Below are 56,069 nucleotides of genomic sequence, written 5' to 3'. Positions count from 1 at the left end.
GATCGGCGAAGACGGCCCCACCGAGGAGCCCGATTCCCGTCGAGTAGACCGCCCACGCCAGCGCCCCGAGGAAGTCCACGGCGAGGAACCGGGGCAGGGAATAGCGGAGCATCCCCGAGGCGATCGTCGTCGCTGTCCGCCCGCCGGGGATGAACCGCCCTGCCACGAGCATCGCACCGCCCCGGACGGCGAACATCTCCGCCGTCGAGGCGAGCAGCCGGCGCAGCCGGGCCGACCGGACCCACCGGTCGGTGGCGCGACTGCCGCCGCGGCCGACGAGGTGGGCGGCGAGATCGCCGAGGAGCGCACCGACGGCCGCCGCCGCGATGATGCCCACCGCCGCCGGACTGCCGGTCACGGCGTACGCGGCGGCGGTGATGACGACGGTCTCCGAGGGCACGATCGGGACGAGGGAGTCGAGGGCGGCGACGACGGCGATGAGGAGGTAGAGCCACGGGGAGGTCAGCGTCTGCTGGATGAGGTCGAGAGCGAAGTCCATGGTCATCGACCCTAGTGACGCGGCCGTGCTCGCCGGTACGAGGCGGAGCGCATTCCCGGGACGGGATCGCCCGCCGACGCGCTGCGGAAAACCGGAACGAGATGTGAGGTCTGACCCCTCCAGACGCCCTGACCTGCGTTGCTACGATCGAGCCATGCCGTGGCCCGCGACGATCCCGCGCGAACCCCGCATGTTCCTCCGGCGGTGGTCGCTCTCCGTGCTCGGGGTGCTGTGGGGCGGCGTCCTCTGCCTGCCGCTGCTGCTCGCCGCGTGCCTCCCGCCCGCCTCGGCGTTCTCCCGTCGCGTCCTGACCTGGGAGCGGACCCGGCAGGAGCGGACCCTGGGCATCGTGCTCGCAGACGCCCGGCCGGGGCGCGGCTTCTTCGCCCTGACCGGCCTCGTCGCCCTCCTCATCGTAGTGCCCGTGGTCAACCTCCTCACCGGCTTCGTCTTCGTCACCCTCGGCGCGCTCATCCAGGGGCTGTTCGCCGGCGGCGGGGTGACGATCAGCTTCTCGCTGTGGACGATGAGCCAGCCGCTGCTCCTCGTCGGCGTCCTCTACGGGGCGGCGAACCTCATCGGCGCGGTCCTCCTCGCCGAACTCGGCAACTGGCTGCACGGGCGCATCGACGCCTCCGCCGGTCAGGTGAGCCGACCGACCGCGGTCCACAGCCGCATCACGGAGCTCATCACCACCCGCCGCGGGGTCGTCGTCGCCATCGACGACGAACGCCGCCGCATCGAACGCGACCTCCACGACGGGGTGCAGCAGAACGTCGTGTCCCTGTCCGTCCTCATCGCCCGGGCCCGCCGGGCCCACGACCCGGAGAAGGCGGCGGCTCTCCTCGACAGTGCGCTCGTCCAGTCCCAGGACCTCATCGACGAGATGCGGGAGGTGGCGTGGCGGGTCTATCCGACCGCCCTCGACGAGCACGGGCTGGCGTCGGTGCTCACGCGCATCGCCGACCACTGCCCGGTGCCGGTGACGATCCTCGAGCAGCCGGCCAGGCGCATCCCGCAGGCCGTCGAATCGGCCGCGTACTTCGTCGTCCGCGAAGCCGTGACGAACGTCGTCAAGCACGCCGCCGCCTCGGCGATCACCATCCGCGTCCACGACGGTGGGACCGCACTGGTCGCCGAGGTGGTCGACGACGGCCGGGGAGGCGCTGACCTGCGTGGGGGCGGGCTCCAGGGCCTCTCCCGGCGGGTCAGTGCGCTCGACGGTCGACTCGAGATCATCAGCCCGGTGAGTGAGGGCACCACAGTGAGAGCGGAGATCCCCTATGACTGAGCCCACCCGCACGAATGCGCCGACGCCGGCGAGCCGTGACGCGCTGCGCGTCGTCCTCGCCGACGACGCCGTCCTCCTGCGGGAGGGCGTGCGCAGTCTCCTCGAGGACGAGGGGATCTCCGTCGTCGCCTCCGTCGATGACGGAACCCAGCTGCTCGCGGCCGTCGACGCCCTGGCCCCGCAGCTGGCGATCGTCGACGTGCGGATGCCGCCGACGCACACGACGGAGGGCCTCGAGGCGGCGCTGACGATCAAGCGCACCCACCCGGACATCGGAGTGCTCGTGCTCAGCCAGTACGTCCTCCACGAGTACGCGACCGAGCTGCTCAGCTCCGAATCGGTCGGTGTCGGCTACCTGCTGAAGAACCGGGTCACCGACATCGACCGGTTCCTCGACTCGGTCATGCGCATCGCCGCCGGCGGCACCGTCATCGACCCCGAGGTCGTCCGGCAGCTCCTGCGCACCTCGGAGCGGCAGTCGACGCTCGAGGCGCTCAGCCCCCGGGAGCACGATGTCCTCGCGGCGATGGCCGAGGGACTGTCGAACCGCGGCATCGCCGAGCGCCTCTACGTCTCGATCAGCTCGGTGGAGAAGGCGATCAGCGCGATCTTCGACAAACTCGACCTCCAGGCAGGGGAGACGACGAGCCGTCGGGTCGCGGCGGTCCTGCGCTTCCTCGACCGGACGTGAAGGCTCGCTGATCTCTGCCGGTGCTCGGGTCTCCGCCCGGGCTGGTGTCGAGATGCCCAGACCATCCTGCATGCCCCGCTCCCGTCGCCTTCATGTGATAAGAATGGCCGGGGCCCGCAACCGGGACCCGACCGAATGCGAGCAGGGGACACAATGCAACAGCCGACCACCTCGGCGACGACCACCCGGAACGAGAACTCCCGGGAACTCAAGCGGGGACTGCGGTCGCGTCACCTGCAGATGATCGCGATCGGCGGCGCCATCGGCACCGGCCTCTTCCTCGGATCGGGCGGCACGATCTCCCAAGCCGGCCCCGGCGGGGCGCTGCTCGCGTACGCCGTCATCGGGATCATGGTCCTCTTCGTCATGCAGTCCCTCGGCGAGATGTCGACCCATCTGCCCGTCGCCGGGTCCTTCCACACGTACGGCTCGAAGTACGTCAGCCCCTCCTTCGGCTTCGCGATGGGCTGGAACTACTGGTTCAACTGGGCGATCACCCTGGCTGCCGAACTCGTCGCCGCCGGCGTCATCATGTCCTTCTGGGTGCCCGACGTGCCCGCATGGATCTGGGCGGCCGTCTTCCTCGCCCTCCTCACCGGCCTCAACTTCCTCTCCGCCCGCGCCTTCGGCGAAGGCGAGTTCTGGTTCGCCGCGATCAAGGTCACGGCCGTGCTCGCATTCCTCGTCCTCGGCGTCCTCATGATCGCCGGCATCATCGGCGGCAGCTCACCGGGACTGAGCAACTGGACGACCGGGGAGGCGCCGTTCGTCGGCGGGTGGGTCTCGATCATCTCCGTGTTCATGATCGCCGGCTTCTCCTTCCAGGGCACCGAGCTCGTCGGCGTCACCGCGGGCGAATCCCGGGACCCCCGCCGCGACATGCCGCGGGCCATCCGGACCGTGTTCTGGCGGATCATGCTCTTCTACATCGGAGCGATCGTCGTCATCGGATTCCTCCTGCCCTACACGGATCCGTCCCTGCTGGCCGCGGCGGACAACGACGACATCACCGCCTCCCCGTTCACCCTCGTCTTCGAACGCGCGGGCATCGCCGTGGCCGCGAGCGTGATGAACGCCGTCATCCTCACCGCGATCCTCTCCGCCGGCAACTCCGGACTCTACGCCTCGACCCGGATGCTCTACGCGATGGCGAAGGACGGCACCGCCCCACGACTGTTCGCCCGTCTCAACGCCCGCGGCGTGCCCGTCATGGCCCTCTTCGCGACCGCCTTCATCGGGCTCTTCGGATTCCTCACCGAGGTGATGGGCGACGGGGCGGCCTACACCTGGCTCATCAACGTCTCCGGTCTCTCCGGGTTCATCGTGTGGATCGGCATCGCCTGGTGTCACTTCCGGTTCCGTCGCGCCTACGTCCGCCAGGGTCACAGCGTCGCCGACCTGCCCTACCGGGCACCGCTCTTCCCCATCGGGCCGATCATCGCGCTCATCATGCTTATCGTCGTCGTCGCCGGACAGAACATCGAGGCCGTCGTCGACGGCCGCGTCCTCGAGGTCGCCTCCGCCTACATCGGCCTGCCCGCCTTCCTCCTCGTGTGGGGCATCTACCGGCTCGTCAAGGGCCGCCCTGCCGGACTCGTGCCGCTCGAGAAGGTCGACGTCGACGGGCTCGAGATCAAACCCGAGCGCTGAGCGACCCGATCGTCGGCGGCTGGTGGCGTTCACCCCACACCTCGCTATGGATTAAGCTAGGCTTGCCTAAACTCCGACGAAAGAGATCCATGCGCAGAATCCTCGCCCCCATCCTCGCCTCTGTCCTCCTGCTCACCGCGTGCTCGGGCGGCGGCGCCGGCGATGCGGAGACGACCGCGACGGGGGCCAGCGTCGACACGAAGTTCGGCGCCGTCGAGGTTCCCGCCGACCCGCAGCGCGTCGTGGCTCTGGGCTGGGGCGATGCGGAGACGGCACTCGCGCTCGGCGTCCAGCCCGTCGGCGCCTCCGACTGGGTCGAGTTCGGCGGTTCCGGCGTCGGGCCGTGGGCGGCGGACCTCTACGACACGCCTCCGGAGATCATCGCCACCCTCGAACCCGACTACGAGGCGATCGCCGCACTCGAGCCCGACCTCATCCTCGACACGAAGAGCTCGGGCGAGCAGGAGCGCTACGACCGCCTCAGCGAGATCGCCCCGACGGTGGGCCCGCCCGAAGGCGGCGACAACTACCTGACGTCGATGGATCAGCAGGTGACGATGGTCGCCGAAGCACTCGGCGAGGAGGAGAAGGGCAAGAAGCAGCTCGAGGACCTCGACGCCGAATTCGCAGTCGCCCGCGACGCCAACCCCGAGTTCGACGGCAAGACCGTGACCGTGGCGGCGAAGACCTCCGAGGGCTGGGGCGCCTACATCAAGGGCACCGAGCGCGTGCAGTTCATGGAGAACCTCGGATTCACCCAGTCTCCGACGATCGACGCACTCCAGCCCGAGGGCTTCACGGTGCCGGTGTCGGAGGAGAAGCTCGACGACCTCGACGCGGATCTCCTCCTCGTCTTCCCGATCTACATCCCCGACACCGAGGTGACCGAGGATTCCGCATTCCAGCGGATTCCCGCGGTCGCCGACGGCCGCTCGGTCGTGCTCACTCAGGACAACGACGAAGTGCGCAAGGCGTTCTCGCTCAACTCGGTGCTCTCGGCGCGCTATGCCGCCCAGACGATGCCGGAGCTCCTCAAGCCCGCCGTCAAGTAGCGGCGCGCGGCAGGCGGCGGGAGACCCTCACCGGCTGTTCTGCCCCTTCGCCGCATCGGTCCGCCACGCCTCGAGGCCAACGTCGATGATGCGGGCGTGGCGGATGCGCGCGAGCGCGGGAATCGAGATCCACTCGGCCCTGTCGGTCGTGCCGTCGACCTCGAGGGTGCCGAGGCTGCCGCCGACGATCCGCGCGAGATAGACGACTCGCACACCCTTGAAGGGGCGCCCGCTGCGGCGGTGCTTCTCCGTGAAGCTGTGCGTCGTCAGCGGGCGGACGAGCTCGGCGTCGAACCCGGTCTCCTCCCGGATCTCCCGCACGGTGCCGTCCTCGATGCTCTCCTCGTAGTCGATGCCTCCGCCCGGCAGCGTCCACAGGGCACGGTTGGGCTCGCCACCGCCGTTGAACCAGCTGAGCAGGATCTCATCGCTGTCGTTGACGATCACGGCGTAGCCGGCGACGCGCGTGTCGTATTCGGAGAAGTGCAAGTCCATGTCCACACCCTACCCATGAGTTCACGGCGCCCTCGGCGCGGACTTCCCAATTCCCCTCCCCGTGCCTAGGCTGAGGCCATGGCCGACACGCGCGCAGCCCGCTCCCAGACGACTTATCCCGGCGACAAGATGTCGAGCACCCGCGTCATCGCAGCATCACCGGCGGAGATCTTCGCGGTGCTCGCCGATCCCGGGCGCCACCAGGACACCGAACCCGGCGACTGGGTGCGCTCGGCGATCTCGGCCGAACCGATCACCCGCGTCGGGCAGGTCTTCTCGATGAACATGTTCCTCGAACAGGCCGGTGGGGCCTACCGGATGGACAATGTCGTCACCGCCTTCGAACCCGACACGGCGATCAGCTGGGATCCCGGCCAGGACGACGGCACGGGCGACGTCGCCGTCGGCGGCTGGCGCTGGCGCTACGACCTCGCGCCCGTCGACGGAGGCACCGAGGTGACCCTGACTTACGACTGGTCGGGGACGACGCAGGCGGTGCGCGACGATTTCGGCGGCTTCCCTGTCTTCCCGCCGGCCTTCCTCGACGCCTCCCTGGCCGCGCTGGCGAAGACGGTGACAGGGCGCCGCTGACGGGTAGGCTGGTGGCGTGAGTGAGATCGCCAGCAGACGCATCGGAGACACGGGGAAGCTCATCGTCTTCCTCCACGGACTGTTCGGGCGCGGCAAGAACTTCGCGTCGATCGCGAAGGCCCTGAGCCCGGAGTTCTCGAGCCTCCTCGTCGACCTCCCCGATCACGGGGAATCGGCGTGGACGGACGCCTTCAGCTACGTCGCGACCGCGGATGCCGTGGCCGCCGCCATCACCGAGGCGACCGATCCTGAGGATCGCCCCGTCCACCTCGTCGGCCATTCCCTCGGGGGCAAGGTGGCGATGGTGCTCGCGCTCCGCCATCCCGACCTCGTCGACCGCCTCGTCGTCGTCGACATCGCTCCGAGCGGCGGGGGAGACGTCGGCACGTTCGACCACCTGCTCACGAGCCTCGCCGAACTCGACCTCGACACCGTGTCCTCGCGCACCGAGGCGGATGCGGCCCTGCAGGAGACGATCCCCGACCCCACGGTGCGCGGCTTCCTCCTGCAGAACCTCAGACCGGATTCGGGCGGCTATGCGTGGCAGCCGAACCTCACGATGCTGCGGGCGAACCTCCCGGTCATCGGCGGCTTTCCGGAGGCGTCCGACCTCGTCGCTGCGGACACGGGTGCGAGGCAGTTCCCCCGCCCCGTGCTCTGGGTCGCCGGCGCGGAATCGGACTACATCGACCGCACACAGCTGCCGCTCATGCGCTCCCTCTTCCCCCGAACCACACTCGTCACCGTCAAGGGATCGGGGCACTGGGTCCATTCGGAGAAGCCGGAGGCGTTCGTGACGGCCCTGCGGACGTTCCTCAACCGACCGGAATATGCTGGCTGAACACGGCGTTGTCGCCACAGAGGACGCTGCACCGGCCGCCGAGGCGGCCGCAGCGACCTCGGACACGCTGAACTGACATCGATCCCACAGGAGGAACGCGTGAGCGCACCCATCGACCAGACTCCCAAGTTCGCCGACTACGCCGACGGATCCCGACTGGTGAGCACCGACTGGGTGGCCGAGCATGCGAGCGATCCCGGCGTCGTCATCGTCGAAAGCGACGAAGACGTCCTCCTCTACGAGACCGGCCACATCCCCGGTGCCGTCAAGGTCGATTGGCACACCGAACTCAATGACCCCGTCTCTCGCGACTACGTCGACGGTGCGGGATTCGCAGCGCTCATGGCCGCCAAGGGGATCTCCCGGGACGACACGATCGTCTTCTACGGCGACAAGTCCAACTGGTGGGCCGCCTACGCGCTGTGGGTGTTCTCGCTCTTCGGCCACGCCGACGTCCGGCTGATGGACGGCGGCCGGGCGAAGTGGGAGGCCGAGGGTCGGGAGATGACGACCGAGAAGCCGCAGCGGGAGACCACCGACTACCCGGTCGTCGAGCGTGACGACCAGACGCTGCGGGCCTTCCTGCCCGAGGTCAGGGACGGACTCGGCACACGCCCGCTCATCGACGTCCGCAGCCCCGAGGAGTACAGCGGCGAACGCACGCACATGCCCGCGTACCCCGAGGAGGGCGCCCTGCGCGGCGGTCACATCCCCGGGGCGCAGTCGGTGCCGTGGGCGAAGGCCGCGAACGAGGACGGCACGTTCCGCACCGCGGATGAGCTGCGCGCCATCTACACCGACGGGGCGGGTCTCGGCACCTCCGACGATGTCATCGCCTACTGCCGGATCGGAGAGCGCTCGAGCCACACGTGGTTCGTCCTCCAGCACCTGCTCGGCTACGACCACGTCCGCAACTACGACGGGTCGTGGACGGAGTGGGGCAACGCAGTGCGCGTGCCGATCGCCACGGGCACCGAACCGGGCGAGGTGCCGGCACGCTGATGGCCGCGGACATCACCACCTCCGACCTGCCGGACTCGCTGGCCGAGATCGTCACCGACTTCGCCGAGACCGAGCCGGCCGAGCGGCTCCAGCTGCTCCTCGAGTTCTCGAATGAGCTGCCCGAGCTGCCGGCGAAGTACGCCGATCATCCCGAGCTCCTCGAACCGGTGCCCGAATGCCAGTCGCCGATCTTCCTCGTCACCGAGGTCGACGACCCCGACAGCGGTGAGCAGGCGACCGTGCGCCTCCACTTCTCCGCCCCACCGGAGGCGCCGACGACCCGCGGGTTCGCCGGTATCCTCTCCGAGGGCCTCGACGGGCAGACCGCTGAGACGGTGCTCTCCGTCCCCGCGGACCTGCCTCTGCGGCTGTCGCTGACCGACGCGGTGAGCCCGCTGCGACTGCGGGGCATGAGCGGAATGCTCTCGCGCATCCAGCGTCAGGTTTCTGAGAGGATCGGCAAGATCACATCCGCATGAGCGCGGAGGCGGTTGGCTGAGGGGCGCAGTTGGGCTAGATTGTGGTTAGCCTGTCCTTAATCAATCGACCTCCGAGGATCTTCCGATGACTGCTCTCGCCACCCCCGCCTCGGCGACAGCAGACTCCACTTCGAAGCCCTCGACCTCGGCCGCACTCAAGGCGCGACGGGCCATCGGCCTCGTCATCGCGCTCATCGCCCTCGTCGTCGTCATCCTCGCATCCCTGGCGATCGGCACGCGGGACATGCCGGTCTCGGAGGTCATCGGCGCTTTCGTCGCCCCCTCCGGCAGCGACGATCAGCTCGTCGTCCTCGAGCTGCGGTTCCCGCGGACCGTGCTCGGCATCATCGTCGGCATGGGACTCGGGCTGTCCGGGGCGCTCATCCAGGCGCTCACCCGCAACCCGCTCGCCGATCCCGGCATCCTCGGCGTCAATGCCGGAGCGTCGTTCGCCGTCACCGTCGGCATCGGATTCTTCGGCATCACCTCGATCAGCGGCTACGTCTGGTTCGCCTTCCTCGGCGCCCTGCTCGCAACGACCGGCGTCTACGTCATCGGCTCCGCCGGGCGCACCCGCACGGTCGATCCCATCCGTCTCACCCTCGCCGGGGTCGCCGTGGCCGCCGTGCTCACGGGACTGACGAAGGGCATCCTGCTCACCAACGAACGTGCGTTCGACGCGTTCCGCTCGTGGGACGTCGGTGCGATCGCCGGCCGCGACTTCGACACGGTCTCCGCGGTCGTCCCGTTCATCGCGATCGGCATCGTCCTGGCCTTGGCGCTCTCGCACTCGCTCAACGCCGTCGCCCTCGGTGACGATCTCGCCGCGAGCCTCGGCACCTCGGTCAATCGCACGCGGATCCTCTCGATCATCGCCGTCACCCTCCTCGCCGGAGCCGCCACCGCAGCGGCCGGTCCGATCGGCTTCATCGGGCTGATGATCCCGCACATCGCGCGGTGGATCGTCGGTCCCGACCAGCGGTGGATCCTCAGCTATTCGCTCATCCTGTCCCCGATCCTCCTGCTCGCCTCCGACATCATCGGCCGTGTCGTCATGAAGCCCGGTGAGCTGCAGGTCGGCGTCGTCACCGCCTTCGTCGGCGCCCCCGTCCTCATCGCGCTCGTGCGCCGGAAGAAAGCGAGCGGCCTGTGAGCCCGACATCGGCAGCCGCAGACACCAGCCCGGTCCGCGAACTCGTCCCCGGCAAGGGCGTGGCCGCGGGGGAGCGGATCGACTTCGGTCGGCCCATGGCCCGGGTGCTCGGCCACCGCATCGACGTCCGCGTCGTCGTGGCCGCCGGCATCGTCGCGTTCCTCGCCCTCGTCTGCGGCTTCTTCGGCCTTCTTCTCGGGGAGTTCTCCCTCACCCCCGCCGAGGTGTTCGAAGGCCTCTTCGGGGTCGCCGACCAGCGCATCGTCAACACCGTCGTCGGCGAATGGCGGGCCCCGCGGATCGTCGCCGGCATCGTCCTCGGCGCCGGCCTCGGCGTCTCCGGAGCCGTCTTCCAGTCGCTGACGCGCAATCCGCTCGGCAGCCCGGACATCATCGGCTTCTCCACCGGCGCCTACACCGGCGGCATCGTGACGATCATCTTCTTCGGGACGAGCTTCGTCTCCACCGCCTTCGGCGCGATCCTCGGCGGCATCCTCACCGCCGTCCTCGTCTACGTCCTCACGTGGAAGGGCGGCGTCCAGGGCTTCCGGCTCATCATCGTCGGCATCGCGCTCACCGCGATGCTCAGCGCCTTCAACACGTGGCTGATCATGCGCGCCGACCTCGATCTCGCGATGGCCGCCGCCACGTGGGGCGCGGGCACCCTCAACGGCATGGGCTGGTCGACGATCCTGCCGGCGACGATCGCCACGATCGTCCTCGGCATCGCCTGCGGACTCTTCTCCCGCGACCTCGGCACGCTTGAGCTCGGCGACGACACCGCGAAGGCCCTCGGGGTGCGCAACGAACCCGTGCGGGCGGCGCTCATCCTCGTCGCCGTCGCGCTCGTCGCCGTGGTCACCGCCGCTGCCGGTCCGATCGCCTTCGTCGCCCTCGCCGCTCCGCAGATCGGGCGGCGCATCGCGAGGTCGCAGGGCACGAGCCTGCTCATGGCCGCCGCCGTGGGTGCGCTCCTCCTCGTCGGGGCCGACCTCATCGCCCAGCACGCCCTGGGCGAGATCCAACTTCCCGTCGGAGTCGTCACCGTGTGCATCGGCGGCGTCTACCTCATCTGGCTACTCGTCCAAGAAGCTCGGAGGGCACAATGAGCGCTCACACCATGGCCGCAGACCGCGCATCCGCAGGGGTCGACGCCCCGGCGCCGCTGATGGCGGAGAACCTCGACCTCGCCTATGACCAGCGCCAGATCGTCACCGACCTCGATGTGCGGATCCCGGAGGGGAAGTTCACCGTCATCGTCGGACCGAATGCGTGCGGCAAGTCGACGCTGCTGCGTGCCCTCGCGCGTCTCCTGCCGCCGGCGAAGGGCACCGTCCTCCTCGACGGCACGGACATCACGAAGCTGAAGACGAAGCAGATCGCCAAGCGCCTCGGCCTGCTGCCGCAGAGCTCGATCGCCCCGGAGGGCATCACGGTCGGCGAACTCGTCGCGCGCGGCCGCCACCCGCACCAGTCGTTCCTCAAGCAGTGGACGGATGCCGACGAGATCGCCGTGCTCTCCGCGCTGCGAGCGACGAACACCGAGGAGCTCTCGGCCCGTCAGGTCGATGAGCTCTCCGGCGGTCAGCGGCAGCGGGTGTGGGTCGCGATGGTGCTCGCCCAGGAGACGCCGCTGCTCCTCCTCGACGAGCCGACGACGTTCCTCGACGTCGCCTTCCAGATCGAACTGCTCGACCTCTTCGCCCAGCTCAACCACGAGCACGGGCACACGCTCGTCGCCGTGCTCCACGACCTCAACCAGGCGTGCCGCTACGCCGACGAGATCATCGCGATGAAGGACGGCGCGATCGTCGCCCAGGGTGCCCCCTCGCAGATCGTCACCGCCGAGCTCGTCCACGACGTGTTCGGCATCGACTGCAGCGTCATCGACGACCCGGTCACCGGAGCGCCGATGATCGTGCCCGGCCCGCCGAAGAAGACCTTCGCCGACCGTGCGGAGAAGGCCAGCGCCTGACGTTCGCGCGGCTCCTCAGCTGAAGCCGGGGGTGCGGCCTACCGCTTGTCGGTCACGTCGCCGTCGGGCCCGTCGGTGTCGGGCCGGGCGGCGTTGGTCCCGGCGGTGCCGGGCCGAGCGGTGTTGGTCCCGTCGGTGTCGGTCCGGCTGCCGTCCTGTGTGCCGGTGTTCGACGTGTCCGGTGCAGTGCCCTGCGCGCTCCGCGCCTCGGCAGTCCGGGCGCCGGTCGCGGCCGTGTGATCGGCACTGTCGTGGTTCGGCTTCTTCACGAGCTTCTGGATGCCGATCGCGATCGCCGCGACGATGGCGCCCCAGATCGCACCGAGGATGAGCGAGAAGAACGTGTTGACGAGCCAGCCGAGGATGCCGGCCACCTCGGCGGCAGGAGCCTCGAGGCTGTGGACTAAGTCGTAGATGGCGGTGAAGCCGAGTTCGTCGGTGCCGACGAGGATGATGTGGCCGCCGACCCAGAGCATCGCCAGGGTGCCGATGACGGAGAGCCCGCCGAGGAGCTTCGGCATCGACTGGACGAGGAAGCGACCGAACTTCTGCGTGCCCGGATTCTCGCGACCGGCGAGGTTGAGGCCGATGTCGTCCATCTTGACGATGAGGGCGACGACGCCGTAGACGCCGACGGTGATCGCGAGCGCGACGACGACGAGGATGATCGCCCGCGACAGCAGCGGCTCTTGGGCCACCTCGTTGAGGGCGATGACCATGATCTCGCAACTGAGCACGAAGTCCGTGGTGATCGCCGAGCGCACGATCTTCTTCTCACGACCGGCCTCATCCTCCGGAGCCTGCCCGGCGGCCTCGTCCTTGTCGTCGTGCGCCTCGACCCAGCCGAGCTTCTCGAAGATCTTCTCGGCCCCTTCGAAGCACAGGTACGTGCCGCCGACCATGAGGAGGGGAGTGAGAAGCCACGGCAGGAACTGACTGAGCAGGAGGATGATCGGCAGGATGATGACGATCTTGTTGAACAGCGAGCCGATCGCGATGCGCTTGATGATCGGCAGTTCGCGCTTGGGATCGACGCCCTCGACGAACTTCGGGGTGACAGCGGCATCGTCGACGACGACGCCGACGGTCTTGGCGCCGGCGCGCGAAGCACCGGCGGCCACGTCGTCGAGGCTGGCAGCCGAGAGCTTGACGAGTGCTGCCACATCGTCGAGGAGGGCGAAGAGGCCGCCGGCCATCTACTTCTCCCCGCCGTTGTCGTGGATCAGCTCGCCGAGGCGGTTCCCGCTCTGGTCGAAGACCGCGAGGACATTACCGTCGACCTCGACCCGGCGCACTCCACCCACCCATGTCTGCATTCCTTTGGCGGCCATCTGCGTGGTGAGGAACGGGGCGACGACTGCGCTGCCGTCACCGTCAGGCTGCCAGGTCGTCACTATGCGGTTGGCGCCGTCGCTGCCCGTGACAGATCCGTCCAAAGCGAATTCGAGGAAGGCGTGGGGATTGCTCTCAGCAGCCCACCTCCCACTGGCGCTGTGTGTCATTTCTCCTTCTCCAATCCGCCGATGACTGATCCCTGATCGTCTTTGAACGTCATGACTTCGCCGTCGATCGTCGCCGTCGAGGCCTTCGACAGCCATTGGTCCCCGGGGCAGGCTTTCTGCGTCGTTGCGAACGGCTCGATCGTGATCTCGTCTCCCTCGACAGTCCAGGTCGTATCAATGGCGTTGCATCCGTCCGAACCCGAGACTGCACCGTCGTCACTGAAATCGAGGAAGGGGTTTCCTGCCTCAGGGGACGTCCATTTCCCGACAGGATCGAGCTCGGCCGCGGCGGTCTCGGTCGGTGAGCTTGTTTCGCTGGCAGCCGAACTCGTGGGCGACTCGGCAGGAGAGCCTGTGCTGCACGCGGCAAGGGGCAACGTCGCCGCAAGGGCGATCGCGCCGAGGACACGCCTGAGGCCGGGGGACAGTCGGTGCACGCTGAGGGTCGTCATGCACCGATCATAACGGGGAGGCCCGAGAGGTCGATCCTCGTCGCCGACGAAGCGCGCGATTCCACGTTTTGTTCGTTTTGTTCACCGGCAACACGCAACCTTGTTGCTTCGCACCGTTGCCGATCCGTAACCTGGCACACGGTTGAGAGACGTATTCGTGATCTGTTCGTGACAGCACATATGACTGCTGAGCGAGCGAGGCCGCGAGTACGGCCGACAATCACACCAGACAATCCGACCAAGGGAATCCAAGAGTATGCAGAAGAAACTCGTGCAGAGTTCGCTCGCCCTGTCCGCTGTCGCAGCGCTCAGCCTCGGCAGCGCCTTCTTCGCGTCGCCTGCGATGGCCACCGCCGCCCCGCAGAAGCTCGACGTGCAGAGCGACACCCAGATCCAGAAGGCGCTGTCCGACATCGAAGGCGTCAACGCCTACGGTGAGCGGGGCGGCAAGCTCAGCCTCGGCGTCGAGAAGAAGACGCCGGAGATCGAGGATCTCGAGAAGAAGTACTCGAACATCACGATCACCGAAGGCATCAAGGAGCTCGAGCCGTACGCGAAGAACGACCTCGTCGGCGGCGCCGGGTACCTCGTGCAGACCCCGGCCGGCGGCGGAGTCTGCTCGACCGGATTCTCCGGCTGGGACGATGCGGGCAAGCCCGTCGTCCTCACGGCCGGTCACTGCGCGAAGAACTACAACGCCGACACCGGTGAGATCAACGGCGACTCGACCGTCGACCAGACCGAGCGTCCGAGCACCGCGCAGGCCAACGGCGGCGAGGGCTTCGATCCGTCGGGCCTCGGCATCGCCGGCGAGTGGGGCTACTCCAGCTACGGCAGCGGTGACCTCCTCGACCCGACGGACCCGAATCCGCCGCTCCCGAAGGACAGCGACATCGACTTCGCCGTCATCAACGTCGACGAGTCGAAGTACAACGTCAAGAACGGTGTGACCGACTGGACCTCCGCGGACACCGAGGACCTGTCCTCGAGCCTCGCCACCGACATCGCGAAGGTCGGCGCCCACACCGAAGGCAAGATCCAGAAGTCCGGACGCACCACCGGTCTGACCGAGGGCGAGGTCATCCCGCGCGAGGATTACAACTTCGACTTCACGAACGTCGGCGGATACTGGGTGCACGGCTTCGGCGTGACCTCGCCGGCCGACAAGCCGTTCTCGCAGCCGGGCGACTCCGGCGGAGCCGTCTTCCAGGGCGACACCGCTGTCGGCGTCATCTCCGGCGGCGGACCTGCCGGCGACGGCACGCAGTTCGGCTGGGTCGCTGACCTCGACTACTCGCTCGAGCAGTCCGGCCAGTCGTTCAACATCGAGAAGCCGGGCACGGAGACCCCCGAAGCCCCGGCCGCCCCCGTTGTCGAGGATCAGACCATCAAGCCCAACGGCGACGTCAAGGGCAAGGCTGCGGCGAATGCCGAGGTCAAGGTCGACTGGAAGCCGGCCGCCGATGCCGGCACGAACAGTGCACAGGCCGCGACGGAGGGCTCGGAGACGGTCAAGGCAGACGCCGATGGCAACTTCGTCCTCGAAGGCCCCGAGGCCGCCGGCAAATACGACTACACCGCGACGGCTGTCGTCGACGGTCAGGAGTCGGAAGCCGCGACCTTCACGGTGACCGTCGAGGAGGAGAAGACCGAGACCCCGGCTCCGGTGGAGCGTGGAATCACGGTCGACCCGAAGGAGATCGCCGCCTCGGACTTCGTTCAGCAGGACAAGGCCGTGCAGATCACCGTCAAGGGGTTCGACGAGGGCGAGACCGTCACGCTCAAGGTCGTCGCCGGTCCCGACAACGTCGAGGGCATCGAGCTGACCGAGACTGCCAACGCCGACGGCGTCGCCGGATTCTCGATCTACGGCACGAGTGCCTCCGACCCCTCGGTCTACCGCGGCAAGTACGACGTGTCCGTCACCGGTGCCAATGACACCGAGGACGAGTCGGCTCTGACCGGGTCGTTCAAGGTCGTTGCCGATGAGAAGGGCAACGGCGGCGGAAGCGACGACGGCAAGGACGGCGGTGACGGCGGCGGCGACCTGCCCCGCACCGGTGCCGAACTCACCGGTCTCGCTGCCGGTGCAGGTCTGCTCCTCGTCGGCGGTGCCGCGGTGGTGCTGACGATGCGTCGGGTCAAGAAGAACTGAGACTCTGCGATCACTGAGTGATCGCGTGAGTACAGCAGAAGCGCCCCTGGTGGACATCACCAGGGGCGCTTCGCCGTCCCTGAACTCTGCGCGCTGTCCGAATCTGTGCACGCAGTCCCGAACACTGCGCTCGGTCCCGAACTCTGCGCTCAGTCCGGTTGGTCGTCCCAGGCGACGGGGATCCTCTCGCCGGTCTCCCATTCCTCGCGCAGAATCGCATACGCGACGGCATCGAGCCGGTCGCCTCCCTCGACGGTCCAGGCCCGCCGGTGGTGAGCCTCCTTCGTCCACCCCGCTCGGACGAACACCTTCCGCATCGCGACGTTGTCCGCCCTCGTCATCCCTTCGAAGCGTTGCGCCGAGGTGGTCGTGAACAGATGGTCCGTCACCGCCCGGAGGATCGCCTCGCCCAGGCCCCTGCCGCGGTGATCCGCCGCCAAGCGCAGGTCGAACTCCGGTGTGTCAGCGCCGAGGTCGTCGATGCGCACGAGGCCGATCCGACCCAGCTCGGCGTCGACGACCCACAGTGCGACGCCGTCATCGCCGAGGAAGCCACCGGAGTCGACGAACTCGGCGGCCTCACCGACCGACCGCACTCCCGCCCGCGCATGGTAGGGAAAGGCGTTCGTCGAGAAGAACTCGATGAGTGCGGCGCGATCGCGGCCTGCGGGAACGATCGGCTCGAGGGATATGCTCATGGCGACAACGGTAGTCCGTTACGGCAGGAAGGGGAGTGGGAGTGAGCATCGACGACGATCCCTTCGACTACCGGATCACGAAGTCCGGAGTCGTCGTCATCGGGCGCGGCGGTCGCACCGTCATGGAGCTCGGCGGTCGGCAGGCCGCCGCACTCATTCCCAAGCTCGGTCGCAGCGATGCCGTCGACCAGCAGCTGCTCGCGCGAGCGACAGGGAACTATCGCCGCGGCAACGAACGCCGAAGTCGTCGCTCACGATGACTTGTCTACCGATCAGTAATTGGTAACGTGGGTCACATGACCGATGAGACCCAGAGCGAGTTCGCCCGTGCGACCGCAGTGACTCCGCGCGGCGACGCCCGCTTCTCCGCCGACCTCGACGGCAGCTGGAAGGTCGGCGGCGCCGTCAACGGGGGCTACCTCCTCGGCGTCATCGGTCGAGCGATGGCGCAGACCGTTCCCGCCACGCCGGATCCGCTCGTCATCTCCGCGTACTACCTCGGTCCCAGTGATTCCGGGCCCGCCGAGGTGGCGGTGCGGACCATCCGCACCGGGCGCTCGAGTGCGACGCTGGGCGCCGATCTCAGTCAGGAGGGGCAGCCGAGGATCACGGCGCTCGCGACGTTCGGCAGCCTCGGCGCGCTTCCCGACGACGTCGGCACCTCAGCGCAGCCACCGGAGCTTCCCGACCCGGACAACTGCATTCCGATGGCCGAGGGACCGCAGGAGTTCCTCGACTCCGCACCCGTCGTCTTCCGCTACGACATGCGTCTCGACCCCGCCACCGCAGGATTCGCCGCCGGCCGCCCGAGCGGGCGCGGACTCCTCCAAGGGTGGATCAGGCTCGCCGACGGCGCCGATCCTGACCCGCTGGCGCTGCTCGCCTTCCTCGACGCCTTCCCGCCGGTGATGTTCGACCTCGGACGCTTCAACTGGGCGCCGACGATGGAGCTCACCGCCCACGTGCGGGCGAACCCGGCACCGGGCTGGATCGGCGTGAAGGTGCAGACCCGCAACATCGCCGGCGGCATGTTCGAAGAGGACTGCGAGCTGTGGGACTCCGCCGGTCGCCTCGTCGCCCAGTCCCGTCAGCTCGCACGGCAGCCGCGCGCCTGAGCCCGCACCTCGCGGCCGGGTGAGACGGAACATGACAGCGCATCTCGGTCAGCGGCGGCCGCGTCAGTGCCGCGGCCTAGTGTGGAACCCGTCATCGACTGCTCGACCATATAAGGAAGGACCACGTGTCATGGCCTCGCTGAACTCCCTGAGCATCACTTTCGACTGCACCGACGTCGAAACCCAGTCGCTGTTCTGGGCGGAGCTGCTCCACGCCGAGATCGATGAGGGCGCCAACGAGTTCGTCGCGAGCATCGGCGGAATCCATGACGGGGTATCGCCGACCCCGGGCATGCTCTTCCTCAAGGTCGATGACAGGGCCGATGCTCCGGGTGCCGGCGCGGAGAGCGCAGGTCGCGTCGTGGCGAAGAATCCGCTCCACATCGACCTCGACGACCCCGACTATCCTGCCGACGTCGATCGCGCCGTGGCGCTGGGAGCGACGAAGGTCGCCTCGTTCGACGAATACGGCATCGAATGGACGACGCTGACCGACCCTGAGGGATACGTCTTCGACATCGGTCGCCGCAAGGCAGAGAGTCGCAAGGCAGAGAGTGAGGAGCTCCGATGAACCTGCCGCTGGACGAACCCCGTGACCAGCCTGACGAGCGTGAGGGACTCGTCGAATTCCTCGACTACCAACGGCAGGTGCTGCGCCGGAAGGTCGCCGGGCTGAGCGCATACGACCTGCGGCGCACCGTCGGCGCCTCGAGTCTCACGCTCGGCGGCATCCTCAAGCATCTCAGCCTCGTCGAGTACACGTGGTTCCTCGAGCGCACGGCGGGGGAGGCGCTGCCCGAACCGTTCGCGGCGATCGATTGGCGGAGCGACCGCGACTGGGATTTCGAGAGCGCCGTCGACGATTCGCCTGAGGAGCTGCTCGACCTCCACGAACGCGCGGTCGAGAGCTCACGGGAGGTGCTCGCCGGCATCGCCGATCTCGGCACACCGCTGCGCCGGCGCTCCCACGGCAGCGTGCAGAACGTGCGGTGGGTGCTCATCCACATGATCGAGGAGTACGCCCGGCATCTCGGCCACGCCGATCTCCTTCGAGAGAGCATCGACGGGGCCGTCGGCGACTGATCGGGTCGGGGCGCTCACCTGCGCGATCAGGGAGGGCGCAGACCGCTGTGAGACGATAGAGGCGAATCCCATGCCCTGTCGTCGGACGAAAGCGACCCTTGACTTCTCCTGCCCCCAATCACACCAGCACGCCCACTGACGCACCGCGCCGCTCGAAGGCGTGGATTCCCCTCGACCTCGTGCGCGGTTTCCTCATCGGCTCCGCCGAGCTCGTCCCCGGCGTCTCCGGCGGCACGGTGGCCCTCGTCACCGGTGTCTACGACCAGCTCATCGACTCCGCCGCACACGTCGTCAAGGCCGCGAAGACGCTCGTCACCGGCCCTGATCGACTCTCCGGGGCTCTCGCGGAGCTCAAGCGCACCGACTGGTTCCTCATCATCCCCGTCCTCCTCGGCATGGCCACCGCTGTCTTCAGCATCGCCGGACTCATGGCCGGATTCGTCACCGACAATCCCGAACTCGCCCGCGGACTGTTCTTCGGACTCGTCGCCGCGAGCATCCTCGTGCCCCTGCTCATGCTGCCGCCCCGGACCCGGCGCGAACCCATCGCGCTCGGCATCCTCGCGTTCATCGCCGCGGCCGCGCTGGCGTTCTGGATGACGGGGCTGGCCGGCGGCGCCGAGGTGGAGAACCCGCCGCTCATCGCCGTCTTCCTCGTCGCCTCGGTCGCGATCTGCGCGCTCGTCGTGCCCGGTGTCTCCGGCTCGTTCTTCCTTCTCGCCGTCGGCATGTACACGACGACTCTGCGGGCCGTCGACGAACGCGACCTCGTCTACATCGCCGTCTTCGGCCTCGGCGCCGTCGTCGGCCTCGCCGTCTTCGTCAACATCCTCCGCTACTTCCTCCACAATCACCGCTGGTGGACGCTGCTCATCATGGCCGGACTCATGCTCGGTTCCCTCCGCGCGCTGTGGCCGTGGCAGTCCGCCGCCGAGGTGGGCTCCGACGGCGAACCGCACGGTGCCGGCGGCCTGCTCGCCCCCTACGACCCCGTGCTCGGCCCGGTGCTCCTCGCGGTCGCCGGGGCGATCGTCGTCATCATCCTCATCATCGTCGAGAAGCGGTTCGCCGCGAAGCCGTCCGCCCACTGAGGCGGCCCGCCGAGGTGGTGGTTCGCCTCGGCGGTGGACCGTCGGTTGAGGCCGACGACGATTGCCGTAGAGTGAGGAACGACCCATTCACCTTCCGTCAAGGAGCGATCGAAGCATGGCGACCACAGCACTCGAAGGCAACCCCGTCCACACCTCCGGAGACCTCCCGGCCATCGGCACGCAGGCCCCGGCCTACACGCTCGTCGGCAACGACCTCGGCGAGGTCAACTCCTCGGAGTTCGCCGACTCCCGGGTCGTGCTCAACATCTTCCCGAGCGTCGACACCGGAGTGTGCGCCGCCTCGGTGCGCCGGTTCAACGAACTCGCCGCGAGCCTCGAGAACACGACCGTCGTGTGCGTGTCGAACGACCTGCCGTTCGCGCAGGCCCGCTTCTGCGGCGCGGAGAGCATCGACGATGTCGTCACCGCCTCGGCGTTCCGCAGCGCCTTCGGCAAGGAGTACGGCGTGACGATGGTCGACGGCCCGCTGGCCGGACTGCTCGCCCGCGCCGTCGTCGTCCTCGATGACACGGGAACGGTGATCTACACGCAGCTCGTCGACGAGATCACCACCGAACCCGACTACGATGCGGCGATGGCGTCCCTCGGCGCCTGACCCTCACATCTCGTACACGCGCACAGGCAGGGCGTATTCGACGCCCGCCTGTGCGCCGGTGTTCGCGCAGATGTCGGTGATCATGTCCTTCGGCTCGGGGTGATCCCCGAGCGCTTCGAGGTAGACCGTGTGCGCTTCGAGCGATTCCACGCCCTTGGCGACATCCTCGGCGCTCAGTTCGATCGCATCCGTCGGTGAGTCGGGGCCGGTGACGAGCAGTTGACTCGCCTTCCACGCCTCCAGTCCGGAATCGGCGAGGTCGGTGAACAGCCACGGGTTGTCCGCGTCCCGGATCGCGTCGACCGTCGCGATGCCGGCCGCCCGATGGTCGACGTGGTTGAGGCCCCACGCCGTCTCGAGATTCCAGTTCGTCACCATGACGGCGTCCGGCCTGAACTCGCGCAGCTTCTTCGCGATCGCGCGCCGCAGCTCCTGGCTGACTTCGAGCATGCCGTCGGGGAATTCGAGGATCTCGAGGTCGTCGACGCCGACGATGCTGCACGCCCGCGCCTGCTCCTCCGCGCGGAGCGGAGCCACCTGGTCCGGCGGCATCGAGCGGATGCCTGCCTCACCGCGGGTGAGCAGGAGGTAGGCGACGGTCTTCCCCTGGCCGGTCCACTTCGCCACCGCCGCTGAGGCGCCGTACTCCATGTCATCGGGGTGGGCGACGATGCAGAGGACGCGGTCGATGTGGGAATCGTCGAGGAGGGGGAGATCAGCCATGTCCCCAAGGCTATGCCCCGGTCGGGATTCGCGCCAGGGTCCGGCCGTGGCCCGTGCCGTACGATGTTGCTGACTGCGACGGAAGGCGTGACGATGACCCCTCGGCGGCTGCTCGGCGGGATGCTGATTGCCTGTCTGCTCACCTCTGGGTGCTCTGCCCTGAGGGTGAGCACGTCCGAGCAGGATTCCGGACCGGTGGCCGTCGGCGTCGGTGACGGCTCTCCGGAGACGGCGAACGCCGACGCGATTCCGGAAGGGTGGCAGGAGGTCGAGGCCGCTCTCGGAGACGAGTGCCCGATCGCCATCGAATTCGCCGTCGACCCCCGATGGACCGACGCTGGGGGAGTGAGCGGCTATCAGGTCTACGCGAACGGTGAGGAGCGCCTCATCAGCGTCAACTGCTATGCCTGGGGCGGCGATGGCCCGGAGTCCGTCACCGACGAGGCCATGAATGTGATCCTCACGGACCCGGGCTCCCGCGTCGTCACCGAGAAGGCGGGCGAGATGCCGGGCGGAGTCTACTGGTCCGTTCAGGGAGAGCTGGGCGCCTCGTCGGTGCGTTCGATCGGCGGCACGGAGTCGGTGTTCTACGGTGCGGTGGCGGGGCTGCGGGATGAGGGTCGGCTCTACAGGGTCAGCGTTGAGATGGCAGCGAAGAAGGACGACGCCGAGGCGGCCGCCGTCTATGCGCTGATGCTGCCGACCGTGCGCTTCGCGGGGAATCCGGTCACGCCGCCGCCGGGGCTGAGATGAGCTTTGCCGTCCTCTGCATCGGCGTCTGAGGATGCGCTGCTGACGTCGCCCGGCGAAGGCGTCTGAGGCGAGGCCGCAGACGACGCCCGGCGGTAGGATGGTGGTGACTCCGACGGAAGGCCCGGCGATGACCCTGCGACCCCTGACCACCGGCCTTCTCGCGCTGACCGTGGTTCTCAGCGGCTGCTCGGCGATGCGGGTGAGCACGAACGAGGGTGATTCCGCGCCCGTGAAGGTGGGTGTCGGCGATGGGTCGACGTCGACGCCGACCGCGGAGTCCGGTGTCGGGGCGATTCCGCCGGGGATGACGGAGCAGGCCATCGACGTGGGGCAGTCGTGTCCGGTGCCCATCGCGATTGCGATGGATGACGAGTGGAGCGACTCGACGGGATACGACGGGTACCGCCTCTTCGAGCGCGGGCCCGGCGCGCTCATGACGGTCAACTGCTATGAAGACGACGACATCACTCCGGCCGACGTCGTGAAGTCAGCGCAGGACGCGACCTTCGACTCGGCAGGATCCCAGATGTCGTCGGAGAAGACCGGGCAGGTGACCGGGGGAGAGTACTGGACGTTCACAGGCACTCTCGGCCCTAATGACATGCGGTCGATCGAGTCGTCGGAGTCACTGATCTACGGGTTGGCAGCCGGTGTGCAGGTGGAGGGCCGACAGTTCAAAGTGACGCTGGAGATGGTCGTCAAGAGCGAGGATCAGGCCACCGCTGACGTTTTCGCGACGATGCTGCCGACGGTGCGTCTGGCCGACGAGAATCTCACTCCGCCGCCGGGGCTGAACTGACGGTCGCTCCGGCCCGGCGCTGAGCCTGAGGTACGGCGTCGAGCGCGACGGCGGGGACGGACTCGTCGGGGCGAGCGGTCGCCGCGTTACTGCCGGCCGCCTCGGTGCCGGCTGCCTGAGCGCTGAGGTTCTCATGATTGGTCCTCTCAGCGGTGTCGGCAGGTGGTTCCGCCGTTCGACCGTCCGCAGTCGCAGTGGAAGGTGCGGGACTCTGGCCGGCCGAGCCGCCGTCAGCGGTGGTCTCGAGGCGTTTGAGGAGTTCGCGGGCGGCGATGCGACCGGCGCGGGTTGCGCCGATCGTCGAGCTCGCGGAACCGTAGCCGACGAGGAAGATGCGGTGATCGTCTCGGACGGCCACCTCGGTGTCCATGGCGATGCCGCCCTCGCGGGTGCGCAGGTGGAGGGGTGCGAGGTGGTTGAGGGCGGCGCGGAATCCGGTGTTCCAGAAGATGACGTCGAATTCTTCGATGCGCTCCTCGGGGAACGGTTGCCACGACTGGGGGAGGGCGAGACGGTCGCTGTGGGAGGGGCCGAGGCCTTCGGAGGTCACCGCCTCCTCGGCGGGCCGGGCCGGGAAGTGCACGCCGTGGGGGAGGATCTCATCGAACATGCCACGGGAGACGAGGACTCCGGATTCGACGCCGTCGAGGAATTCGCGGCGCAGCGGCAACCCGGTGGTGCGGACGACGCTGGCCGGGGGGAGTCCGGCGAGGGTGCGGGAGCGCACCGCGCGTTCGACCTCGAGTCCCCAGTTGCCGTCGAATTCGCGGGCGGTGAAGTTCGGTGGACGGCGGGTGGCCCACAGGGTGTCGGTGACGGTGGCGAGTTCGAGGAGGAACTGGGTGGCGGAGATGCCGCCGCCGACGACGAGAGTGCGCAGGCCGCGGAAGTCCTCGACCTCCCGGAACTGGGCGGTGTGGAGCTGTTTGCCCTCGAATTCGGCGATCCCGGGTACGTAGGGGACGTAGGGGTGGGTCCAGGTGCCCGTCGCGTTGATGAGGTAGTCGCTTGTGAGGTGGACGCGTTCGCCGTCGAGCATGACGGTGAGTTTGAGCGGTCCGGCACCGGCGTCGTCCGAGGTCACGTGGGCCACCTCGGCGGGACGGACGACGCAGAGTTCGAGTTCCTGCTCGTAGCGGGAGTAGTAGTCGGTGACGATCTCGGATGCCGGCACGGATGGGTCGGGGGCGCCGAGGGGGAAGCCGGGGAGGTCGGCGATGTGATTCGTCGAACCGAGCGTCAGGGATTCCCAGCGCTGCCGCCAGGCACCGCCGGGGCCGTCGCTGGCGTCGAGGACGATGAAGTCCCGACCAGGTTTCAAACCATCGCGCCAGAGGTAGTGCGCGGCCGAGAGACCGGCCTGACCTGCGCCGATGATGACAACGCGCCAGTGTGAGTCGACGAGCAACTCGGTGAGTCGGCAAACCATGGCGATAGTCTCTCAGGGAGCCTTGAGGTTTTCCTGTGTGAATTGGCGACGATTCGGCAGGTGCGAACGGAGGGAGATCGCGCGGGGGAACGGGCGGCGATTCAGCAGGTGTCGTGGGAGGGTCGGGGGCGACTCCACTTCAGTCGTTTTGCGGTTTCGGGCGCGTGGCGTACTGCGGGTTTCGGGCAGGGGGAGTTCTGCGGGTGCTGGGTGCGCGGTTGAGCACGAACTGATTTGCGCTGCAGGTCAATTGCGGTCAGTTCAGCTGCAGTCGAGTCAATTGCAGTCCGGACCATTCGGATTCGCATTGCAGTCCTCGTCGACGAGGTAGCGGTGAAATCGGTAGACGTCGATGGTCAGCTCGTTGCTGGCGACATAGGCGTAGCCGTCGATGGGGATCCAGGGTCCGCCGTCGACGGAGAATTCGCCGGTGAACGTCGTCGTCATCTCGACGGTGGTCGGTCCGACCTCTTGGAAGTCGTGGCCGATCTCCGGCTTGTCGCCGGGCTGCGGTTTCGAGCCCTTGGTTGTGGTCGTCGCGCCGGTGCCGTCGCCGAAGTTCCAGCTGTACTTCTCCGGAGTCACCTTCACCTGCACGGAGTAGGTGAGGAGGGTCATGTCGATGTAGCTGACGTCGGCGTTCGTCCAGAAGGCGGCGGGTTTGCCGATGACCGCCCAGTCCTTGGGCCAGGCGTGAATGGTCGGCGCGGGGATGTCGAATGTCTGGAACTGCGATTCGGGAATCTCCGTCGGCGGTGCTGGTCGCGCCGGACCTCCTCCGCCCCCTCCGCCACCGCCTCCGGGCAGGTCAGCGCAGATATAGCCGAGCTCTTCGTAGACGCAGTCCGGCCGCCCGTCACCGTCACCATCGCCGGAACCGCCGCCTCCGGATCCGCCTCCGCCGGAGCCCCCGCCTCCTCCGGAGCCTCCTCCGTCACCGCCGCCTCCGCCGGGTGGACCTGGGGGAGCGGGTGGTTGGACTATGCCACAGTTTCGTTCATTGAGCGCGTCGCAACCGGGTCCCTTGGCCGCTATCGATGTGGGCGAAACAGTGATCGCCGCTACAAATACTGCGATGAAGACGGCCAGGGACTTAACGATTACTCGCACGACTTGCTCCACAGTTCCTGGTTAGTGATAACCCATCCTGAGTCCTTCTCAGTAGCGGTATGCCTGATCGTTAGGCTCTGTGGCGATTGAGACGGTAACGGCTCGCCTAGTTTTACTACTGCCCGGTTAGAATCGTTTGAGCAGTAAAGAAGCGTGACCTCGTTCGATCCGGCTTCATCCTGCTTCAGTTTGACTTCATCGACACGAAGGTCGAAGTAGTCGTATTCCCCGGCCATATACTCCCCGTTCTTCTTTAGCTCGTTCGCGCTGCTCTCTAGAGCCTCGAGCGAACTGTCGGCGGCGTACTTATCGACTCCTTCCATATCTTCACCGCCAGAGCTAAATACACGGTTCATCGTCTCGATGTACCCCTCGAACGCCTCCAGCGCCCCATCGACCGCCTTCTTCTCGTCGTCGGTGAGGTCGAGGTCGGTGGTGTATTCGGGGACGGTCGGCGTCGACGCTCCGGCCGAGGGATCTGCCGCAGGAAGAGTCGACGTCGGCGCTGCAACCGGAGAATTGTCCTCGCACCCCGAGATGACCGCGCCGACGGCGGCCACAGCCGCGATTGCGGCAACCGTGCGGAGATGGCGACGGATGGTGGTTCGACGAGCTGGTGTAGCGATTCCGGTTCTCATTCCACGCCTCTGTGGTCCGTGATGCTGACACTGCGGTTCGTGCCGACGGCACCTCTGATGGCCAGGCGCCAGGGTGTCCCACATTATGCGAGAACTCACGGATTGAGAACAGACGCAGTTGAATCTGTGGATAACCTGCTCACGAGTCGGCTGTTCACTCGCCGGCTCTGACAGGGGAGTAACCTAGTCGTCAGACCTACTCGCTGAGACAGCGAGACCCGTGTGAGATAGGTGCCGTACGCAACATGACTGACCTGGCGTGGATTCCGACCGCAACGCCGTCCCTGAAAGCATTTCTCGGCTTCGACCTGCAGCCGATACCCGTCATACCCGTCATCGCGGGTCTCGTCGCTCTCGCCTACGTCATCGGATGGATCCGTCTCGCCGTCCAGAAGCGCCCGTGGCCGGCATGGCGGGGGATCCTCTTCCTCATCGGCTGCCTGCTCCTCGCCGCGACCATGGGACTCGCGATCGAAGGCTACGGCCAGGTCATGTTCTCGGCCTTCATGTTCCAGCAGATGACCCTCATGATGGCCGTGCCGCCGCTGCTCCTCCTCGGCGCTCCCGGAACGCTCCTGCTCCGCTCGACACCGCGGAATCTGCCGGGCCGGATGGTCCTGAGAACGGCCATCTTCGGCCTGCGATCGTGGCCGGGCAAGATCATCGTCCACCCGCTGTTCTCGATCCCGCTGTTCCTCGCCCTCTTCTATGGCCTCTATCTCTCCGACGCCGCGAGCTGGGTCTTCAACCAGGGCATCGGCGTCCACATCGCGCTCGAACTCGTCTTCCTCTTCACGGGAATCGTCTTCAACGCAACGCTCATCCCTGCCGACCCGCTTCCCGTCCCCGAATCGCACGTCGTCCGCATCTTCCATTCCTTCATGGAGGCCGGTCTGCACGCGTTCTTCGGTGTCATCGTCATGATGGCGGCGCTGCCCTTGGTCGATCGGTTCGCCCAACTCCCGCCGAGGTGGGGGATCGACCCCATGGAAGATCAGAAACTCGCCGGTGGGATTGCGTGGGCGTACGGCGAGGGTCCTGCCGTCATCATTCTCCTCATCATCCTCATCACGTGGTTCCGTCAGGAGTCGAAGAACAACAAGATCCGTGACCGTGAAGTTGCGATGCACGGCGACAAGGAGCTGGACGCCTACAACGACTACCTCCGACAGCTCGCCGAGAGTGAGGGCCGCGGCTCGACTGCCGAGCGCTGAGTTCGCGGGTCGGCCGTTGAGCGCTGACTGAGTCTGCGCCTCGACTGCCAAGCGCTGAGTTCGCCGCTCGATTGCCGATCGCTGGGTTAGCGGCTCGACCATGGGCCATTGTTCGATCGCCGGTCGTTATTCGACCGGCGGGCATTGTTCGACCCGCGGTCATCGTCCGACCAGCGGTGCTTACTCGTCCAGCATTCATTGCCCGAACCGCCGTCGTCAACGGTCGGCGCGTACTGCTGTCACGAGCCTGGCAGACGTCTCTCGTGTGGACGTGTCTGTTGTGTGGTCGTGTCTGTGCCGACCTGTAGCGTTGACCCACCCCGGCGCACACGAACCTCTGCTGACACAGATGTCGCGACACACATCGGCACTGAGACAACACTGCTTGCTCTAGGAATCGAAGCACCTAGAACACCGAAAAAATAGTCGAACAAAAAACAAAGAAACATCTTGACACACTCCACACAGGTGTATAATAGGTCACAAGACATGGACAATGGCGAATGGACCCCTGAGCACCATGACTCTCACCCCGAGCCGCAAGCACCCCACCCCCGGCAACGACGCCGCGGGTGCGCATACGGGCGGGCCTTCGGCGCCGGAGTCCTCCCCATGTTCTGGTGACACCCCGAACGCCGAGTCGCTGTTCGATCAGCTCACCAACGCCGGCATCGACCTCACCGGACACCCCCTCGCCGACACTTTCGCCGGCCTCGCCTCCGCCCCACCCGCCGAGGATCCCGAACCCGAGCCGGAGAGCACCTACTTCGATAACGTCGACGACGACAGTGATGACAATGCCGTCGACGGTAGTGATGCTGACCAACTCGGTTCCGCCGGTGCTGACCCTACGAGCGCCAACGGGCGTTGCAACGAGCCTTCTGGCTACGACGATGCCACCGGTGGTGCCTACGATGCCGCAAACGGTCCCGTGACCGAGCATGACCGTCCTGTGGCCCGCCGCCACACCACTGATGCCGCCGGTGGGGATTCGACTCCGACGGATGCCCCGTCAGTCGAGGACGAGGAACAGCGCCGCGCTGAGACCGAGATCGCTGAGATCGCTGCGGCGGCTGCCGCGTTGGACGGGGACACCGACGTGCCCGCCTGGGTGAGCCGACACCCCCTCTTCACCGGCAGGGCGTGGGCGGACCTGTCCGCGTTCGCCCCGGAAGTCACCACCGGCATCACCACCCTCATGCACCTCGATGCCCAACTGCGGTCCTTCGACAAACCCATGGGACCCGACGAGGCACTCCTCCTCGTCGACGGGGCCGAAGCCCTCTCTCGGGTCTCGGAAGCCCTGTCGATCCTCGCCCTGTCCGTCTACGACCGGGTGGGGACACCGGCGGATACGGGGGCGAAGGACACGAAGTCCCTCATCCAGGACCGACTCAACCTCACCCGGACAGAAGCCCACCGGCGGGCCGAGATGGCCAAGAACCTTGGTGGGCGGGTGGATCTGGCCGGGCAGGCCCTGAAACCCTTGTGTCCCGAAGTCTCCGAAGCCCTGCACACGGGTGCGTTGTCGGCGGGGCAGGCGAAGACCATTGATGACTGCCTGGCCGCCCTGCCTGACTGGGTGAGTGCCGAGCAGCGGGCGGATGTGGAGAAACGCCTCGTCGCCTATGCGCCGACGGTGCGGGTGGCTGATATTCGTGCGATCTTTAATCGGATGCTGGGGTATATCGACCCGGATGGGAAGAAACCGGTCGAGGAGACTCCGCGCAGTGATTATGCGGTGACGATGCGACCGAAACGCAATGGTGACTGGGTGCTCAATGGTCTCCTCGACCCTGTTTCGGGGGCGGCGTTGAACGGGTTGCTGACCTCGCGGATCAAATCCGCGAACGAATCCACCCCAGACCAGGACACAACCCACACCGACAGTGACGGCAGTGCCTTCGGGGCACTCGCCGACTCCGATGGTTCGGGTGCCTGCGGGAACCGTGGTGACGGTGTCGTCGGAGCACCTACTGATGACGGTTGCGCTGACGGTGATCACGGTGGTGGCGACAGTGCTGTCGGAGGTCAGGAGTCTCTGTTCGACGTTGTCGATTCCGTGCTGCACGGTGACCGGTTCGACGCACCCCTACCGACCGTCGGCCAGGCCCCAGCCTGGGACCGAGCAGACACAGACGTCACCACTAGCTCCAACGGCACTACCGACCCCAACGGCCCACGCGTCAATGGGATAACGAACCCTGACAGCTCTGCCGGCGCGGACACCCCCGACGGCGCTGCCAACCCCGCCGGCTCCAACCCCGGCGAGGCGGCCGGTGAGTCCGGGGACAGTGAGTTCCTCGTGGGTGTCGGGGTGCGTGCTGACGGGTCCCGGGTCGATCTGACCGCTGAGCAGCCGACAGCCAGGGCGTGGATCTATGAACGGTTCGCGACTCTGGTCTCGCGGATCAGCATGGACCAGGCCGGGTCCGGGACTCCTTACGCGCTCGTCGTGACCGCGACGGCTGAGGATCTGGCCCACGGCACCGGGGAAGGCACGACCGGGGTTGAGACGCCGATCCCGATCGGTGAACTGCAGGCCCGGGGGTTGCAGGGGCAGGTGTTCTTCCATCTGGTGTCTCAGAAGGCGAAAACGGTGCAGGTGCTCACGGAGAAACGGTTTGCCAATAAGCAGCAGATCGCGGTGGTCACGGCCCGTGACAAGGGGTGTACGTTCCCGGGGTGTGATGCCCCTCCGGGGTGGTGTGATGCCAATCATGTGATCCCGCACGCCCGGGGAGGGTTGACGGAGATCAACAATCTGGCTCTGGCGTGCAGTGCTCATCATCATCTGATGGACCGGTCGGAGTGGGAGATGCGGATGATGACCAATGGGCGCCCTGCCTGGGTGCCACCGGCATCGGTCGATCCTGCCCGGGAACCGATCTTCCATCCCCGGTTCCTTGCCGAGGACATCATGAGCACTCTCTTCGACGACCTCAGTGGCACGGGCGGGCCTGATGATGCCGGTGGGGGTGAGTCGGGTGCGAACGGGTCGAGTCGACCACCCGACTGACCGGGCCAGGGGACAACTGTGCCCGAACCCAACTTGTAGCTGTGAACCTGTGGCTGTGGAACCGTCGTCTCAACGGCACCGCAGCCGACCAAGCCGCCGTGGAACAATCACCCGAGCGACACCACAACTGACCACGCCGCCCTGGAAATGTCAGCTGGCCGAGAACTGCCGTCGACGGGAACCCGACTCTACTTCGCTGCCTTCTCGGCCTTCGCGGCGGCCTTGGCCTGCTTCTTGAATGCTCGGACCTCTTGGAGAGTTCCCTCGTCGACGACATCGGCGATCGAACGACGGCTGCCATCCTCACCATAGACACCGGCTGCCTCGCGCCAACCAGGTGCCGTGAGACCGAACTGCTTGCCGAGAAGCGCGAGGAAGATCTTCGCCTTCTGCTCCCCGAAACCGGGCAGATTCTTCAAACGCTTGAGCACCTCGGCGCCGGTCGGCTCTCCACGGGTCCAGATCGCCGCGGTGTCACCGTCGTAGTCGTCGACGATGGCCTCAGCGAGTTTCTGCACTCTGGCGGCCATCGACTTCGGGAACCGATGCACGGCAGGCTTCTCCGCGAACTTTTCGAGGAATTCGTCCGGGTTCATCTCCGCGATCTCGGCGACGTCGAGCCTGCCCAGGCGCTCAGCGAGCTTCGCCGGACCAGCGAACGCGACCTCCATCGGGACCTGCTGATCGAGCAGCATGCCTGTGAGCAGAGCAAAGGGATCCTCGGCGAGGAGTTCATCGGACTTGGGATCACCGGAGAGATAAACGGTCGTCATCCCTCCATACTGGCACGCCAGCTCGTGGCTGGCACGTCCGAACACCACGAAGCGTGGGCAGTGGGCATCCGAACACCATGGAGGTGCGGGCACTCATTGTCCACTACTCTTCAGTGACCTCCCGATATCATCGAGCCATGACCTGCCCCTGCTCCGGAATGCCACCTGGTGCCAGCTTCGACGAATGCTGCGGCCCCGCCCTCGACGGCCAGCGTTGGCCGACGACCGCCGAGGCGCTCATGCGGTCCCGCTTCACCGCCTTCGCCACGAAGAACGCCGATCACCTCTTCCGCACCTGGCATCCGCGCACCCGCCCGGCCGACCTCGGGGTCGACGACCTCGTCGCCTGGACACGACTCGACATCGTCGACACCACCGGCGGCCTGGAGAACGACGACACCGGAACGGTGCACTTCCGCGCCCACTACCGCGACAGCCTCGGCGACCACATCCTCGAGGAGAACTCCGCTTTCGTGCGCCGGGCCGGCCGCTGGCTCTACCTCGAACCTGTCGCTGACTGACTGCACAGTCAAACTCACGTGCGCCGAGCATGACCTATACTCGTGCTCAGCGGCGCATCCGACGCCCAGCCCGGTCTGGCACCCCAGCACACAGACCATCCGGCGAAGGGGAGAACATCCTCGGATCGACCCGTCAGCGGTGAACTCCTGACCGGGCATTGAGCTGGGGCAGCGTTCGGTCGGCAGAGGACTGACCACCATGACGAAGAACAGCGACTTCAAATCCCTCGTGCGCGAACGCATGGCGCAGACCGGGGAGAACTACACCTCCGCCCGCGCCGCCCTCCTCTCGCAACGGCTCCTCGGCCCCGCCTCGGCGGCGAACTCCGACCCTGCGCACCTCGATCCCGAACTCGCAGCCGCGCTCGACGCCTTCCGCGCGAAGACGCGCCGCACATTCATGCCGCACGGGCGACTCACCGCCATCCCGATGAAGCGGCGCGCGCTCGTCGTCCTCCTCCTCGACATCCGCGACACCGTCGACAGCGACCGGATCTACACGGAGAAGGAGATCAACGAGCACCTCAAGCAGTTCCACGCCGACTTCGCCCGCCTGCGACGCGAGCTCATCGACTACCAGTACCTCGAGCGCAATCCGCACACCGGGGAGTACTGGCGGACCGACACTCTTCCCGAACGCCGAGGGAACATCAGCCAGGAAGCGGGGCCTCTCGAACAGCTCCCGCGATGACCGCACCGAGAGCCACGAGGCGCTTCCGCTCGGCCCGCTTCGCAGGCGTCTTCACCTCATCGTTCAGCGGTGACCTCGCCGCCGCCTCCACCTCCGTCGCAATACCCCTGCTCATCGTGGGCCCGCTCGGCGCCGATGACGGCGTCGTCGGCCTGGCTGTCGCCGCCGACGACATCGGCTGGCTCATCGTCGGACCCATCGCCGGGGTCCTCATCGACCGTCACGGATTCCGACGCCTGCTGCTGACCAGCGCAGCCGTCCGCTTCACCGCATTCGTCGCGATCGTCAGCCTCGCCTTCGCCGGCGTGCTCCACCCGGCAGTGCTCATCGGACTGCTCGTGGCGGTCAGCATCGCCAGCGTCTTCTTCCTCGTCGGCTCACCGAGCCTGCTCGCCACCGGCATCGACCCCGACGACCTCACCACAGCCAACAGCGCCCTGACGTGGAGTCAGTCCGTGGCGATGATCCTCGGACCACCGCTCGCCGGTGCGCTCATCGGGGTCGCGAATCCTGCCGCCGCCCTGCTTGTCACCGCGCTGGGCTACCTCGTCTCGTTCGTCCTGCTCGCGGTGGTGCTCCACCGTTGGGACGTGCCTCGGCAGGGAAGGAACGACCGTGAGACGGCAGTCAATCACACCCGAGACGAGGAAAGCGACACCCGAGACGAGGAAGGCGACACCCGAGACGGGGACAGCAACACCCGAGAAGACGACAGCGATCTCCGCGCGAAACACCGCGATCCTCGGCTGGGGACGCAGGAAGGAACCGAGGACGAGCGCCCGCGCCGACGGCTCGCCGCCGGTCTGATCGCCGACGTCCTCACCGGATGGCGATACCTCCTCAGCCGCACCGACGTCATGCGCATGGTCGCGAGCGGAGCCCAATTCAACCTCGCGCTGAGCATGCAGCAGGCCGTCATCGTCGTCTACCTCCTCTCACTCCCCGGCTTCACCGCCTCCCTCATCGGCGTCGCGCTCGGCGCCGCCGGGTTCGGCGGAGTCTGCGCCGCCATGGCCGCCGACCCCATCGCCCGACGCTTCGGTGAGGGCCGTGTCGTGTTCTGGTGCGTCCTCGGCGGCACCGGTCTCGGCCTCCTCATCCCACTGACCGCCTCGGTGCCGGGAATCGTCTTCCTCGTCCTCGGCTGCTTCGGACTCAGCGTCGCCACCGTCGTCTTCTCCGCGATCACCGGCGCCTACCGCCAGCGGACGATCCCCGTCAGCCTGCTCGGCCGCGTCACCGCCGCGAGCCGCCTCGTCTCCTGGGGCATCGCACCCTTCGGGGCCTTGGGCGGGGGAGCGATCGCCGCCCTGGCGGGTCCGTGGTGGGGCCTGGCCGCCTCGGCGCTGATCTTCCTCGGATCGGCAGGGTGGCTGTGGGGAATCAAATGGCAGATCAGCGACTCAGGCGCGTATCCTGAGATTCCCGATTGAGCCAACAGAGCACCCCGAGCTCGAGAATCCCAGCACACCGACGCACAAGGAGCACCCATGGGCCAGGCCTACCACGCCGATTCGACCGATCTCACCGACAAGGAGATCCTCAGCTGGGACACCTTCGGCCAGTCGGCCAGGGATCTCGCGCAGACCATCGCGGATTCCGACTACGATCCGGAGATCGTCATCGCGATCGCCCGCGGCGGCCTTCTGCCCGCCGGTGCCCTCGCCTACGCCCTCGGCCTCAAGCTCTCCGACGCGATCAACGTCGAGTTCTACACCGACGTCGAGGAGACCCTGCCCGACCCGATCCTGCTCGCCCCGATGCTCGACATCGAGGCGATCAAGGGCAAGAAGCTCCTCGTCGTCGACGACGTCGCCGACTCCGGACGCACCCTGGCCCTCGTCCTCGAACTGCTGAAGAAGAACGGCGCCGAGGCGCAGTCCGCTGTCATCTACGCGAAGTCCGCCTCGATCGTCGACCCCGACTTCGTGTGGAAGCGCACCGACCAGTGGATCGTCTTCCCCTGGTCCGCCGAACCCCCGGTCGAGCCCTCGAAGTAAGCCGATCTCGAAGCGACGTTTGCAGGACCGGGCAGCGATGAGTGCGCAGACGACGACGGCGCGGATCGACATCTCCGCACCGTGCGGAACCGTGCGCGCGGTCGTCGATGACGAGATCATCCGCGCCCGCGGAATCCGCTACGCCCGTGCCGAGCGCTTCGCCCCACCGGTCGACGAACCCGCCGTCGACACCATCGACGCGACGCGCCCGGGACCGGCGAGTCCGCAGCACCGCATCGACCCCAACGCCGAGTTCCGGTTCGACCAGATCGGCGGCCTCGCCACCAGCGAGGACTGCCTTCGCGTGAGCGTGACGATGCCGGCAGACGCCCTCACCTCCGAGGAAGCGCTGCCCGTCCTCGTCTGGATCCACGGCGGCGCCTACGTCTCCGGCGCCGGGGACGCCGAGATCTACGACCCCCGTGCACTCGTCACCGAGCAGCGCCTCATCGTCGTCTCCGTGACGTACCGCCTCGGCGTCCTCGGCTATCTGGGCCAGGGCCGGCCCGAGCACTCGAACCTCGGCCTCCTCGACCAGATCTCCGCGCTGCGCTGGGTGCAGAGGAACATCGCCTCCTTCGGAGGTGACCCCGACAACGTCACGATCGCCGGCCAGAGCGCCGGTGCTGATGCGTGCGCCCACCTGATGATCGCCGAGGCGACCGCCGGCCTCTTCTCGCGCGTCATTATGGCCTCGGCGCCCTTGGGGCTCTCCGGGGGCACCGAATCGATGAACTGGGCCATGGCCCGGGTCGCGCAGCGCATCCCCACCGAGGCGAGCGTGCCCGAGATCCTCGCCGCCCAGGACGAGGTCCACAAGGCCGCGCTCGTCGGCGGCCTCCACGCAGGCATGTGCTTCGGCGTCCACTACGGCGACTACCCGCTCCCGTCCCGCGCGGAGGCCGCCGACGCGTGGCAGCGCGTGGCACCTGAGTATGACGTGCTCATGACCCGCACCGAACGCGAGATGGCCTTCTTCGCCGGATTCGTCCCCGCCTTCCACCGCCTCCACGAACGCCGGCTCACCTCCCCGATGCTCGAATCGCTCATCTCCGGGATCACCTCGGCGGTCTACACCCGCGCGGCGAAGGAGTTCTACGACCGCCACCGGATGTCGGGCGGACAGGGCTCCCGCCTCCTCATCGTCTCCCGCGGGGACGGCAGCTTCTTCGACGCCGCCCACTCCGGTGACCTGCCGCTGCTCTTCCCCGGTCCCGTATGGGACTCGAGCTTCCTCGACTACGGGACCACCGCCGAGGTGGCCGGACCTGAGCTGCGCCGGATCTGGGGACGCTTCGCGAGAACCGGATCGCTGCCGCGCGTTCCCGTTCCCGGACTCATCGACATCCTCGGCTGAGTCGCCGGGCAGCCGGATCCGGGCACGTGGCCCCGCCCGATTCCAGGCCCCGTACTCCGCCTAGGTGCGACCTCCGTCACTGCGGCAGCGAAGTCTGAGAACGGGCTCGCAGAAACCCCAGCGAAACCCAACACTTTCCCAACATCCAACCCGTCCATTCGGCCAGGGTGTTACGCGCGTGCGATTCCTACACTCGAACAGTTGCCTCCCCACACTGCTCGAGGAGAACCGTGAGAGACCAGCATGGATTCGCGCCCAGGCTCACCCGCGCCTGCGTCATCATCGCCACGATCCTGGTGATGATGTTCTCTGCCGTTCCCGTCGCCCACGCAGACCCCCAGGGCGAGGATGCAGCACCGACCCCCTCGCAGTCCCCGACCCCCACCGAGGCCCCGGCACCGGCGTCCGACGAGCCCTCTGAAGAGACAGAGGCTCCCTCGCGAGCGCCGCGTGCCGTGGCCCCGCAATCGGTTCCCACCCCCTCCGGCAACAATGCCGTGATCACCGTCAAAGTCGGCGGAGACCGCACCGCAGCGAACTCCGTCTCCGGACTCGCCGGCGTCACTCTGCGCCTCTACGACGGCGACTCCCGTGGGCCGTCGACCCCCGTGCGCGACAGCTGGGCCACCTGCACCTCAGATGGAGACGGCGACTGTTCGTTCACCGTTCCCGAAACCGGCCAGACGCGAGTGTGCTTCATTCTCTGCCGCTGGGACGACCAGGCGAACCGCAACAAGCAGTTCTGGGTCGTCCAGGAATCGTCGCCGAACGGTTGGTCAGCCAACGACAAGCTCGTCATCGGCTCAGCCTCGAGCAATTCGGCTCAGCAGTACACGTTCCGGACGGGCACTCAGCTGCGTGCGGGCAGCACCTACCGCTCCGGTTCGGAATTCATGACGTCCGGGTCGCGATCGAACACCACGAACTCGACCGGCACCTGGCAGAACAGCCGCACCAATCCGGCATTGGAGGCCTCGTGCACCGCCGGGTTGCGCGTCGCACTCGTCCTCGACCTGTCGGGATCCGTCGAGACCTCGGGAGCACTTGGCACCCTCAAGGACTCCGCGAAGGGGATGGTCGACGCCCTCAAGGGAACGAACTCCTCGATGGCCCTCTACACGTTCGCCTCCAACGCGCCGCGCGACTCCACCGATAGCGGTCGCAACTGGCCCTCGATGTCGATCGACCCCGGTGACAACGCGAACACGATCAAATCGCGGATCGACGCCTATGCCGCAGGCGGCGGCACCAACTGGGACAGCGGTCTGTGGCAGGTCGCCAATGCCAACGAGCAGTACGACCTCGCCGTCGTCGTCACCGATGGTCTGCCGACCTACTCCTCTGGCAACACCTCGACCTACGGCAACGTGACGAGCTTCGACGAGATCGAAGCCGCGATCTACTCCGCCAACGCCATCAAGGCCGGTGGCAGCCGCATCATGGCTGTCGGCGTCGGCGACGGCATCCAGGGCGGCGTCGAGAACCTCGCCGCGATCTCCGGGCCCGCTGGCTACAGCGACGGCGGATCGATCAACGACGCCGACTACTTCCAAGCCGGGTGGGAAGACCTCGCGATCCTCATGGAAAACGTCGCCAAGGGCGCCACCTGTCGAGCGGACATCGAGATCGTCAAGCAGACCCTTCCCTACGGAGCCGACAGCACCGCTCCCGGAGGTGCCGGATGGACCTTCGGGGTGACCGCCTCGGCGCCGGGGACCCTGCAGCAGGACAGCCGGCAGACGACCGGGGAGAACTCGACTGTCGGCTACCAGGTCCGCTTCTCCACGCCGAAGCCCGCACAGAAGTCGAGCGTCGACATCGAGGAGATCCTCACCGATGCCCAGACGGCCGACGGCTGGACGATCGACGCCGTCGACTGCACCGTCAACGGCGCCAAGGTCAGTGTCGACAAGAGCGACATCAGCCTCGACGTGACCTCCGGGGACACCGTGAAGTGCACCGTGACGAACAAGCAGACTCTCGTGCCCGGAGTCTCGATCGAGAAGAAGGCATGGGACACCCCGACTGCCGACGGACTCGACGGAGCGACGGAGATCCCTGCCGGGGACACAGTCACCGACGGCACGACGATCACATGGACCTACCTCGTGACGAACACGGGAAAGACCCCGCTCGACGGCATCAGCGTCGTCGACGACAGACTTCCGGGCACCGCAGTCACATGCCCGAAGGCCAGCCTGAACCCAGGCGAAACCATGACCTGCTCCGCCTCCGGCGCAGTGACCAAATAAGACAGCGCAGCCTCGCAGCAGCCACCTCATAAGGAGAGAACAGTGAAGAAGCAGACCCTCGGAATCATCGCCGGAGCGGCCGGAGCAGCCCTGCTCCTCGGCGGCGGAACCTTCGCCCTCTGGTCCGACAGCGCCGAAGCCGACGGCGGACAGATCACCGCCGGCAACCTCGATGTCGCCGTCACCGAATCCGGCTGGCAGGACATCTCGGCCGACCGCGCCGACAGCCCCCACGCGATCGACCTCGCGACCTTCAGGATCATCCCGGGGGACACCGTCCAGGGCAAGTACGGCGTCGATGTCGGCCTCGAAGGCGACAACATGGTCGCGAAGCTCCAGCTCGCCGGCGGCGGAGAACTCGAAGGTGCCCTCGCCGAAGGCCTCAGCCTCACCTACACCGTCGAGGATGCCAACGGTCAGCAGATCGCCTCGGGTGACAACGCCGGCGTCGAGGTCACCCTCGTCTCGCCCGACAACACCGCGCCCGGCTCCAACCAGGTCGCTGCCGGCACGGCCGTCGACGGCACCGCCGACTTCAACGTCGTCGTCACCGCCGAATTCGACGAGTCCACCCCGAACCGGGAACTCGTGCAGCAGCAGGCCGCCCTCGCCGGGTCGACCATCCAGCTCAACCAGGACCGCTGAGCCGCGGCACAACTGACACACCGCGCCGCGGAGACGCGGCACAGCTGAGAGACGCAGAGAACACACGAAGAGGAGAGCACCATGGCCCGGACCTCGGGATTCGCACGCGGACTGTCGTCCGGCGTGTTCGCCATCCTCCTCATCGGCTTCCTCGCTCTCGCCGTCGCGGTCGGCGTCGTTCCGAAGGTGATGAACGGCGCGGCGCTGACCGTGCTCACGGGTTCGATGGAACCCACCTACGAACCCGGCGACATCGTCGTCTCGGTGCCCCAGGACCAGTACCGCATCGGCGACCCGGTGACGTTCCAGCCCCGCTCGAACGATCCCATGCTCATCACCCACCGCGTCGTCGCCGTCACCGACTCCGCGGACGGCCGCACCTACGTCACCCGCGGTGACGCCAACGGCGACGACGACGAACCCATCGTCGAAGCACAGGTGATGGGCAAGGTCCTCTACTCGATTCCCAAGCTCGGCTACGTCCAGCAGGCAGTCGGCGGCAACAAGGGTCTCCTCGTCGCCGGCATCGGATTCGTCCTCATCGCCTACGCCGCCTACGCCCTCGTCTCCGGCGCGTTCGAACGCCGGCGCGAGAAGAAATCCGAGGCGATGATGTCGGCAGCCGAGGCAGGCCCAGCGACGCTCGAGAACTCACGCACCCCCGAGACGGAGAAGACGACATGACGAGGACGAACTGGCGACTGCCGCTCCTTGCCGCCGGCGTCCTGCTCGCCGGAACCGCAGTCGGCAGCGGCACCATGGCACTGTGGAAGAACACGGGCACTGCCGCACCAGCAGCGATCGTCTCCGGAAACCTCGACGTCACCGCCGGTGAGACCACGTGGCGGGAGACCTCACCGGACGTCACCGACAGCGGCCGGACGATCGATCCCGACACCTTCCTCGTCCGTCAGGGCGATTCCGTCGCGATGACCCAGGACTTCACCACCCACCTCACCGGCGACAACATGGTCGCCGACATCACCGTCACCTGGTCGGACCCGGCTGCTCTGCCCGACGGGGTGACGGCGAGCTACGAAGTGCTCGACGCGACCGGGAATCGCCTCGGCGAACCCGCACCGATCGGCACCGTGACCACCCTGGACGACCCCAGCGAACTCCTCGTCACCGATGACGCGGGACGCACCGACGACTTCGCCGTCCGCGTCACCCTCGACTTCGCCGACCTGTCCGACCGATTCGGCGCCGAGAGCCCCGTCCAGGTCGCCGACCTCGGACGCTTCGCCTTCACCCTCGACCAGACCCGTGAGGAGGGAGACCGACCATGACGAAGCAGCGCACGGCCGTCGTCCTCAGCGCGTTCGCGGCCCTCGGCATCCTCATCGGCGCAGGCGGAACCTCCCTCGCCCTGTGGTCGGACACCGCCCACGGCGACGGGGAGATCGCGAGCGGCTATGAATACTTCGCGGCCGGCCGCGTCGACGACGTTCAGCCGGCCAACGACGGGCGCGTCACGGTGGGCATCGGTCCCGCCGATGCCGAGACCCTCATCCGCGACGGCGAAGTCGCCATTCCCCTCCAGACGGACTCGCTCAGCCAGGGCAACAAGGGCCTGCGCTATGAGCTCACGCCGCCCGCGTGGTCCGACGGCATCTTCGGCGCCTCCGACGTCATCGTGTTCCCCGTCAGCGCACCCGGCGACTGCACCGTCGCCAACGCTCCCGCCGCACAGGGCGAACTCACCTCGACCCCGGTGAGCGCCGACTACTCGGACACGACGACCCCGACGACCGAATACTGGTGTGTCACGGCGACGCTGACCGACAACGGCACGGTCGGCGAGTACGAGAACACCGCGACCGTCACCGCTGAGGATCCGGCAGGCACCGAGGTCGAGGCGAAGGACTCCTGGAAGGCGACGGTCGGCCTCGGCCTCGACCCGAAGAAGGAACCGACCCACGAGATCACGTTCGCCTACGAGACCTTCCGGCCCGGGGGTGAGCAGCCGTGACGCGCACTCGCCTCCTCGTGGCCGGAGCCGCCGTCCTCGCGACGGGCCTCTTGGGCGCCGGCACGCCTGCGGTCAGTGCAACCGCTGTCAGCGCACCAGTGAATTCTGCTTCCGTCGCCGGGCCGACGGGACTGAGCGAGCCGACCGGACTTAGCACGCCCAACACAACGATCACTGCAGCCCGAGGCAGCGCCGCCGGTGTTGACTACATCGCCGCGAGCGCTGACTACAGCAGAGCCATTCAGCTCTCGTGGGACGGCAGCAGCTTCAGCGACGCGACGACGGAGAGCTTCGTCGGCTTCCCCGTCACCGTCCCCGGCGACTCGACCTCTCGCACCATCATGGTCCGCAACGACGGACCCACCGACGGAACACTGACCGTGAGCATCGTCGACGTCGAACTGCTGACCCCGACGATCGACGACGACTTCTACTCGGACCTGCTCATCGACTGGCAGACCGGTCGGTCGTCGATCCGGGACCTCGAGAGCGCAGGCACGACGCGGATCATCGAGATGCCGCTGCCCCAGGGGGAGACGACCCCGGTGACGATCGGCTACGACTTCCCCCGCGAGGCGACCTCGGGCAACAAGTCCAACGTCGGTGAGCGGCAGGGCCGGTTCGACGTGCTCTTCCAGCTCGGCGGTGACGACGCCGAGGCGGACGCCGGGTCGGCCGGGTCCGCCGGAGCGGCGACGGACGGCAGCTCCGATTCCGGTGGGCAGTCCGACGCGAGTGGTCGGTCCGACGCCGTCGCCGACTCCGATGCGGCGGCGAACTCGAACGCCGGAGCCGACTCGAATGCCGGAGCCGACGCTAACGCGCGAGCCGCTGCGGCCGGTTCAGCGAACTCAGGCGGCAGCGCCTCGGCGGCCGGTGGCGGCGGCGCGAATGCCGATGGCAGCGGCTCCGATGCCACTGGATCCGCCGACGGCGGATTCCTCCCGCGCACCGGTGGGGCGATGTGGTGGATGGCCGTCCTCGGTGCCGTCATCGCCGGTGCCGGTGCCGCCATGGTGCGGTTGGTCCAGCGTCGCAGCAGCTGAGCTTGCGCACCTGAGCTCAAGCTCTGCCCAGGAGCGCGACCCGCGCCGCGGAACCGGCAGCAACTCACCGGAACATCCGGGCCACCTCGCTGCGCCGATTGAGCTGGAGTTTTCGCAGCAGATTCGACACGTGATAGCGCACGGTCGCCGTGGCGACGAACAGTTCCGCAGCGATCTCCTGGTTGCTGCGTCCCTGAGCGAGGAGGCGACCGATCTCCAGCTCCCGGTTCGTCAGTGATGCGAGCAGATCCTGTTCGCTCTCGGCGACCGTGCTCAGGGCATCCCGGATCCCCGGCTCGTACGCTCCGGCACCGATCCTCCGCACGATCGCGAGCGCCTGATCGAGCGCCTTCCTGGCCTCCTCGCTCCGCCCGAGACCGGCGAGGACGACACCGTAGTCGCGCAGGGTGAGCGCCCGGGGCAGAGGGAACCGGTCGTCGTTCAGTGCCGCCTCGAAGCAGCGGAGCGCCTCGGCGGCGGCATCCGACCGGTCGGACGCCGTCTCAGCAGCCACAGCACCAGCAGCATCGCCACCGGTCAGACCGCTACGAGCGACGATCCGCCGGGCGCGCAGCCAGTCGACCGACCCCCAGTACGGCTGCCAGCTCGTGCCCTCCATATCCCCGAGGCGGTCGATGAGTGCGTCGGCCTCGGCGAAGCGTCCGAGGTCGAGGAGCGCATGAGCCCGATAGTTGAGGAACCCCCGCTGGGTCCCGATGAGGCTCTTGACCTTCTCCGGGGCGGACGCTGCGAGCACGCGTTCGGGATCACCGTGGGCGCGCGCCCGCTCACACGACGCCGTGATGACCATGTCCGCGGCATACGGCTGCCACTGCATGCTCGTCTGCCGGTCGGTCTGCGCCTCGAGATCGATGAAGTCCGGCACCCCGCGTGCCGCGTTGAGCCACGCATGGAGACCCGACAGCGGCAGCCGGGTCTCGACGTCGATCGTGCTGCCGCTCGACTCGGTCGCGGAGAGGACGAGTTCAGCCGCCTCGTCGAGCGACCCGGTCAGCGACGTCGCATGTGCATGGAGGAGGCGCACCGTCCCCGCGCCCCACGGCTTGACGACGGATTCGAGGAGTCCGACGCCGATCCCGGCAAGAGTCCGGGCCCGACCCACCTCGCCGATCGTCATCGCGACGACTGCGAGCGGAGTGAGCGCGTCGACCTTGAACGAACTCGGCTCGAGAGCGAGCACCCGCGGGACGAGGGCATCGAGTTCGGCGATGACGGTCGCCCGGTCGGCCTCGAGGACGAGCTGGAGGAGCCGGTAGGTCTCGAGCACCATCGTGCGCTCCTGCGGCGCCACCATCCAGCGGATCCCCGGGCGGGTGAGCTCCGCGGGGTCATGCGGGGCGCGGGCGATCGTCGCGAGCGCGGCGTCGATGACCGGACTCAGCCGCCCGAAGTCCCGACTCCGGATGACCTCGACGACGGAGAGGTAGGCGGCATACGACTGGAGGGTGCGCACGTCCGGGTCGTCGGTCGCCTCGGCGAGGAACCGTTCGAGCCGCTCCCGCGGGAACTCCTGATCCTTGCGGTGGGCGAGCATCGTGAGGATGATGCATTCGCGGACCGGGCACTCCGGCAGCGCTTCGACCTCGGGCAGCAGGTCGAGCACGGCGTAGACCGTCTTGCCGCGCATGTTGAGCAGCGCGAGCCTGATGAGCATCGTCTGCCGCGCCTCACCGGTGGCGATGTCGAGGCTGCGGCGCATGACGTCGTTGACGGCGGCGTAGCTGCGCGCGGCCACGGATTCGGCGATGAACCCGTCGACCGCCGCGGCGAGCTCATCCGTCCACTCCTCGGCACCGCTGAGCGCGTACCACATCCGGCGGAACCCGGTCGCCGACGGTGCCAGTGCGCGGTAGATCGCCTGGGCGCGCTCCCGCGGCAGCATCTGCCGCACGGCATGGGCGATGAGCGCGTGACGCGGTGCGATCGTCGCCCCGAACCCGGATTCCGAGAGCACCGAGGCGGCGACGGCGGGATGAATGTCGGCGGGTTCGCCGAGGCGGTCGGCCACCTCGGCGACGATGTACGGAGCGAGTTCCGTATCGGCACAGCACACGATCTCCACGGCGAGTCGGGCGGCGGGGGAGAGGCCGAGGACCGGAGCGAGCAGCGGATTGTGCTCGGGGTCGACGCCGCGGATCGGGATGTCCCAGAGGAGGTGGAGCTTGTTGCGCTCCTGCGGGGTGATGCGGCGGAAGATGCTGTCGATGCCGAGGAAGGATCCGCCGGTGGCGTTGCGCAGCGATTCGGCGGTGAACGCTGAGATCGATGCGCCGAGGAGGTCGACGGCCAGCGCCTGGATCTCTGCGATCGTCAGCGGCTCGAGGACGATGTTCTCCCCCTGCGGGGACGACTCGGCGAGGTCGGCGATGAACGAGACGGGGGCGCCGTGGACGTCGGGCAGTCGACCGGCGACGACGATGAGGTAGCCCTGCCGCATGATCCGGGGCACGAGGTAGCGGAGCACGAGCCGGGATTCGACGTCGATCCACTGGGCGTCGTCGACGAGGACCGTCTGCAGCGGGGGCCGCTCATTGTCGGTGAGTTCGGCCATGATCTCGCGGGCGACGTCGAGCGGCGCCCGGGAGCCGTCGAGGATCCGGAACGGGGCGAGTCCTGTGCTCAGGAGCCGTTCGACGAAGCTGAAGGGCACATCCTTCTCGAACTCGTCGGCCGTGGCGAAGGCGACCGGTGACGTCCTGAACATCGTCTCGCCGATCCGGCGCAGCAGCCACGTCTTGCCGGTTCCCGCGAAGCCGGTGAGCATGCAGAGCATGCCGCCTTCGGTCACGGCCCGGGCGCAGATGTCCTCGACCATTCGCTCGCGTGCTCTGATCGGACTCAATGTCACTGGGGATTCCTCCGTCGTGGGGGAGCTGTCGTGGGGGAGCGCTGTCCTTCCATGATCGAACAACCGTTCACTATGTGTGAAGTGAAACGCCCTGACCTCGGCATTCCGTTATCCGACCGTAATCGGTGCTCTCTCCGACGTTATCCCATGACGGCGGTCATCCACTTTCCGTGCTCACGCTACGCTGAGGGCATGGACATCGCACAGGTCTCGGCGGCGCGCATGATCTCCTCGGGTCTCGTCGGGGCCTGCGGTGATGATCCCGCCGAGGTGGTCCGCCGTCTCGCGTGCATGCAGGCCCAAGCGCTGCCGGGAGCCCTCGTGTCGGTGGCGCTGCGCACCGCCTCGCAGTCCCTGCCCGCGGTGCGCGCAGCGATCGAGGACGGCCGGGTGGTGCGGACGTGGACGCAGCGCGGCACCCTTCATTTCGCCGCCGCCGAGGACGTCGGCGGGATCCTCGCCCTCACCGCGCCGCGGCTGCTCAAGGCCCAGGCCGATCGCCGCGATCATTTCGGCGTGAGCGAGCCGATGCTCGAGCAGGCGGCCGAGCTCGCTGAGACCGCGATCTCCGCGCGCGGTCCCCTCGGCCGGGACGACCTCCTCGCCGAGTTCGCCCCGCTGCTCGAGGGCGTCGCTGAGGCCGACGCCTACGGTCGGCAGCGCTATCTCCTCACGACGCTGTCGATGCAGGGCCTCCTCGTCCAGTCCGGCTTCACCGCCGGCGGCCAGGAGATGAGCTACGCCCTGCGCGACCGCAGTGCAGATGCAGCGATCGACACCGAGGCGGCGCTGCGCCGGTGGCTGCGCCGCTATGTCGAGAGCCACGGCCCGGTCACCGTCGACGATGCGGCCCGGTGGACGGGTCTGCCGAAGACGCCCGTCCGCGCCGCCCTCCGCGCGCTGACCGACGAGGGCGCCATCGTCACCGCGACGATCGATGAGCGCGAGCACGTCCAGGCTCCCGATCTCGACGACCGCCTCGGCGAGTGGGAGGCCGCCAGCGGCACGCTCCTGCTCCTGCCCGGCTTCGACGAACTCATCCTCGGCTACAAGGACCGCAGCCAGACGCTCGCTCCGGCTCACGAGAAGGCTGTTGTCCCCGGCGGCAACGGGATGTTCAAGAACACCGTCATCGACGGCACCCGGGCCCGTGGGACGTGGAAGCGCTCACCGCGGAAGACCGGACCGCGGGTGGTCATCGAACCATTCACGGGCGAGACCGTCGACCTCGCCCGCGCCGAGGCGGCGGCACTGACCCATCCGGCGTTCGGCTGAGCGAGCGGTGAGGGAGAGAGCATGCGCGGTGGCACGGGAGAGGCCGGGTCCACGCGGCCGCGGTTGAGGAGGCGCACATGAGACTGGGGATCATCGTCAATCCGCTCCACGCGCGCACGCACCGCGCCCATCACCGGCTGACCACCCTGCTCGATCGCGTCCACGTCCGGTACCGCACGGTGTCGACGTCTGCCGTCCGGCCGGGTGCCGAGCAGGCGCGGGAGCTGGCGGACTGGGGTGCGGAGGCGGTCGTCGTCCTCGGCGGCGACGGCACCCTCCGGGCGGCCGCCCCGGCCCTGGCGATCGCGGATCTGCCGACGCTCATCATCCCGACGGGAACGGCGAACGTGTTCAGTCGGGCGCTCGGCGTGCCGAACGCCCGCGCCGGCCTCGCTCTCTTCGAGGAGTACCTCCTCGGAGCGGCGCCGACGACGGGAGTGCCGATCAGCCTCGCCGAGGGCATCGATGCCGTCGGCGCGCACCGCCACGAGCACTTCCTCTCCCTCGCCGGGATCGGCGGCGATGCCCACGCCGTCGCCGGTCACCGGCGCGAATGGGGTCTGCTCGGCTATGCCCGCGGGGCCCTCGGCGCGCTCTTCGCGCCGGAGATCGACGCGCGGATCGACGGAGAGGCGCTGCGCGTCTGGTCGGTCATGGGGGCGAAGGCCGCCCGCCCGGCCGGGCCGATCCCGGTGTTCCCCGGCGCCGAGGTGACCGGTGAGGACCTCGAATTCCTCGCCGTCGTCCTCGCCGCCGACTCACCCGTGAGCCGGGTGGGAGCGTGGGCGGGCATCGGCACGGCCTGCGTGCGGGGGCACCCCGAACGCGACGAGAACATGCGCTACTGGACGGCGCGATCGGCCCGGATCTCCGTCGCCGAACCCGCCCCGGTCCACCTCGACGGGGACCACCTCGGCGAGTTCAGCTCACTGCGGATGAGCACCGGTGACCTGCTCCTCGACGTCGTCGTGCCGGTCGCGCACGCGACCGACTGACGCAGCTGCTCGCACCGCACAGGACCGACTGATGCTGCCGCCGGCAAACGGGGAGCACAGCCTGACGCTGCCGCCGGCAACGCGAGATGTCGCCGGCAGTCGGGGAATACGGCCTGACTGCCAGCGCCCTGAGCCTGCCGGCGCCCTGGGCTTACCGACGCCGGCGCGAGGTGCCGAAGATCCCGCGGGCGATCTCCCGGGCCGCCGTGCGGGTGAACTGCTTGAACGCCGAGGAGTTGACGACCTGCGAGAAGAGGTTGTCGTCCTTCTTCTCCGCCTTCGCGTCCTGCTGCCGCGGGGCACGGGTGCCCTCCTCGGGGAACGGGACTCTGTCGGCACCGCTGCCGGCGTCGCCAGCAGCCCCACCGGCCGCGCCACCGTCATTCCGAGACCCAGCTGTCTGTGACCCTGCAGTCTGCGAGGCCTCGGCCTCCTGCTCGGCGGCTCCCGCTTCGAGGCGCTTCGTGAGGATCTCCCTCGCCGACTCGTTGTCGATCGCGGTCCCGTACTTCTTCTGCTGGTCGGAGGCCGCGACGGCGGCCTTGATCTCGTCCTCGCTCATCGGCCCGATCTTCGACTCGGGAGCCCGCACCCGCGTCGCCGCCACGGGAGTCGGCGCGCCGTCGGGGTCCATGACGGTGACGACGGCCTCGCCGATTCCGAGCGAGGTGAGCAGCGATTCGAGGTCGTAGTCGGACTTCGGGAACGTCGCGACCGTCGCCTTGAGCGCCTTCGCGTCGTTGGGCGTGTGAGCCCGCAGCTGATGCTGGATGCGGGATCCGAGCTGCGCGAGCACGTCCTCGGGGACGTCCTTCGGAGTCTGGGTGACGAAGAAGACGCCGACGCCCTTCGACCGGATGAGGCGCACGGTCTGCGTCACCGATTCGAGGAACGCCTTCGAGGCATCGGCGAAGAGGAGGTGGGCTTCGTCGAAGAAGAAGACGAGCGCGGGCTTGTCGGCATCGCCGACCTCGGGCAGATCCTGGAAGAGATCGGCGAGCAGCCACATGAGGAACGTCGAGAACAGGGCGGGGGACTGGTTGAGCTTCTGCAGCTCGAGCACGGAGACGATGCCGGCCCCGCTGTCGTCGACGCGGAGGAGATCGGCGGTGTCGAACTCCGGTTCGCCGAAGAAGACGTCGCCGCCCTGGGCGGAGAGTTCGGCGATCTTGCGCAGGATCACCCCGACCGTCGCCTTCGACGCCCCGCCGATGCCCTCGAGCTCGGCCTTGCCCTCATCGGAGGTGAGGTAGGTGAGCACCGCGCGGAGGTCGGAGAGGTCGAGGAGAGCGAGCCCGGCCTTGTCGGCGTAGTGGAAGACGAGGGAGAGCACCGACTCCTGGGTGTCGTTGAGCTCGAGCACCTTCGACAGGAGGATCGGGCCGAAGGAGGTGACGGTCGCACGGATCGGGGTGCCGAGCCCGGAATCGCCGAGGGTGTAGAACTCCGTCGGGTTCGCCGCCGGGTCCCACTCCTGTCCGGCGGCCTCGAGCCGCTTCGTCAGCTTCTCCGAGGCGACGCCGGGCGCGCCGATGCCGGAGAGATCGCCCTTGATGTCGGAGGCGAAGACGGGGACGCCGGCCTTCGAGAGCTGCTCGGCGAGCACCTGGAGGGTCACGGTCTTGCCCGTGCCGGTGGCCCCGGCGACGAGGCCGTGGCGGTTGAGCATCGCCAGCGGGATCGCGATGGGAACGTCGGGAGCTGGTGTCTCCCCGTCGAGCGCCACCCCCAGTTCGAGGGTGGCGCCGTCGAAGGTGTATCCGTCTTTGAGCCTGGTCATCGCCTCAGTCGTCATGGCCCAATCCTCGCACGAACTCGGCGTGGAGTCTCGTGTCCGGACCCAACTCGGGGTGGAAGCTCGCCCCCCACACCGTGCCCTGCCGGACGAGGACCGGACGTCCGTGATGAGTCGCGAGCACCTCGACGCTGCCCGTCTCGACGATCTGCGGGGCCCGGATGAACGTGCCGTCGAAGTCCGGGGTCATCCCCGCGATCGTCAGCGGCGCGACGAAGGATTCGCGCTGCCGGCCGTAGGCATTGCGGGCCACGGTGACATCGAGTCCGCCGAGGCGGTCGAAGCCGGCGAGCGAATCATCGGTGAGGCGGTCGGCGAGGAGGATGAGTCCCGCGCACGTGCCGAACGTCGGCAGACCGCCCCGGATCTCCTCGCCGAGGCGGCCGAAGAGTCCCGTGGGGGCGGCGAGGCGGACCATGGCGCTCGATTCCCCGCCGGGCAGGACGATGCCGTCGAGTCCGGGCAGATGCTCGGGGCGGGTGACCCTGCGGGTCTCGACCCCCAGGGAGCCGAGCACCGTGAGGTGCTCGCGGAACGCTCCCTGGAGGGCGAGGACCCCGACCGTCACCATCCGCGCTCGGCGAGGCGGTGCGGGGCGGGGACGTCGCCGACGTTGATGCCGACCATCGCCTCGCCGAGACCGCGGGAGGCGGCGGCGACGGCGGCGGGGTCGTCGTAGTGGGTCGTCGCCTCGACGATCGCCCGGGCGCGGGCCTCGGGGTTGCCGGACTTGAAGATGCCGGAGCCGACGAACACGCCGTCGGCGCCGAGCTGCATCATCATCGCGGCGTCGGCCGGGGTGGCGATGCCGCCGGCGACGAACGTGACGACCGGGAGGCGGCCGAGCGACGCGACCTGCTTGACGAGCGGGTAGGGGGCGGCGATCTCCTTGGCCGCGACGTAGAGCTCGTCCTCGCTCTTGGCGCCGAGCGCGCGGATCTCGGAGTTGATCGTGCGGAGGTGGCGCATCGCCTCGGAGACGTCACCGGTGCCGGCTTCGCCCTTCGAGCGGATCATCGACGCGCCTTCGGTGATGCGGCGCAGCGCTTCGCCGAGGTTCGTGGCCCCGCAGACGAAGGGGACCTGGAAGACGGACTTGTCGATGTGGTTGACGTAGTCGGCGGGGGAGAGGACCTCGGACTCGTCGATGTAGTCGACGCCGAGGGTCTCGAGGATCTGCGCCTCGACGAAGTGGCCGATGCGGGCCTTGGCCATGACCGGGATCGACACGGCGCTGATGATCGATTCGATGAGGTCGGGGTCGCTCATCCGGGCGACGCCGCCCTGGGCGCGGATGTCCGCGGGCACCCGTTCGAGTGCCATGACCGCCGAGGCGCCTGCGGCCTCGGCGATGCGCGCCTGCTCCTCGTTGACGACGTCCATGATGACGCCGCCCTTGAGCATCTGGGCGAGTCCGGTGTTGAGCAGGGTCTGAGTCTCGGTCATTGCTGGGCCTTCGTTCTCCGGCGCCGAGAAGCGGCGCTCTGGTGTCGTGACTGTGGTGTCGGACCGCGGGCGCCGTTCGTCGCAGACGAGGTGTCGGCGTCGCGTCCTCAATCAGGCTAGAGCCGACAGTGGCCTATTCGCAGAGCCAGAAACTTATGAGAGTTCTGGGCCAGTTCACTCTATGATGGTGGGATGTCCGCTGCCTCCAGCCTGCCGCGCTCGACCCGCGAGTCCCTCGACATCGTCATCGACCACGGCTCACCCCTGCCCGATCAGATCGTCGCGGGGATCAGGGACCTCGTCACCCGCGGGGAGCTGCGGCCGGGTGATCCGGTGCCCTCGAGTCGCCGGCTCGCCGGTCACCTCGGCGTCTCCCGCGGCACGATCGAGACCGCGTACGCCCAGCTCGCCGTCGAAGGCTACCTGCTCACGCGCGAGCGCGCCGCGACGATCGTCGACCCGGATCTGCCGACCGCCCTGCTGCGGCACACGGACGTGCCCGCACCGCCGTCGGCTCCGCAGCGACCGCCTCGGCGCCTCATCGACCTGCGGCCCGGACATGGGGGTGACGACCCGCTGCGCGATCCGGCGTTCCGGCGGGCGTGGCGCGAGGCCCTCGATGTCGATCCCGGCGCCGTCGACCCGCTCGGCCAGCCGGGCACCCGGTGGGCGATCGCCGACCACCTGCGGCTCCTGCGGGGGATGAGCGTCGACCCGCGCGACATCATCGTCACGAGCGGCTCCCGCGACGGGCTCCGTCTCCTCTTCGCCTCTGGGCTCGACGGGGCGATCGGGGTGGAGAACCCGGGATTCCCGGGTCTGCGGCTCGCGATGGCCGACCGCGAGCTCCTCGCCTTCGACGTCTCCACGGGACTCGAGATCGAACGGCTGAAGGAGCTCGAGGGGCAGGTCGCGGCGGTCGTCGTCACGCCGAACCACCAGTTCCCGCACGGCGGGACGATGCCGGTGAGCACCCGCATCGCGCTGCTCACCTGGGCGGCCGGGGCCGGTGTCGTCGTCATCGAGGACGACTACGACAGCGAGGCCCGGCTCCAGCGCACCTCGGTGCCCACCCTCTTCGACCTCGCAGGCTCCCTCGACCTCGACGTCGACGTCGTTCACATCGGAACGTTCTCCACCGTGCTGACCACGGCCGTGTCGACCGGGTACATCGTCGCCCGCGGCCGCCTCGGCGAGGCGATGAGCGCGGTGCGGACCTCGTGGGGTCCCGCGATCGCCCCGGTCCTGCAGAGCGCGATCGCCGCCTACCTCGAATCCGGTGGTCTGCGGCGTCGGATCGCTCGGGGTCGGCGTCGTCTGCGAGCCGCCGAGGCGGTCGTCGCCGAGGCCGGTGCGATCCCCGGACTCGTCCACGAGGGCCGCACCCTCGTCATCGAGACCGACGAGGACGGAGCGCAGGTGCTGCTGCGGGAGCTCGAGGGCAGGGGCATCCGCGTCGCCTCGCTCGCCGCGGGCTGGAGCGGGGACAGCGCGGTGCGCCATGGCATCGTCATCGCCCATTCGAACGTCGAGGCGACCGTGCTCCGGTCGGTCCTCGGCCTCATCCAGACCCTCAGCGGCGAGCACCGCGAGCCGACGGCAAGTAGGATCGAACCATGAGGAAATCCGCCTATGTCATCGACGGAATCGTCAAGCTGCTGCTCGCGGCCGTTCTCGTCATCTTCCTCCCCGCGCTCGGGGCGTTCTTCCTCGTTCCGGCGTGGATCATCATCACTGCGGCGGTGCTGCTCTTCCTCAGCTCGGCCACGGAGATCTCTTACGGAGTGAGCAAGGGCGCGACGACCTACCTGCGCCACATCATCATCGCCGACGTCGTCATCGTCGGTGCGGCCGTCCTCGGGATCGTCCTCGCCTCGCTCGGCAACCCGGCGGGCGGGTTCATCTGGTTCGGGCTCCTCGCCCTCGCCTCGCTCGCGATCGCCGTCGTCTTCACGACGGGCGCGAACGGACCCGACTTCGGCAAGGACTGATAACCAGCCCGCCGACGGCGGCGCCTGCTCGCACATCGGGCGGACTCGCAGGACTGTCACCGTCCGGCATCCTCGGTCAAGCGGCAGTGCGGATGGCGGCGCGTGCACGGCTCGCTATCCGCGCTCCCGCTTGATCGAGGGACTCGGCACAGAAGATGCCACCGGTCGCGCCTTGAGACAGCGGCCCGCGATCCGCACTTCCGCTTGAACCGGGAACTCGGCGCAGAAGCAACCGCCGGCCGTGCCTTGTGAGAGTGGCTCGGGACAGTGGCGCGATACAGCAGCACGCGACCGTGCGCCGGTCAGCGGTTGAACGCGATCGCCGCAGCGAAGCCTGCGGGTATGCCCTCGCTCAGGTCGTGGATGTCGACGTCAGGGTGCGGCGAATCGGGCGTCTCACCGGCACCGATGTAATCCATCCCGGGGTCGCGCGCCAGTCCCGTGCTCAGCGCCTTGAGGAACGCCTCCTTCCGCGCCCACACCCGCACGAAGGCCGCCGCGAGGTCGGCGTCGCCGAGCGCAGCGAGCTCCTCGCGTTCACGCGGATGGAGCAGACCTGCGGCCTCGGCGGCGACGTCATGGTCGGGGATCGCCTCGAGGTCGAGGCCGACGGGGTCCGCGGAGACGGCGACGAGGACGAGGCGACGGGCTCGGGTGATGGAGAACTCGACGTCGTCGACGCGCGGTTTGCCCGCCGAATCGAGGCGGATCTCGATCGCGGCGGGATCGGCCTCGAGCACGGCGCCGAGGACGTGCCGGAGCACCACTCGTCCGGCGGACCAGGTCGCTGCGGTCTCGGGGTCGAACTCCGCGGCGTAGTTGCGCTCCTGCGCGGTGAGCACGGAATCGTCCGTGCGCGCCCATGCGGCAGGTCCTGCCGTGTCGGCGAGGACGAGAGTGGCGGGCAGATCGGTGGGCAGGACGCTGAAGTCAGGGTGCATCGTCGGGCCGGCGGTGGGATCGGAGGGCACTGTCAGCGGCCCGCGGCCTTCTCGATCTTCTTGAGCTTGCGCCCGAGGACGAAGATCCGCACCGACCCGATGATCCCGGCGACGAGGATGCCGCCGATCGCGGCGAAGAGCATCGCCACGCCGAGCGGCAGCTGGAACTGCCAGCCGAAGTACTGGAAGTCGGCAGGCACATTGTTCTGCAGGATGAAGATGAGGAGGAGGACGACGATGACCGCGCCGAGGATGAGCGAGATCCACATGCCCGCCGACATTCCGCCGTTGCGGGTGGCCCCGCCCGCCGTGTCGCCGCGCATCTGTCCATCGCCGCGCACCGGAGTCTCACCCTGCACCGGAGTCCCACCGCGACCGGCAGCCCCGCTGCCATCGGCAGAAGGCTGGTGACCTGGCTGGTCGTCGCCGTCGGCACCGAGGAGCGCGTTGGTCTCGGCGAGCAGTTCATCAGGCGTCTGGGCACGTCCGCGGGGGTCTTGAGAACTCATGGGGCCATCATAAACTCCTGAGCGCACCGTGTGAGCGTCGGCGCCCCGAGAAGTCACGAGCCCCCGCATCAGCAGAGACACCCAGCAGAGACAGCGGTGGCCGGGCACCATCGTGCCCGGCCACCGGTGCGCTCACAAGCGCAGGATACTCAGCGCACTCGGCTCAGACCTTCTCGCGCAGCGTCTCGACGATGCGGTTGAGGGTCGGGGACGGGCGCATTGCGGCGTCGGCCTTCGCGTCATCCGGGTTGTAGTACCCGCCGAGGTCGACCGGCGAGCCCTGCACGGCGAGGAGTTCGGCGGAGATCGCCTCGGCGTTCTTCTCCAGCTCCTCGGCGACCGGGGCGATCGCGGCGGCGAGCTCGGCGTCCTCGGTCTGGCGGGCCAGCTCCTGCGCCCAGTAGAGCGCGAGGTAGAAGTGGCTGCCGCGGTTGTCGATCTCTCCGACCTTGCGCGAGGGCGACTTGTTCTCCTCGAGGAACTTGCCGGTCGCGGCGTCGAGAGTGTCGGCGAGGACACCGGCACGGGCATTGCCGTGGACGTTGAACTCGTGGCGGAACGACTCGGCGAGGGCGAGGAACTCACCGAGGGAGTCCCAGCGCAGGTGGTTCTCCTCGACGAGCTGCTGCACGTGCTTCGGGGCGGAGCCGCCGGCTCCGGTCTCGAAGAGTCCGCCGCCGGCGATGAGCGGGACGACGGAGAGCATCTTCGCCGAGGTGCCGAGTTCGAGGATCGGGAAGAGGTCCGTGTTGTAGTCGCGGAGCACGTTGCCTGTCACGGAGATCGTGTCCTCGCCCCGGCGGATGCGGTCGATCGAGAACTGGGTGGCATCGACCGGGTTCATGATCCGGATGTCGAGGCCCTCGGTGTCGTGGTCGCCGAGGTACTCCTCGACCTTCGCCCTGAGATTGCGGTCATGGGCCCGGGCCTCGTCGAGCCAGAACACTGCGGGGGTGTTCGACAGGCGGGCGCGGGTGACGGCGAGCTTGACCCAGTCGCGGACGGGGATGTCCTTCGTCTGGCACGCGCGCCAGATGTCACCGGGGGCCACCTCGGTGCTCATGAGCACCTCACCGGCAGAATTGCGAACCTCGACGACACCGGCTTCGGCGATCTCGAAGGTCTTGTCGTGGCTGCCGTACTCCTCGGCCTTCTGCGCCATCAGCCCGACGTTGGGCACGGTGCCCATCGTCGTCGGGTCGTATGCGCCGTTGATCCGGCAGTCGTCGATGACGGTCTGATAGATCCCGGCGTACGAGGAGTCGGGGATGACGGCCAGCGTGTCCTGCGTCTGATCGTCCTTGTCCCACATCTTGCCGCCGACGCGGATCGTCGCGGGCATCGAGGCATCGACGATGACATCGGAGGGGACGTGGAGGTTCGTCACGCCCTTGTGCGAGTTGACCATCGCCAGGGCCGGGCCCTCGGCCAGGCCCTTCTCGATGCCGGCGCGGACACCCTCGGCGACCTCGGCGGGCAGCTCGTCGAGCCCGTCGAGGATCGCGGCGAGTCCGTTGTCCGGGGTCAGCCCCGCCTCGGCGAGGGCCTCACCGTAGGTCGCGAAGACCTCGGGGAAGAACGCCTCGATGACATGGCCGAAGAGGATGGGGTCGGAGACCTTCATCATCGTCGCCTTGAGGTGGACGGAGAAGAGGATGCCCTCGTCCTTCGCCCGCTGGATCTGGGCGCGGAGGAACTCGTCGAGGGCGGCGACATTCATCTTCGTCGCATCGACGACCTCACCGGTCAGCACCGGGAGGGCCTCCTTGAGGACCTTCTCCTCGCCGGATTCGGTGCGCAGGACGATGCGCAGGGTGTCATCGGCGGGGATGACGACGGACTGCTCATTGGCGCGGAAGTCATCGGCGTCCATCGTCGCGACGTTCGTCTGCGAATCCTTCGACCATTCGCCCATCGAATGGGGGTGCTTCTTCGCGTAGTTCTTCACGGCCTCCGGCGCGCGCCGGTCGGAGTTGCCTTCGCGGAGGACCGGGTTGACCGCTGACCCCTTGACCTTGTCGTAGCGGGCCTTGACGTCCTTGTCCGCGTCGGTCTCGGGCTCCTCCGGGTAGTCGGGGAGGTCGTAGCCCTGCGACTGCAGCTCGGCGATCGTGGCCTTGAGCTGCGGAACGGAGGCGGAGATGTTCGGGAGCTTGATGATGTTCGCGTCCGGAGTCTTGGCGAGGTCGCCGAGTTCGGTGAGCGCATCGGCGACCTGCTGGTCGGCCGGGAGGCGGTCGGAGAACTGCGCGAGCACACGGGCGGCGAGAGAGATGTCCCTCGTCTCGACATCGACGCCCGCCGAGGTGGCGAAGGCTTCGATGATCGGCTTGAGTGAGTAGGTCGCCAGAAGCGGCGCTTCATCGGTGCGCGTGTAAATGATTTTGGCCATAATGATGGACTGCTCCGAATTGTCGTGGGGTTTGACCTCACCATCCTACCTTTTGCCGCCGTTGGCCCTCCCGGGCGTCCGGAGAGGGCGGGAACGTGATCCTCGGCACGGTCGGAGGGCAGCTCGCCGAGGCGGCGGCGGGGGACCGGGCATCCCGCGCCGAGGCGGTCGTGAGCTCAGCGGTCACGTGGGCTCCGCGTTGACGTCGGCTCGACGGTAGAGTGGCGTCCCGGCGAAGGACGCGAGACGGACGGCGAAAGAGGACACGGGTGGCGAAGCTCTACTTCCGGTACGGTGCGATGAACTCCGGCAAGTCGACGGCCCTGCTCCAGGCGGCCTTCAACTACGAGGAGCGCGGCCAGCGCGTGCTGCTCGCGAAGCCCGACATCGACACGAAGGGCGCCGATGAGATCGTCTCCCGCCTCGGCGTCACCCGCACCGTCGACTTCCTCGTCCCCGCCGGTGCCGACGTCGAGCGGATCT

At 68.0% G+C, this 56,069-nt stretch carries 56 protein-coding genes (2 of these 56 cut by a window edge); 38 read left to right on the top strand and 18 right to left on the bottom strand.

Annotated elements, in window-relative coordinates; translation table 11 throughout:
• On the bottom strand, positions 1–505 hold the 5' portion of the coding sequence (locus J9315_RS10600) for a DedA family protein (RefSeq protein ID WP_232623559.1). The gene continues 227 nt to the left of window position 1, outside the view; only the first 505 of its 732 coding nucleotides appear in the window; its start codon is at positions 503–505; its stop codon lies beyond the left edge, outside the window.
• 148 nt (positions 506–653) lie between these two features.
• Here J9315_RS10600 and J9315_RS10595 point away from each other — a divergent pair, with 148 nt between their 5' ends.
• From J9315_RS10595 to J9315_RS10580, 4 genes are all read left to right on the top strand, one after another.
• Positions 654–1,790 carry a histidine kinase gene (locus J9315_RS10595; protein ID WP_198498486.1) on the top strand — a complete coding sequence of 379 codons (1,137 nt, stop codon included), beginning with the start codon at positions 654–656 and terminating at the stop codon, positions 1,788–1,790.
• A 43-nt stretch (positions 1,791–1,833) separates the two neighbouring features.
• Positions 1,834–2,481: a response regulator transcription factor gene (locus J9315_RS10590; protein ID WP_198500941.1), complete on the top strand. Its 648-nt coding sequence runs from the start codon at positions 1,834–1,836 to the stop codon at positions 2,479–2,481.
• Between the two features lie 153 nt (positions 2,482–2,634).
• Positions 2,635–4,131, top strand: a complete 1,497-nt coding sequence (locus J9315_RS10585) for an amino acid permease (protein WP_198498487.1) — start codon at positions 2,635–2,637, stop codon at positions 4,129–4,131.
• Positions 4,132–4,220: 89 nt separating this feature from the next.
• Positions 4,221–5,183 carry an iron-siderophore ABC transporter substrate-binding protein gene (locus tag J9315_RS10580; protein WP_198498488.1) on the top strand — a complete coding sequence of 321 codons (963 nt, stop codon included), beginning with the start codon at positions 4,221–4,223 and terminating at the stop codon, positions 5,181–5,183.
• Between the two features lie 27 nt (positions 5,184–5,210).
• On the opposite strand, the gene J9315_RS10575 is transcribed toward J9315_RS10580, so the two are convergent.
• Positions 5,211–5,678 (bottom strand): NUDIX domain-containing protein, encoded by a 468-nt coding sequence (locus J9315_RS10575; protein ID WP_198498489.1) that lies wholly within the window; start codon positions 5,676–5,678, stop codon positions 5,211–5,213.
• Positions 5,679–5,756: 78 nt separating this feature from the next.
• Between J9315_RS10575 and J9315_RS10570 the strand changes: the two genes are divergently transcribed.
• The 7 genes from J9315_RS10570 (at position 5,757) to J9315_RS10540 (ending at position 11,719) form a co-directional block, all read left to right on the top strand.
• A complete protein-coding gene (locus J9315_RS10570) occupies positions 5,757–6,269 on the top strand; it encodes an SRPBCC family protein (RefSeq protein ID WP_137824655.1) in 513 nt (170 codons plus the stop codon).
• Between the two features lie 16 nt (positions 6,270–6,285).
• A complete protein-coding gene (locus J9315_RS10565) occupies positions 6,286–7,110 on the top strand; it encodes an alpha/beta fold hydrolase (RefSeq protein ID WP_198498490.1) in 825 nt (274 codons plus the stop codon).
• 99 nt (positions 7,111–7,209) lie between these two features.
• Complete coding sequence (locus J9315_RS10560) at positions 7,210–8,112, top strand: sulfurtransferase (RefSeq protein WP_198498491.1); 903 nt, start codon at positions 7,210–7,212, stop codon at positions 8,110–8,112.
• A complete protein-coding gene (locus J9315_RS10555; RefSeq protein WP_198498492.1) occupies positions 8,112–8,591 on the top strand; it encodes a SufE family protein in 480 nt (159 codons plus the stop codon). Before J9315_RS10560 ends, J9315_RS10555 begins: the two co-directional genes overlap by 1 nt.
• Positions 8,592–8,676: 85 nt before the next feature.
• Positions 8,677–9,744 carry an iron chelate uptake ABC transporter family permease subunit gene (locus J9315_RS10550; protein ID WP_198498493.1) on the top strand — a complete coding sequence of 356 codons (1,068 nt, stop codon included), beginning with the start codon at positions 8,677–8,679 and terminating at the stop codon, positions 9,742–9,744.
• Complete coding sequence (locus J9315_RS10545) at positions 9,741–10,853, top strand: iron chelate uptake ABC transporter family permease subunit (protein ID WP_211977849.1); 1,113 nt, start codon at positions 9,741–9,743, stop codon at positions 10,851–10,853. The genes J9315_RS10550 and J9315_RS10545 overlap by 4 nt, the downstream gene beginning before the upstream one ends.
• Positions 10,850–11,719 carry an ABC transporter ATP-binding protein gene (locus J9315_RS10540; RefSeq protein ID WP_211977848.1) on the top strand — a complete coding sequence of 290 codons (870 nt, stop codon included), beginning with the start codon at positions 10,850–10,852 and terminating at the stop codon, positions 11,717–11,719. The genes J9315_RS10545 and J9315_RS10540 overlap by 4 nt, the downstream gene beginning before the upstream one ends.
• Positions 11,720–11,757: 38 nt before the next feature.
• Here the strand turns inward: J9315_RS10540 and J9315_RS10535 are convergent, their stop codons facing one another.
• Genes J9315_RS10535 through J9315_RS10525 form a run of 3 tightly spaced genes read right to left on the bottom strand, consistent with a single transcriptional unit; the run spans position 11,758 to position 13,673 of the window.
• Complete coding sequence (locus J9315_RS10535) at positions 11,758–12,915, bottom strand: DUF808 domain-containing protein (RefSeq protein ID WP_211977847.1); 1,158 nt, start codon at positions 12,913–12,915, stop codon at positions 11,758–11,760.
• Positions 12,916–13,221 (bottom strand): META domain-containing protein, encoded by a 306-nt coding sequence (locus J9315_RS10530; protein WP_211977846.1) that lies wholly within the window; start codon positions 13,219–13,221, stop codon positions 12,916–12,918.
• Entirely contained in the window at positions 13,218–13,673 is a 456-nt protein-coding gene (locus J9315_RS10525) for an META domain-containing protein (RefSeq protein WP_211977845.1), read from the bottom strand. Before J9315_RS10525 ends, J9315_RS10530 begins: the two co-directional genes overlap by 4 nt.
• Before the next feature lie 256 nt (positions 13,674–13,929).
• Between J9315_RS10525 and J9315_RS10520 the strand changes: the two genes are divergently transcribed.
• Positions 13,930–15,828 carry a S1 family peptidase gene (locus J9315_RS10520; RefSeq protein WP_211977844.1) on the top strand — a complete coding sequence of 633 codons (1,899 nt, stop codon included), beginning with the start codon at positions 13,930–13,932 and terminating at the stop codon, positions 15,826–15,828.
• A gap of 149 nt (positions 15,829–15,977) precedes the next feature.
• Here the strand turns inward: J9315_RS10520 and J9315_RS10515 are convergent, their stop codons facing one another.
• The gene (locus tag J9315_RS10515) at positions 15,978–16,526 is read right to left on the bottom strand and encodes a GNAT family protein (protein ID WP_211977843.1); all 549 of its coding nucleotides are present in this window, start codon (positions 16,524–16,526) and stop codon (positions 15,978–15,980) included.
• Positions 16,527–16,567: 41 nt separating this feature from the next.
• On the opposite strand from J9315_RS10515, the gene J9315_RS10510 reads away from it, so the two are divergent.
• The 6 genes from J9315_RS10510 (at position 16,568) to tpx (ending at position 20,431) form a co-directional block, all read left to right on the top strand.
• Positions 16,568–16,786, top strand: coding sequence for a hypothetical protein (locus J9315_RS10510; protein WP_211977842.1), 219 nt, complete (start codon positions 16,568–16,570; stop codon positions 16,784–16,786).
• A 36-nt stretch (positions 16,787–16,822) separates the two neighbouring features.
• A complete protein-coding gene (locus J9315_RS10505) occupies positions 16,823–17,641 on the top strand; it encodes a thioesterase family protein (protein WP_211977841.1) in 819 nt (272 codons plus the stop codon).
• Between the two features lie 130 nt (positions 17,642–17,771).
• Positions 17,772–18,212: a VOC family protein gene (locus tag J9315_RS10500; protein ID WP_211977840.1), complete on the top strand. Its 441-nt coding sequence runs from the start codon at positions 17,772–17,774 to the stop codon at positions 18,210–18,212.
• Positions 18,209–18,724 carry a DinB family protein gene (locus J9315_RS10495; RefSeq protein ID WP_211977839.1) on the top strand — a complete coding sequence of 172 codons (516 nt, stop codon included), beginning with the start codon at positions 18,209–18,211 and terminating at the stop codon, positions 18,722–18,724. Before J9315_RS10500 ends, J9315_RS10495 begins: the two co-directional genes overlap by 4 nt.
• A gap of 98 nt (positions 18,725–18,822) precedes the next feature.
• Positions 18,823–19,815: a DUF368 domain-containing protein gene (locus J9315_RS10490; RefSeq protein WP_140955664.1), complete on the top strand. Its 993-nt coding sequence runs from the start codon at positions 18,823–18,825 to the stop codon at positions 19,813–19,815.
• Positions 19,816–19,930: 115 nt separating this feature from the next.
• Complete coding sequence (gene tpx / locus J9315_RS10485; RefSeq protein WP_140955665.1) at positions 19,931–20,431, top strand: thiol peroxidase; 501 nt, start codon at positions 19,931–19,933, stop codon at positions 20,429–20,431.
• A 3-nt stretch (positions 20,432–20,434) separates the two neighbouring features.
• On the opposite strand, the gene J9315_RS10480 is transcribed toward tpx, so the two are convergent.
• Positions 20,435–21,154 (bottom strand): PIG-L deacetylase family protein, encoded by a 720-nt coding sequence (locus tag J9315_RS10480; protein ID WP_211977838.1) that lies wholly within the window; start codon positions 21,152–21,154, stop codon positions 20,435–20,437.
• On the opposite strand from J9315_RS10480, the gene J9315_RS10475 reads away from it, so the two are divergent.
• Positions 21,122–21,907 carry a hypothetical protein gene (locus J9315_RS10475; RefSeq protein WP_249120885.1) on the top strand — a complete coding sequence of 262 codons (786 nt, stop codon included), beginning with the start codon at positions 21,122–21,124 and terminating at the stop codon, positions 21,905–21,907. The two genes, J9315_RS10480 and J9315_RS10475, sit on opposite strands and share 33 nt — an antisense overlap.
• A gap of 103 nt (positions 21,908–22,010) precedes the next feature.
• Complete coding sequence (locus tag J9315_RS10470) at positions 22,011–22,706, top strand: hypothetical protein (RefSeq protein ID WP_211977837.1); 696 nt, start codon at positions 22,011–22,013, stop codon at positions 22,704–22,706.
• Here J9315_RS10470 and J9315_RS10465 read toward each other — a convergent pair.
• The 3 genes from J9315_RS10465 to J9315_RS10455 form a co-directional block, all read right to left on the bottom strand.
• Positions 22,681–24,135: an FAD-dependent oxidoreductase gene (locus J9315_RS10465; protein ID WP_211977836.1), complete on the bottom strand. Its 1,455-nt coding sequence runs from the start codon at positions 24,133–24,135 to the stop codon at positions 22,681–22,683. The genes J9315_RS10470 and J9315_RS10465 overlap by 26 nt on opposite strands.
• 276 nt (positions 24,136–24,411) lie before the next feature.
• Positions 24,412–24,753 (bottom strand): hypothetical protein, encoded by a 342-nt coding sequence (locus J9315_RS10460; protein WP_211977835.1) that lies wholly within the window; start codon positions 24,751–24,753, stop codon positions 24,412–24,414.
• A gap of 482 nt (positions 24,754–25,235) precedes the next feature.
• Complete coding sequence (locus J9315_RS10455) at positions 25,236–25,883, bottom strand: hypothetical protein (RefSeq protein WP_211977834.1); 648 nt, start codon at positions 25,881–25,883, stop codon at positions 25,236–25,238.
• Between the two features lie 245 nt (positions 25,884–26,128).
• Here J9315_RS10455 and J9315_RS10450 point away from each other — a divergent pair, with 245 nt between their 5' ends.
• Both J9315_RS10450 and J9315_RS10445 read left to right on the top strand, forming a co-directional pair.
• Positions 26,129–27,097, top strand: a complete 969-nt coding sequence (locus J9315_RS10450; protein ID WP_211977833.1) for a cytochrome c oxidase assembly protein — start codon at positions 26,129–26,131, stop codon at positions 27,095–27,097.
• A gap of 520 nt (positions 27,098–27,617) precedes the next feature.
• Positions 27,618–30,116: an HNH endonuclease signature motif containing protein gene (locus J9315_RS10445; protein WP_211977832.1), complete on the top strand. Its 2,499-nt coding sequence runs from the start codon at positions 27,618–27,620 to the stop codon at positions 30,114–30,116.
• Between the two features lie 188 nt (positions 30,117–30,304).
• Here J9315_RS10445 and J9315_RS10440 read toward each other — a convergent pair whose 3' ends face one another.
• Positions 30,305–30,889 carry an HhH-GPD-type base excision DNA repair protein gene (locus tag J9315_RS10440; protein ID WP_211977831.1) on the bottom strand — a complete coding sequence of 195 codons (585 nt, stop codon included), beginning with the start codon at positions 30,887–30,889 and terminating at the stop codon, positions 30,305–30,307.
• A 137-nt stretch (positions 30,890–31,026) separates the two neighbouring features.
• Here J9315_RS10440 and J9315_RS10435 point away from each other — a divergent pair, with 137 nt between their 5' ends.
• The 11 genes from J9315_RS10435 (at position 31,027) to J9315_RS10385 (ending at position 41,373) form a co-directional block, all read left to right on the top strand.
• Complete coding sequence (locus tag J9315_RS10435; protein ID WP_249120884.1) at positions 31,027–31,410, top strand: YchJ family metal-binding protein; 384 nt, start codon at positions 31,027–31,029, stop codon at positions 31,408–31,410.
• Between the two features lie 199 nt (positions 31,411–31,609).
• The gene (locus J9315_RS10430) at positions 31,610–32,101 is read left to right on the top strand and encodes a DUF2087 domain-containing protein (RefSeq protein WP_211977830.1); all 492 of its coding nucleotides are present in this window, start codon (positions 31,610–31,612) and stop codon (positions 32,099–32,101) included.
• Entirely contained in the window at positions 32,098–33,534 is a 1,437-nt protein-coding gene (locus J9315_RS10425; protein ID WP_211977829.1) for an MFS transporter, read from the top strand. Before J9315_RS10430 ends, J9315_RS10425 begins: the two co-directional genes overlap by 4 nt.
• 57 nt (positions 33,535–33,591) lie before the next feature.
• Entirely contained in the window at positions 33,592–34,101 is a 510-nt protein-coding gene (locus J9315_RS10420) for a phosphoribosyltransferase (protein ID WP_137825613.1), read from the top strand.
• 37 nt (positions 34,102–34,138) lie between these two features.
• Complete coding sequence (locus J9315_RS10415; RefSeq protein ID WP_211977828.1) at positions 34,139–35,458, top strand: carboxylesterase family protein; 1,320 nt, start codon at positions 34,139–34,141, stop codon at positions 35,456–35,458.
• 230 nt (positions 35,459–35,688) lie between these two features.
• On the top strand, positions 35,689–37,710 hold the full coding sequence (locus J9315_RS10410) for a hypothetical protein (RefSeq protein WP_211977827.1): 2,022 nt from the start codon (positions 35,689–35,691) through the stop codon (positions 37,708–37,710).
• Positions 37,711–37,752: 42 nt separating this feature from the next.
• Positions 37,753–38,355 (top strand): alternate-type signal peptide domain-containing protein, encoded by a 603-nt coding sequence (locus J9315_RS10405; RefSeq protein ID WP_198498517.1) that lies wholly within the window; start codon positions 37,753–37,755, stop codon positions 38,353–38,355.
• Between the two features lie 81 nt (positions 38,356–38,436).
• Positions 38,437–39,039 carry a signal peptidase I gene (locus J9315_RS10400; protein WP_211977826.1) on the top strand — a complete coding sequence of 201 codons (603 nt, stop codon included), beginning with the start codon at positions 38,437–38,439 and terminating at the stop codon, positions 39,037–39,039.
• Positions 39,036–39,644, top strand: a complete 609-nt coding sequence (locus J9315_RS10395; protein WP_211977825.1) for an alternate-type signal peptide domain-containing protein — start codon at positions 39,036–39,038, stop codon at positions 39,642–39,644. The genes J9315_RS10400 and J9315_RS10395 overlap by 4 nt, the downstream gene beginning before the upstream one ends.
• On the top strand, positions 39,641–40,327 hold the full coding sequence (locus J9315_RS10390) for a hypothetical protein (RefSeq protein ID WP_211977824.1): 687 nt from the start codon (positions 39,641–39,643) through the stop codon (positions 40,325–40,327). The genes J9315_RS10395 and J9315_RS10390 overlap by 4 nt, the downstream gene beginning before the upstream one ends.
• The gene (locus J9315_RS10385; RefSeq protein ID WP_211977823.1) at positions 40,324–41,373 is read left to right on the top strand and encodes a hypothetical protein; all 1,050 of its coding nucleotides are present in this window, start codon (positions 40,324–40,326) and stop codon (positions 41,371–41,373) included. Before J9315_RS10390 ends, J9315_RS10385 begins: the two co-directional genes overlap by 4 nt.
• Positions 41,374–41,437: 64 nt before the next feature.
• Here the strand turns inward: J9315_RS10385 and J9315_RS10380 are convergent, their stop codons facing one another.
• Positions 41,438–44,209, bottom strand: coding sequence for a LuxR C-terminal-related transcriptional regulator (locus J9315_RS10380; protein ID WP_211977822.1), 2,772 nt, complete (start codon positions 44,207–44,209; stop codon positions 41,438–41,440).
• Positions 44,210–44,434: 225 nt separating this feature from the next.
• On the opposite strand from J9315_RS10380, the gene J9315_RS10375 reads away from it, so the two are divergent.
• Together J9315_RS10375 and J9315_RS10370 are read left to right on the top strand one after the other, a co-directional pair.
• Entirely contained in the window at positions 44,435–45,517 is a 1,083-nt protein-coding gene (locus J9315_RS10375; protein ID WP_211977821.1) for a winged helix DNA-binding domain-containing protein, read from the top strand.
• Positions 45,518–45,594: 77 nt separating this feature from the next.
• Positions 45,595–46,512 (top strand): diacylglycerol kinase family protein, encoded by a 918-nt coding sequence (locus tag J9315_RS10370; protein WP_211977820.1) that lies wholly within the window; start codon positions 45,595–45,597, stop codon positions 46,510–46,512.
• Positions 46,513–46,663: 151 nt separating this feature from the next.
• Here the strand turns inward: J9315_RS10370 and J9315_RS10365 are convergent, their stop codons facing one another.
• From J9315_RS10365 to pdxS, 3 genes are read right to left on the bottom strand one after another with little or no spacing between them, the layout of a single operon-like run.
• Complete coding sequence (locus J9315_RS10365; RefSeq protein WP_211977819.1) at positions 46,664–48,307, bottom strand: helicase HerA-like domain-containing protein; 1,644 nt, start codon at positions 48,305–48,307, stop codon at positions 46,664–46,666.
• The gene (gene pdxT, locus J9315_RS10360; protein WP_211977818.1) at positions 48,297–48,878 is read right to left on the bottom strand and encodes a pyridoxal 5'-phosphate synthase glutaminase subunit PdxT; all 582 of its coding nucleotides are present in this window, start codon (positions 48,876–48,878) and stop codon (positions 48,297–48,299) included. The genes J9315_RS10365 and pdxT overlap by 11 nt, the downstream gene beginning before the upstream one ends.
• Positions 48,872–49,753 carry a pyridoxal 5'-phosphate synthase lyase subunit PdxS gene (gene pdxS / locus J9315_RS10355; RefSeq protein ID WP_198498527.1) on the bottom strand — a complete coding sequence of 294 codons (882 nt, stop codon included), beginning with the start codon at positions 49,751–49,753 and terminating at the stop codon, positions 48,872–48,874. Before pdxS ends, pdxT begins: the two co-directional genes overlap by 7 nt.
• A 192-nt stretch (positions 49,754–49,945) precedes the next feature.
• Here pdxS and J9315_RS10350 point away from each other — a divergent pair, with 192 nt between their 5' ends.
• Together J9315_RS10350 and J9315_RS10345 are read left to right on the top strand one after the other, a co-directional pair.
• Positions 49,946–51,373: a PLP-dependent aminotransferase family protein gene (locus J9315_RS10350; RefSeq protein WP_211977817.1), complete on the top strand. Its 1,428-nt coding sequence runs from the start codon at positions 49,946–49,948 to the stop codon at positions 51,371–51,373.
• On the top strand, positions 51,370–51,744 hold the full coding sequence (locus J9315_RS10345; protein ID WP_211977816.1) for a hypothetical protein: 375 nt from the start codon (positions 51,370–51,372) through the stop codon (positions 51,742–51,744). The genes J9315_RS10350 and J9315_RS10345 overlap by 4 nt, the downstream gene beginning before the upstream one ends.
• A gap of 302 nt (positions 51,745–52,046) precedes the next feature.
• Here the strand turns inward: J9315_RS10345 and J9315_RS10340 are convergent, their stop codons facing one another.
• From J9315_RS10340 to J9315_RS10330, 3 genes are all read right to left on the bottom strand, one after another.
• Entirely contained in the window at positions 52,047–52,715 is a 669-nt protein-coding gene (locus J9315_RS10340; RefSeq protein WP_249120883.1) for a 4'-phosphopantetheinyl transferase superfamily protein, read from the bottom strand.
• Between the two features lie 2 nt (positions 52,716–52,717).
• Positions 52,718–53,194, bottom strand: a complete 477-nt coding sequence (locus J9315_RS10335; RefSeq protein WP_211977815.1) for a lipopolysaccharide assembly protein LapA domain-containing protein — start codon at positions 53,192–53,194, stop codon at positions 52,718–52,720.
• Positions 53,195–53,357: 163 nt separating this feature from the next.
• Complete coding sequence (locus tag J9315_RS10330) at positions 53,358–55,586, bottom strand: NADP-dependent isocitrate dehydrogenase (protein WP_211977814.1); 2,229 nt, start codon at positions 55,584–55,586, stop codon at positions 53,358–53,360.
• Positions 55,587–55,855: 269 nt separating this feature from the next.
• On the opposite strand from J9315_RS10330, the gene J9315_RS10325 reads away from it, so the two are divergent.
• On the top strand, positions 55,856–56,069 hold the 5' end (the start) of the coding sequence (locus J9315_RS10325) for a thymidine kinase (RefSeq protein WP_198498532.1). Its footprint extends 419 nt past the window's final position; 214 of the gene's 633 nt are visible here — the first part of the coding sequence; the start codon lies at positions 55,856–55,858; the stop codon falls past the right edge of the window.

Source organism: Brevibacterium sp. W7.2 (assembly GCF_018137945.1).
GTDB classification, from domain to species: domain Bacteria; phylum Actinomycetota; class Actinomycetes; order Actinomycetales; family Brevibacteriaceae; genus Brevibacterium; species Brevibacterium sanguinis.
This window is presented reverse-complemented; position numbering and strand designations above follow the sequence as displayed.

What these genes read in the sequence shown, in the direction of transcription:
- J9315_RS10425 (WP_211977829.1), top strand. Translation starts at nt 32,098, where the DNA reads ATGACCGCACCGAGAGCCACGAGGCGCTTCCGCTCGGCCCGCTTCGCA.
- J9315_RS10450 (WP_211977833.1), top strand. Translation starts at nt 26,129, where the DNA reads ATGACTGACCTGGCGTGGATTCCGACCGCAACGCCGTCCCTGAAAGCA.
- J9315_RS10575 (WP_198498489.1), bottom strand. Translation starts at nt 5,678, where the DNA reads ATGGACTTGCACTTCTCCGAATACGACACGCGCGTCGCCGGCTACGCC.
- J9315_RS10585 (WP_198498487.1), top strand. Translation starts at nt 2,635, where the DNA reads ATGCAACAGCCGACCACCTCGGCGACGACCACCCGGAACGAGAACTCC.
- J9315_RS10500 (WP_211977840.1), top strand. Translation starts at nt 17,772, where the DNA reads ATGGCCTCGCTGAACTCCCTGAGCATCACTTTCGACTGCACCGACGTC.
- J9315_RS10465 (WP_211977836.1), bottom strand. Translation starts at nt 24,135, where the DNA reads ATGGTTTGCCGACTCACCGAGTTGCTCGTCGACTCACACTGGCGCGTT.
- J9315_RS10335 (WP_211977815.1), bottom strand. Translation starts at nt 53,194, where the DNA reads ATGAGTTCTCAAGACCCCCGCGGACGTGCCCAGACGCCTGATGAACTG.
- J9315_RS10445 (WP_211977832.1), top strand. Translation starts at nt 27,618, where the DNA reads ATGACTCTCACCCCGAGCCGCAAGCACCCCACCCCCGGCAACGACGCC.
- J9315_RS10400 (WP_211977826.1), top strand. Translation starts at nt 38,437, where the DNA reads ATGGCCCGGACCTCGGGATTCGCACGCGGACTGTCGTCCGGCGTGTTC.
- J9315_RS10580 (WP_198498488.1), top strand. Translation starts at nt 4,221, where the DNA reads ATGCGCAGAATCCTCGCCCCCATCCTCGCCTCTGTCCTCCTGCTCACC.
- pdxT (WP_211977818.1), bottom strand. Translation starts at nt 48,878, where the DNA reads ATGGTGACGGTCGGGGTCCTCGCCCTCCAGGGAGCGTTCCGCGAGCAC.
- J9315_RS10480 (WP_211977838.1), bottom strand. Translation starts at nt 21,154, where the DNA reads ATGGCTGATCTCCCCCTCCTCGACGATTCCCACATCGACCGCGTCCTC.
- J9315_RS10515 (WP_211977843.1), bottom strand. Translation starts at nt 16,526, where the DNA reads ATGAGCATATCCCTCGAGCCGATCGTTCCCGCAGGCCGCGATCGCGCC.
- J9315_RS10495 (WP_211977839.1), top strand. Translation starts at nt 18,209, where the DNA reads ATGAACCTGCCGCTGGACGAACCCCGTGACCAGCCTGACGAGCGTGAG.
- J9315_RS10595 (WP_198498486.1), top strand. Translation starts at nt 654, where the DNA reads ATGCCGTGGCCCGCGACGATCCCGCGCGAACCCCGCATGTTCCTCCGG.
- J9315_RS10520 (WP_211977844.1), top strand. Translation starts at nt 13,930, where the DNA reads ATGCAGAAGAAACTCGTGCAGAGTTCGCTCGCCCTGTCCGCTGTCGCA.
- J9315_RS10570 (WP_137824655.1), top strand. Translation starts at nt 5,757, where the DNA reads ATGGCCGACACGCGCGCAGCCCGCTCCCAGACGACTTATCCCGGCGAC.
- J9315_RS10435 (WP_249120884.1), top strand. Translation starts at nt 31,027, where the DNA reads ATGACCTGCCCCTGCTCCGGAATGCCACCTGGTGCCAGCTTCGACGAA.
- pdxS (WP_198498527.1), bottom strand. Translation starts at nt 49,753, where the DNA reads ATGACCGAGACTCAGACCCTGCTCAACACCGGACTCGCCCAGATGCTC.
- J9315_RS10350 (WP_211977817.1), top strand. Translation starts at nt 49,946, where the DNA reads ATGTCCGCTGCCTCCAGCCTGCCGCGCTCGACCCGCGAGTCCCTCGAC.
- J9315_RS10380 (WP_211977822.1), bottom strand. Translation starts at nt 44,209, where the DNA reads ATGGTCGAGGACATCTGCGCCCGGGCCGTGACCGAAGGCGGCATGCTC.
- J9315_RS10395 (WP_211977825.1), top strand. Translation starts at nt 39,036, where the DNA reads ATGACGAGGACGAACTGGCGACTGCCGCTCCTTGCCGCCGGCGTCCTG.
- J9315_RS10375 (WP_211977821.1), top strand. Translation starts at nt 44,435, where the DNA reads ATGGACATCGCACAGGTCTCGGCGGCGCGCATGATCTCCTCGGGTCTC.
- J9315_RS10540 (WP_211977848.1), top strand. Translation starts at nt 10,850, where the DNA reads ATGAGCGCTCACACCATGGCCGCAGACCGCGCATCCGCAGGGGTCGAC.
- J9315_RS10505 (WP_211977841.1), top strand. Translation starts at nt 16,823, where the DNA reads ATGACCGATGAGACCCAGAGCGAGTTCGCCCGTGCGACCGCAGTGACT.
- J9315_RS10455 (WP_211977834.1), bottom strand. Translation starts at nt 25,883, where the DNA reads ATGAGAACCGGAATCGCTACACCAGCTCGTCGAACCACCATCCGTCGC.
- tpx (WP_140955665.1), top strand. Translation starts at nt 19,931, where the DNA reads ATGGCGACCACAGCACTCGAAGGCAACCCCGTCCACACCTCCGGAGAC.
- J9315_RS10555 (WP_198498492.1), top strand. Translation starts at nt 8,112, where the DNA reads ATGGCCGCGGACATCACCACCTCCGACCTGCCGGACTCGCTGGCCGAG.
- J9315_RS10365 (WP_211977819.1), bottom strand. Translation starts at nt 48,307, where the DNA reads ATGACGACTGAGGCGATGACCAGGCTCAAAGACGGATACACCTTCGAC.
- J9315_RS10390 (WP_211977824.1), top strand. Translation starts at nt 39,641, where the DNA reads ATGACGAAGCAGCGCACGGCCGTCGTCCTCAGCGCGTTCGCGGCCCTC.
- J9315_RS10370 (WP_211977820.1), top strand. Translation starts at nt 45,595, where the DNA reads ATGAGACTGGGGATCATCGTCAATCCGCTCCACGCGCGCACGCACCGC.
- J9315_RS10460 (WP_211977835.1), bottom strand. Translation starts at nt 24,753, where the DNA reads ATGACCCTCCTCACCTACTCCGTGCAGGTGAAGGTGACTCCGGAGAAG.
- J9315_RS10415 (WP_211977828.1), top strand. Translation starts at nt 34,139, where the DNA reads ATGAGTGCGCAGACGACGACGGCGCGGATCGACATCTCCGCACCGTGC.
- J9315_RS10430 (WP_211977830.1), top strand. Translation starts at nt 31,610, where the DNA reads ATGACGAAGAACAGCGACTTCAAATCCCTCGTGCGCGAACGCATGGCG.
- J9315_RS10530 (WP_211977846.1), bottom strand. Translation starts at nt 13,221, where the DNA reads ATGACACACAGCGCCAGTGGGAGGTGGGCTGCTGAGAGCAATCCCCAC.
- J9315_RS10550 (WP_198498493.1), top strand. Translation starts at nt 8,677, where the DNA reads ATGACTGCTCTCGCCACCCCCGCCTCGGCGACAGCAGACTCCACTTCG.
- J9315_RS10345 (WP_211977816.1), top strand. Translation starts at nt 51,370, where the DNA reads ATGAGGAAATCCGCCTATGTCATCGACGGAATCGTCAAGCTGCTGCTC.
- J9315_RS10440 (WP_211977831.1), bottom strand. Translation starts at nt 30,889, where the DNA reads ATGACGACCGTTTATCTCTCCGGTGATCCCAAGTCCGATGAACTCCTC.
- J9315_RS10330 (WP_211977814.1), bottom strand. Translation starts at nt 55,586, where the DNA reads ATGGCCAAAATCATTTACACGCGCACCGATGAAGCGCCGCTTCTGGCG.
- J9315_RS10525 (WP_211977845.1), bottom strand. Translation starts at nt 13,673, where the DNA reads ATGACGACCCTCAGCGTGCACCGACTGTCCCCCGGCCTCAGGCGTGTC.
- J9315_RS10535 (WP_211977847.1), bottom strand. Translation starts at nt 12,915, where the DNA reads ATGGCCGGCGGCCTCTTCGCCCTCCTCGACGATGTGGCAGCACTCGTC.
- J9315_RS10420 (WP_137825613.1), top strand. Translation starts at nt 33,592, where the DNA reads ATGGGCCAGGCCTACCACGCCGATTCGACCGATCTCACCGACAAGGAG.